The following is a 57268-nucleotide window of genomic DNA, read 5'->3' as shown; positions in this document are numbered from 1 at the left end:
TCGGCCCACCCCCGGGCCCCGTCCCGGGCGAGAAAGGTCACCCGAGGAGCCGACTCGTCCACAAAGGCCCCACCCCGCACGGGCACCCGCCGACGATCACGCCGTACGGGCTCACCCACCGCCAGATCGGCCCCGAAGACCGGCCGCACCCCCACCCCCGCACAGGCCTTGGCGAAGCGCACGGCCCCCGCGACGGTGTCACGATCGGCGAGAGCGAGAGCGTCCATCCCCCGCTCCGAGGCACGCCCGGCCAGCCGCTCCGGATGGGATGCCCCGTACCTCAGGGAGAACCCGGAGACGGTGTGCAGATGCGCGAAGCCCGGCACCCACACCTCCCGCACTCGTGAGCCCCGAACGGCTCTCGAACATCAGTTCCCTACTTCCGCCTCCACCATACCCCCATTCCCGAACATGTGTGCGACATCCATTCGACCGCCTCCCACCTGCGCAAACACCCACCCACCAGGGCAACGGCATACGACGAAGCCCCGCCCCCCATGCGCCGGGGGACGGGACTCCACGGAACGAACGATTCAGCCGATCTGCGCCCCCGTAGCGGACAGCGCGGCGGTGACCGGCTGGAAGAACGTCTCCCCGCCGGAGGTGCAGTCACCACTACCACCGGACGTCAGCCCGATGGCGTTGCTCCCGGAGAACAGCGAGCCGCCGCTGTCACCGGGCTCGGCGCACACATCGGTCTGGATGAGACCGCTGACGCTGCCCTCCTGGTAGTTCACCGTCGCGTTCAGCCCGGTGACCGTACCGTCGTGCACATGGGTCGTCGACCCACTGCGCGTCACCTTCATCCCCACCGTGGCTTCGGCGGCACCGGTGATCTTCTGGGTGGACCCGTTGTACAGGTCGACCTCGCTCGGGTGGTCCACCGAGGCCGTGTACTTCACCAGACCGAAGTCGGTCCCCGGGAAGTGGGACTCCGCGTTCTGGCCGATCTCCTTGCCGCTGGAGTCCGACCAGGCGGAGATCGCCGCGGTGCAGTGCCCGGCGGTCAGGAAGTACGGCTGCCCGCCCTTGACCACGTTGAACCCGAGCGAGCACCGCCCGCCGGAACCGCTGATCGCGTCACCGCCGGCGATGAAGGGCTTGAACTCCGCCTTCGACCGCTTCAGTGCCGCCTTGCCGCCGAGCCCGTCGACCACCTTGCTCAGCTTGGCCCACTCCGCGCCGGACACCGTCTTGTCGGCGGTGACGACGACCTTGTTGCTCACCGGGTCGGTCGCCCATGACGTCCCCGGTATGGTCGCGTCCTTCTGCAACGTCGTGCGCGCCCCGTCGAGCGCGGCGAGCGAGTGGGTGACGAGTCTCGCCTTGGCTCCGGCCGCCTCGACGGTGTGCGCGGCACCCTGGTCGAGCACGTTGACGACGAGACTCCTGGCCTGCGCGTCGTAGTAGCTGCCGGCGGCGTCGGAGCCGAGGTTCTTCAGCAGGGTGGAGGCGAGGTTTCCGGCCGCCGGAGCGGACAGTACCTTCAGCTCCGGAGCCGACTTCACGGGCTCACTGGCGTTCGCATTCTGCAAGGTGACACCCGCGGCGACGAGTGCGGCGATTCCCGCTCCGGCCAGGGCGGCCCGCCGCCCGGGTATGCGTCGATGCTTCAACTCACGTCCTCCTGTGGGGGGATGGTCCGCGAGTTGTGGGGACTCCACGGACCGGAAGGCTGGTTGACGAGGGCCTACTCTTCCGAACGGCACAGGGAGCACACAAGGTTGACTTCAGGACGCGCGTAGAGAGTGCTTACGCCCCCCACTTCGCTTGACCGTGCACAGTCATGTCAGGAAAGTTCGCACAGCAAACACCATGCGCAAGTGACCCACCCCGAACAGTGACCACACCCGCTGGCCGAAACCGAACGGCCCCCGCACGCCCAACGGCATGCGGGGGCCCACCGGACCGTCAGGGCAGCGTGACCCCGTAGTAGTTCAACGCCTCGGTGACCGGCTGGAAGAACGTCGTACCACCGGTAGTGCAGTCACCACTGCCCCCGGACGTCAGACCGTACGCCACGGTACCCGCGTACAGCGGGCCACCACTGTCGCCGCCCTCGGCGCACACCGTGGTCTGGATCAGCCCGGACACGATGTCGCCGCTGCCGTAGTTGACGGTGGCGTTCAGCGCGGTGACCCGGCCGCTGTGCGTCCCGGTGGTGGAACCGCGCCGGTACACGGTCGCGCCGACGGACGGGGTCGCCGCGCTCGTGATGGACTGGCTGCCCACGGAACTCGGGTGCTCGATGGAGGAGTTGGTGTACCGGACCAACGCGAAGTCATTGCCCGGGAAGCTGTAGCCGACATTGGTGCCGAGCACCGTGCTGTGGCTGGAGTTGCTGTACCAGGTGGAGGCCACCTGGCCGCAGTGACCGGCGGTGAGGAAGTAGTAGGTGCCGCCGTTGTGCACGTTGAAGCCGAGCGAGCAGCGGTAGGAGCCGCCGTAGATGGCGTCCCCGCCGGTGATGAGCTTGCTGAACCTGCCGGGGGTGTGCTTGATGGTGAGCGCGCCCGCTTCGGCGCCGGCCTGTCGCTTGATCTTCGCGATCCCGACCTTGGACACCGTGCTGTCGACGGTGACGACGACGCGGTTGGTCCTGCTGTCCACCGCCCAGGCCGTGCCGGGTACGTCGGCCTTGAGGACGGAGTTGTCGGCCTTGCTGAGCTGGGCTGCACTGAAGGTGTCGTTGTCGCCGGCGTTCGCGGTGGGGGCGGCGAACGCGGCTGCGGCCAGGAGACCGGTGGCCACGGCGATCAGCCGGGTCCGTCTCGCGGTGTCGTTGCGGGGAGTGATGCGCTTGATCCTCACTTGTCGTTCCCTCCCAGGGGAAGTCGGGGGCCCGCGTGGGGTCGGGGCCCGTGAGGCGCAGCCAGGGGGCTGGCCCGGATTCCGAACACGCATGCCCCCTGGCAAGCGCTGAGGGGGAGTATTCGGCCGAACGACCGGTCGCCACAAGGGTGCCTTTCGGCCGTAGGACTTTAAACCACTCTTACGCGGCAGCTCTTGACATCCGCTCAGCACACGCTGATGACGGTCCGACACACCCCGATAATCAGCCAAACGCACGATGGCACCGGCCCGGCACACCCGACCGTCAGCCCGGCACCCCCCCATCAGCCCAGCGTATGCCCGCCCGGAGGCGACCGAGTCGGGGGGTGCCGACGAAGGACTGCCCGCCGCTCACGATCACGGTCTCCCGGGGGCGCACCCGGACAGGTCCCTCCCCTGGATCCGTTCCAGCGCGCGCAGCGCGTACGTGGCCGCGGGCATCACCTTCAGGCCCCGCGGAGCGCGGCCGTGGGCCGCGAGCCGTCGTCCGAGGTCGGTGCGGCGGCCGGCTCCCGTGCCTCCCCCGACTCCCCGGCCTGGATGATCACGGGATGTCCCTGCGGGGAGCGGGGCAGCCCGAACCCGGCGAACGGCCGCGGCATCCCGTCGGACGTCCAGGAGCACCACAACTCCCGTCCGACCGCGATGAGTTCGACGCGCCGGCCCGCCGGGTCGCACGGTGGTGTCCTCGCCCGCCGGGAACCGGGCCGCTCCCGGTCAGGGCGCTCCCCGGCCCCGGCGTACCGGCCCGGCGGGCCGGGCGAGGCCCAGGTGCTCGCGCAGAGTGCTGCCCGGGTAGAAGGTGCGGAACAGGCCGCGGTGCTGGAGCACCGCCACCGTGCCGTTGACCAGCCGCTCCAGGTCACGGCGCGGGTCGACGGGGACGAGGTGGAAGCCGTCGGTGACACCGTCGGCGTGCCAGCCCGCGACCAGTTCGGCGAGATCGACCGGACCGCCCCGGTACAGCGGCCCCCGCACGGTGGGGCGCGGGCCCCCGCCGCCGTGTCCGGGTTCGGCGGCGTGCTCTCCGTCACCGAGGTCGACCAGCAGGCTGACCAGGATCCGCAGGCCGTCCGGGTCCCGCCCGAACCCGACGGCCAGAGCGCGCAGTTCCTCGCGTACGGCGGTGGCCTGTGCCGGGGTCACGGCGCGCACCAGGGCCACGTCCGCGTACCGGGCGGCGACGGTACGGGCCGGGCCGTCGGTGGCGTCGACCACGCGGACGGGGTGGCCCTGCGGCGGCCGGGGCAGGGTCGAGGGGCCCCGGACCGGGAAGGCGGTGCCGGTGAGGTCGACGCGGTGCAGCTTGTCCCGGTCCAGGAAGCGGCCGGTCGGCACGGACCGGATTCCGGCGCCGTCCTCCCAGCTGTCCCACAACCGCGCGGCCAGGTCGGCGACTTCGCCCGCCTCGTCCCCGCCGGTGGACACGCCGATCCGCCAGCCGGCCCGGCCGCGGCTGGCCCGGTCCAGCGTCGCCACGGCGGCCCGCACCCGGAAGGGCTCGGTGCGGGTGGTGGTGACGGTCGGGACCAGGCCGATGCGCCGGGTCGCGGGCGCCGCCCGGGACAGCACGCCGAGGGCGTCGGGCCCCTGCCGGCCGAGGGAGTCGTCCAGCGTCACGAAGTCCAGCCCGCCGCGCTCGGCGAGCCGGACCAGCTCGACGCAGGGCTCGGCGCCGAAACAGCCGGGCAGATCGACGGCGGCGGCGAGATGCGGCAGCCCACGACGGTACGAAGCACCCATCCTCACAGCACCTTCGCCAGGAACGCCCGCGTCCGCTCCCCGCGCGGGCCGAAGCTCTTGTGCACCGATCTGATGTCGGCCATGACGCTCATCGCGCGAGTTCCTTTACGGGTGTCGTACTGAGGAAGGCCAGCACCGCACGGGCGGTCGCGTCGTTCTGCCGGAACGCGGCCCCTCCGGTGCGCGGCCGGGTGAAGGCGCCGGGGGTACGGGCGTCGGTGAAGGGGCCGAGCGCGAAGCGCCGCGGATGCGGCCGTCCGGCGCCGTCGAGGATCCGGCCGTCGGCGGGATCGGTGCGGAGCAGTCCGTCGGGGGTCTCGGCGGCGCCGTCGGCGTGCAGTTCGCGCAGCAGGCTGTCGCGGGCCCGGCCGACGGCGGGTTCGGGCAGCCGGGCCTCGACCAGCGCCCGGGCCTCGACCGAGAAGCCCGGCACGGTGGGACTGGCGGCCCGGAACACCCCGTTCTCGGCGCTGACGGTCATGTCGGCGCCGACGAACCGGAGCAGGCCGGCCCGGGACAGCGCGAGCATCTGCCGCAGCCGGGGTCCGGGCGGCCCGGACGCCAGATAGCTGAAGAAGCCGTGCCACCGGGGGCCGGTGTTCCCGAGCCGCACGAGCTGCCCGTAGACGGAGAGCAGCCCGAGGAAGACACCCAGATCCGCACTGTGGGAAGGATCGTGACGGCGGTTCAGGTCCGCCTCGACATAGCCGCGCAGGCTCTCCTGGAACGCTTCGTGCGAGGTGTGGCGGACGCCGTCCAGCGGGTGGTCGAGCGCGGCGAGGTCGAGGCGGTCGGCCGGGTCGGGTACGGCGGCGGCGATGAGCGCGCGCAGCTCGGCGGGGTCGTCCGCGGCCGCGTACTTCTCCTCGAAGTCGGCCCAGGCCATCGCCGTACGTCCGGCGTGGGCGGTGAACAGCCGGTGGTAGTGGGCGAAGCCCAGCTCCTTCTCCACCAGCGGCCACACATCGCGCCGGAAGTCGAGGCGGTCCGGTCTCGCCAGCAGGGCCTCGATCTCGGGCGGCCCGAGGAAGCGGGGCAGCGGGGGCCGGTCGCCGGTCCAGCCGTAGCCGATCTTCGAGTGGTACGGCACTCCGCGCCGCGAGCCGACGTAGAGCACCGGCTCCTGCCCGGAGGACAGATAGGTGCCGTCCTCGTACCGCCCGCCGCGGCCCTCGGTGAGCAGCACCATCAGGTCGACGAAGGCCAGCCCGAAGCCCCGTACGAGCACGGGTTCGCCGGGCCGCAGCGCGGACAGGTCGCTGTCGGCGGTGAAGTCGGGCGGCAGGTGCACCAGGCCGTGTGCGCGGGCGTGGGCGGCCAATGCGGCTTGTTCCGCGTCGAGTTCGGCGTCGAGGTGGCCGAGGGCGAGGATCACCAGGTCGGCGAGGAGGGGGCGTGGGCGGTCCTCCAGCCACACCTGCTGGCGGCCTTCGCGCGGGCCGCTGACCCGCAGCGCGCGCCGGGCGTGGTGGTGGACGGTGATGCCCCCGGGCAGCTCGGCCAGCGCGCGCTCGTACACATGGCGCAGATAGCGGCCCTGGAGCCGCCGGTCGGCGAAGGTGCTGCCGTCCAGGCCGGCCCACTCGTGCAGGGTGGGCCCCTCGCGCACCGGGCCGGCCATGGTCACCGTCTCGTCGGTGAACATGGTGACGTCCTCGGCGTGCGAGTTCATCCACAGCAGGGGCGACTGCTCCTGGCGCCAGATGCGGCCGCCGCCCGGCGGATGCGGGTCGACCAGATGGATGTCGAGGCCCGAACCGGCGTACAGCTCGGGCGCGTTGGCGGCGATGCGTTCCAGCAGTCCGGTAGCCCGCGGCCCGGCTCCCACGATCACCAGCTGCGGCCTCACCGGGCGCTCCCCGGGATGACCTGGTGGGAACGACCGGCTGTTCTGGATGTCGGATGGCATGCGAAGGCTCCGTGACGCGAGAGTCAGGTCGGTGCCTTCACACGGACGCGCCGTGCGGCGCGGATACGGCCGAGCCCCTCAGCAGGGCCGTCCACCGAGAGTACGTGGGCGTTTCCCGCACCTGTCAAGGCTGTCCGAACTGTGAGCCGTACGTCTCACGTCAGTTGACGCCACACCGGATGCCTGTTCCACTTGCCCCATGCATCCACAGCAGTGGCTGGTCACCCGCTCCCACATCGACTTCGGTCGCGTGTGGTCCTGTTCCTGTTGAGCTGACCCCCTGCGTGTGCCTGCCCTCCGGGCGGGCGTGCCCGCGTTCTCCCTCCTTTTCCTCGCCTTCACACGCGCGCCCCTCCCCTCCCTTTCATGCTTCTGTCACAGCCCGCAGTCACAGCCGGAGCAGCATTCACAGCACTCGCAGCACTCACAGACCTGGCAGCACGACAGGTCGCAGTCGCAGTCGCAGTTGGCGCAGCACCCCTCGCGCCTCTTCCGCGACCAGGGTCCCTCGAACTCGTCGGCGCAGCACACCTTGCAGGTGCAGCACAGACCGAGCGCGGCCGCGCAACCGGCCCAGAAGCCCCGCTTGTCCGGGCGCGGCGGCTGCCCGCCGAAGGGATCGCCGTACGGGTGCCCGGGAGCCTGGGGCACGTGGTGTCCCGGCGGCGGTCCGAAGGAGGCCTCGGGTGTGTGTCCGCACGACGAAGTGCCGAACGCCCGGTCCACGGAACGCTCCAGCTCGTGCACGAGCAGCAGATGGACGAGCTTGCCGTCGGCGAACTCGGCCTCGCGCAGGGCGAGCCGGATGCCGTGCACGGCGTCGTCGGCGAGCCGGCGGACCTCGGTCCTGGACGTGCCCGTGGCGGTGAGCGGGTTCCAGGCGCCCGCCAACACGTCGGTGTGCTGGTCCTCCACGGCGTCCAGCAGATGCGCGAGCCGCCCGAAGAGCCGTCCGGCCTCGGCGAGCGGCTGGGCGTTGCCCGGCCGTCCGGCCAGCATCGCGGTGTGGGCGAAGGCGGCGGCGGTCGCGGTCTCGGTCGGCTCGGTGACGGCAAGGATCGGCGTACCGGGTCCGGCGAGGCTCTCCAGGCCGAGTTGCCGGTCCACGGCCTCGACGAGGACAGCGGTGTCGAAGCCGATCGCGGCGCCGCCGCGGGCGCCGGCTCTGCCCCAGCCCGCGGCGAGGCGACGCGCGGCGGCAGCGACCGGTTCGCGGGCCAGCAGCCCGTCCCCGTCGGCGACATGGTCGCGGACCTTCGCCGCGGCGAGTACCAGCGAGACGGCGGCGGCCAGTCGCGCGCCCTCGCCCCGGGCGACCGACGCGGTGCGCATCCCACGCAGCGCGCACGGCCCGGCCGTACGGCGGCCGTCGGCGGTCGGGCCCGTCTGAGCATCCGTCAGAACCGAGAGCAGAAGGCCGTCATAGTTGGTCACGATCCGCGCGAACTGCCCGTGATCGCGGCGCAGTGCGAGACAGAGCCCGCACAAATGCGCCATCCACTCGGCCTTGAGACGTTCACCGAGCCGATGAGAGCACGGTCTGACGATTCCGAACACGACGATCCCCCGTGGTGTGGTACGACGTTGGCGTTCACCCGTACGCGCTGGGCATCACCCGTCCGCCGCCGACAATCATATTTCACTCTCAGTCAGCAGCCGTACGAGTCCGCACCCTTGGGACACAAGGACTCTCGACGGATCGGTTGTGCACCAGTACCGTCACAAACCCCCCGCGCGGCGTCTATCCACTTGGCGCGCCGTCCGCATCATGGATGACCATAGGGATGCGGAAAGCAAGAAGGACCGGTGTGAGAGGAGGCGTCCATGGGATCGGTACGCAAGGCGAGTGCGTGGCTCGGCCTCGTCGACGACAACGATGACGAGCGTTACTACGACGACGAGTACTCCGAGGGCTCCGAGTCCGGGGACGCCTGGGTCACGGACCCCCGGGTGAAGGTGGCCACGGACACGGCCGAGGAGAAGGGCCGCCGGATCGGCACGGTCACTCCGGACAGCTTCCGGGACGCCCGCGCCATCGGCGAGCTGTTCCGGGACGGCGTCCCGGTCATCATGAACCTCACGGCGATGGAGCCCGCCGACGCCAAGCGCGTGGTGGACTTCGCCGCGGGGCTCATCTTCGGTCTGCGCGGCTCGATCGACCGCGTCTCCAACCGGGTGTTCCTGCTGACGCCCGCCGACACGGAGATCATCAGCGGTGAGGCGTCCGGCCACCGCGACGACGGCTTCTTCAACCAGAGCTGAGGCAGGGCCGCTCGCCGGCCCTGCCTCCCCGCAGGCTCACCGGAAGGCGTCGAGCCCGGTGAGCGCCTTGCCCAGCACGAGCTGGTGCATCTCGACGGTGCCCTCGTAGGTGAGCACCGACTCCAGGTTGGTCGCGTGCCGCATCACGGGGTATTCCAGGGAGATCCCGTTGGCACCGAGGATCGTCCGTGCCGTACGGCAGATCTCGATCGCCTCGCGGACGTTGTTGAGCTTGCCGAAGCTGACCTGCTCGGGACGCAGGCGGCCGGCGTCCATCCGCCGCCCCAGATGGTGGGCGAGCAGAATGCCCTTGTGCAGTTCGACCGCCATGTCGGCGAGCTTGGCCTGGGTGAGCTGGAAGCCGCCGATGGGCCGCCCGAACTGCTCCCGCGACTTCGCGTAGTCCAGCGCCGCCTCGAAGCTGCTGCGCGCCGCGCCCATCGCGCCCCAGACGATGCCGTACCGGGCGTGGGACAGACAGCTGAGCGGGCCGCGCAGTCCGGTGACCTCCGGGAGTACGGCGCTGGCCGGCAGGCGTACGTCGTCCAGGACGAGTTCGCTGGTGACGGAAGCGCGCAGGGACCACTTGTGCTTGATCTCGGGCGCCGAGAAGCCGGGGCTGTCGGTGGGGACGGCAAAGCCGCGGATGCCGTCCTCGGTCTGCGCCCAGACCACGGCCACCCCGGCCACCGACCCGTTGGTGATCCACATCTTGCGGCCGCTGAGCACCCAGTCGGTGCCGTCGCGCTTGGCGTGGGTGCGCATGGCGGCGGGGTCGGAGCCGTGGTCGGGCTCGGTCAGTCCGAAGCAGCCGATCACCTCGCCGGCCGCCATGCGCGGCAGCCACTGCTGCTTCTGCTCCTCGCTGCCGAACCGGTGGATCGCGTACATGGCGAGGGAGCCCTGCACGGAGACCAGGGACCGGATGCCGGAGTCCGCCGCCTCCAGCTCCAGGCAGGCCAGGCCGTACTGCACGGCGCTCGCCCCCGCACAGCCGTATCCGCTGAGCGACATGCCGAGCGCCCCGATCCCGCCCAGCTCCCTGGCCAGCTCGCGGATGCCGGGCAGCTCCCCCTTCTCGTACCACTCGGCGATGTGGGGCAGCACCCGGTCCGCCGCCCAGGCCCGCACGGTGTCCCGCACGGCCAGGTCTTCCGGCTCCAGCAGGTCGTCGATCCCGAGCGGGTCGGCGGGATCGAAGGGTGGCACCTTCGCTGACACCTTCGCAGGCACCTCCGCTGGCACCTTCGCAGGCAACTTCGAGGACGCGGACATGGGACACCCTCCGGCACACGGGAACGCGGCGAAAACTAGCACCGCTAGTCACATTTTTGCCGCCGACGTTACGGTGCGCTGTCCCGCACGTCCAGTACGTCAGGCCGTTACGCGGGCCTCCGCCACATCCCGCGGCGCGGGCAGCTCCACCGCAGCCACGGGCTCCGCGCACTGCATGACCCGCGGCAGCCGCAGCGCCATCACCGCGCCCAGCAGCAACAGCACCGCACTCACCAGCAGCGTCACATGCAGCCCGTGCACGAAGGAGTCCCGCGCGGCCCGGCGCAGCGCCGCCCCGGCGGGTCCGCCGAGGCGTCCGGCGACGTCGTAGGCCTCGCCGAGCGAGTGCCCCGCCGCGTCCGAGGCCTGTCGCGGCACGCCCGGCACCGCGCGCAGACCGGGGGTGTAGGCCGCGTTCATCACACTGCCGAGCAGTGCTATGCCGATGCCCGCGCCGAGCTGGTACGACGTCTCGCCGATCGCCGCCGCGCCGCCCGCCTGCGCGGCCGGGGCCTCGCTGAGCATCGACTCGTAGGCCCCGAACAGCGTGGTCTCCAGGCCGAAGCCGAGCAGCACGAAACCGGACAGCAGCAGCGGCGCGTTGTCGGTGCCGCCCATCGCGGTGAGCGTCAGGACCGCGGCGGCGGTGAGGAAGAAGCCGACGCACACCATCCGGCGCGGCCCGAAGCGGCGCAGCATCCGCGCGCCCGCCAGGCCCGCCGCCATCGCCGCGATGGTCAGGGGCAGCAGCCTGAGGCCGGTCTGCAGCGGGGAGAGTCCGAGCACCAGCTGCAGATACTGGGCGGCGATCAGCTCCAGTCCGACGAGCGCGAGCATCGCCAGCACGATGCAGCCCACCGAGGTGCTGAACGCGGGCCGGCCGAACATCCGCAGGTCCACCAGCGGATGCGGGTGCCGCCGCTGCCGCCGTACAAAGAGGATGAGGAGGGCCGTGCCGGTCAGCAGCGGCAGCGCGGTGAAGGGGCCGGCCGAGGCCGCTGTGCCGCCCAGCTGCTTCACCCCGAGGACGACACCGAAGAGACCGCCGGCCGCCAGCAGGGCGCCGACCACGTCCCAGGGGACGCTGCGGTCGCCGCGGGACTCGGGCAGCAGGATCCGGCCGACCGGCAGGCTGACCAGCATCAGCGGGATGTTGACGAGGAAGACCGCGCCCCACCAGAAGTGCTCCAGCAGGAAGCCGCCGAGCAGCGGGCCGACGGCCGCGCCGACGGCGGCCACCGCGCTCCAGATGCCGATGGCGAGCGCGCGCTCGCGCCGGTCGGGGAAGACCTGGCGCAGGATCGACAGGGTCGCCGGCATGATCATGGCGCCGCCCACGCCGAGCAGGGCGCGGGCGAGGATCAGCGCGGGGGCCGTCGGCGCGAAGGCGGCCATGGCGGAGGCGACGCCGAACAGGCCGTAGCCGAGCAGCAGGACGCGCCGGCGGCCGATGCGGTCGCCGAGGGTGCCGAAGAGGATCAGCAGCGAGGCGCAGACCAGCGGATAGACGTCGACGATCCAGAGCAGTTCTATGGCGCCGGGCTTGAGGTCCTCGGTGACGGCGGGTACCGCCACATGCAGCACGGTCGCGTCGAGCGCGACCAGCAGCAGGCTGACGCAGAGGACGACGAGGACGACCCAGCGGTTGGTACCGGCCCCGGCCGCCCGACGGCGCTGCCGAACGGCAGCCGTGGTCGTCCCGGACATGTACGTACCTCCCAGATGTGCCGCGCGCGGGGCGGACCGACGGGGTGGGGACTCCCTGTCGTACGGCCGGAGAGGAGCGGGGTCTCCGGCCCGCGCAAACCCACGCGGGTGACTCGTCAGCGTACGCGAGTTCGCCTCGGGGACACGTGGCGGACCTCTCACACGCAGGACCGAACCCGTGTGGCGTACGCCACAGCGCTCTCCCTCGACCACGCCCCGGCGGCCGGTCCGGTTCCACCGCCGGTCGATAATCGAGTCCGTGACCGATCTTGAAACGCGCGCGGCTCCACCCCGCGCCCCGCTGCCGCGCCGGGCGGCCCCGGCCCTCCTGGGCTATGCGGCGGTCCGCGCCCTGGGGCTGGTCGTGCTGGCGGTGTGGAGCGCCGCGCGCGGCAAGAGCGCGTACACCTTGCTGACCGCGCGCTGGGACTCGCTCTGGTACACCCGGGTCGCCGGGCCGGGGTACGGCTACGAGGTACGGCTGCCGAACGGCGACGTGCACTCCGACCTGGCGTTCTTCCCGCTGCTGCCCTGGCTGGAGCGGGCGCTGCACGCGGTGACGCCGCTGTCGTACGCGGACGCCGGTTTCGTCGTCAGCCTGCTCGCCTCGCTCGCCGCGGCCTGCGGGATCTTCGCGGTCGCCGACCGGGTGTACGGCCCCCGCGCCGGGATCTGCGCCGTACTGCTGTGGGCCGTGCTGCCGGTCGGGATCGTGCAGTCGATGGCGTACAGCGAGTCGCTGTTCACGGCACTGGCGGCCTGGTCGCTGTACGCACTGCTGACCGGCCGATGGGTCTGCGCCGGCACGCTGGCCGCACTGGCGGGGCTGACCCGGCCGGTCGGGGCGGCGGTCGTCGCGGCGGTGTGGGTGGCGGGCGTGCTCTCGTTCGTGCGAGACAGAAGCACGTCGCGTACGCCCGGCGCGCGGGAAACCGAGGGCGCCATCTCTCACGCCCCCTCCACCTCCTTCACAACTCCCGCCACCCCCGCACCATCCGTCACCTCTCACACCACCCCCGCACCACCCGCCGCCCCCCGCGCACGGGTGGCCCTCGGCATGGTCATCGCGCCGCTCGGGGCCGCCGGCTATGTGCTCTGGGTCGGACGGCGGACCGGGCGGGGGCTGTTCGGTTACCTGGACGTGCAGGCCGGATGGCGCAACGGTTTCGACGGGGGTTACGCATTCGCACGCTTCGTGGCCGACAAGTTCACGTCATTTCCGGCCGCTCTCGCCGGGGTCAGCCTGATCGTCGGGGTCGCCCTGCTGCTGTGGCTGTACGTGATCGGCATCCGCCGGCGCCAGCCGGTGGAACTCCTGGTGTACACGGGTGTCGTCCTCGCGCTCGCCCTGTGCGCGTCGAGCTACTTCGGCTCCAAGCCGCGGCTGCTGATGCCCGCCTTCCCGGTACTGTTCCCGCTCGCCTGCTCCCTCGCCCGGCTGCGTACGAGCCGATCCGTGCTGGTCATCGCCGTGTTGGCGATCGGCTCGGCGATCTACGGCGCGTTCTGGCTGAACGGTTCCGGTCCTCCATGATCAACATCGACGGCCGATGACGCACCGGAAAAATCCGTGCCAGGGCCGGGTTAACGCATTCATAAGCCCCATATAAACAACGCCCGGCATGATCAAAGGAATTGAACGGAACGGCCTCGCGAGATTGCGGAATCCCTGGAATTCGGACCGCCCTTGAGAGGTTTGCCACATCACATCGTCATCACAAAGACGCTGTTTCGACGGGGTTCACAGCTCACTCGCTGTAACGTCGATTGGGTGCGTACCGAACGAAACCTCACCCGGCGTCTGGACCGGGTGTTCGCCAGACTCGACCGTGAGCCGGAACGACCGGCCCACATCGATGTGCCAAGGATGAGCCGCCACCGGGTCGTTCTCTTCACCGCGACCCTGGCTTTCTACCTGGCGATCGTGTGGGCCGTGGTGATCACGTCCTGGCTGGTCCGGCTCGACTGGCAGGTCATGTTCTTCCGGCCGTACCAGCAGTGGCCGCAGATCCACGCCTTCCTCGACTACTACGTGGTGCTCGGCCAGCGCGGCCCCACCGCCGTGATGGTCGCGGCCTGGCTCGGCTGGCGCTCCTGGCGGCAGCACACCCTGCGTCCGCTGCTCACCCTGGCCGCCTCCCTGCTCCTGCTGAACATCACGGTCGGCGCCGCCAAACTCGGGATGGGGCGCCTCGGTCCGCACTACGCGACCGTGATCGGCTCGAACGAGATGGGCCTGGGCGGCGATATATTCCCCAGCGGCCACACCGCCAACGCGGTCGTGACCTGGGGCATCCTGGCCTATCTGGCCTCCACCCCGAGAGCGCGCCGCTGGCTGTCGGCGCTGTCCGCGATCACGGCGCTGGGCGTCGGCCTCACCACCGTCTACCTCGGTACGCACTGGCTGAGCGACGTGCTGCTGGGCTGGGCCGCGGGCCTGCTGATCCTGCTCGCCCTGCCGTGGTTCGAACCGCTGATCGCGAGGGCCGAGACCGCGCTGTTCGATCTGCGCGACCGCTTCCGCGCCCGCCGTGGCCGGCCCGTGCCGGAACCGGCCGTCCCGGTCACACCGGTGGTGCTCAGGCCGCGCGGCGCACCCGCCGAGCAGACGACCCCGGCGCGCGAGCCCGTCGCCACGACGCGCGCCTCCCGGGGGATGGCGCATCTGGCCCCGGGACCGCACACGGCCCGTTCGGAGCGCACCCCGGTCACCCCGGCGGGCAGCCGCCGCCCGCCGCACGCCGACCGCCTCCCGCGCGGCACCGCCCAGCCGGCCCGCCCCCTGACCGGCGGCTGACGGCTCGCACGGCGGGGTCCGGTACGCACACCACCCTTGCGGCACAGGCGAAGGCCCCGCTCCCCGTCGACCGGGAGCGGGGCCTTCGCCGTCCCTGGGACGGGCCTCGCGGGGCGACCGGCCGGCGCGGCGGTCAGCCTTTCCAGGCGCGGGCCACCCGGCCGTCGCGCACCTCGAAGTTCAGCCGCCCCGTCCGGTACTCCATGGTGATGATCGCGTCCGGTGGCAGCGACCGTACCGTCGACCAGCCTCGCTGCCGGGCGAGCCGCTCGGCGTTCGCGGCGTCGAGGCCGACGTACCCGTCCGGACTGTCCTGGGGCTCCGCTGGCGGAGTGGGAATCGGTGCCATGCCGCCACGCTAGGCGGCAACCGGCGGTGGCGGAAGCCGGGGCGCGGCCGGGTAAGAGTCGTATCCGACTACGGTCACACTTCTGTCACAGCTCCCGGGCCGCGTTCCCTTCGAACTCCGTCACACGTACGGGGGTTTCCGTTGGGCTCGCCGGAGGAATCCAACGGAATTCACGGGCCCCGGATCACTCCTTCTCATTACCCGGCGGAAAGGGCCGGAACGGGGATCCGGGCGGGACCCGGGAATCAGGATTCCCCGCCCAATCCGGTGCCACGCCAGGGCAGCTGACGCCGCATGGGAATTTCACGTATTCCACACATGCCCGCCGGAGCGGCGGTCCGGAACCGGGCTCATCGGGATGCGCGGGGACGCGGACAGCCGCTGCCCTCGGCGGGGACAGCGGCTGTCGTGGGCGGACCGGGCGGGGCTCAGAGCGCGAGGCGCTGGCCGGGCACGATCAGGTTCGGGTCGTCGCCGATGACCTTCTTGTTAGCGGCGTAGATCCGCTGCCAGGTGGTTCCGTGGCGGGCCGCGATGGCGCTCAGGGTGTCGCCCTCGCGCACGGTGTAGTCACCGCGGGCGTCGCCGCCGCGGCCGGTGTGGACCGCCGGGCGTTCCGACGTCCTCGCCGGGGCGGAATGCGTCGAAGCGGACGTCGTCGGGGCGGACTCGGCCGGGGCTGACTTCGTCGTCGCGCCGCCGTTCGAGGCCGTCGTGCCGGAGGAACCGGTGTGGTTCGCCGCGGGGGCGGCGCCATAGGCTCCGGCGCGGCCCGAGCAGACCGGCCAGGCGCCCCAGCCCTGGGCCTGCTGGACCCTGGTGGCGACGGCGATCTGCGCGCTCCTGGAGGCCTGGTCGGCCGTCGGGGCGTAGGCGGAGCCGCCGTACGCGCGCCAGGTGCCGGCGGAGAACTGGAGCCCGCCGTAGTAGCCGTTGCCGGTGTTGATGTGCCAGTTGCCGCCGCTCTCGCACTGGGCGATGCGGTCCCACACCCCGTTGTCCGCCGCTGCGGCGTTGCCGGTGACGGCCAGCAGTCCCAGCGGGGCCAGCAGGGCGGCTCCGGCGAGCGCGGCCGTCGTACGGCCCTTGCGGGCGCCGTCGGGACGGGCGGTGTTGCGGGTGGTATCGGCACACTCGGACATGTAATTCCCTCTCCACGAACCCGGGTTCCCCCAGGCGGCGCACGCCTCGTCGCGCAGGAGCGCGGTTCGCCGTGCCCGCCCCGTCCGCCGTGCCGGTGCCGGCGTTGCTGCTCTGCCGGTGCCGGACGGTGGTCGTACCCGAGCGGTGCTCGTTGCACACGGCGGAGGAATGTAGGGAGGACGAGCGGCTGGAATCAACCAACTCCCTGTCATTCGAGGCCAGTTGCCTGTTACCGAGGGTATCGGCGATTTTCGGCCACCCACTACATCCGATAATTTTCGGATTTGTCGACCAGCCACCGAGGCCACCTGTGAGCCACTTCACCTCTTCAAGTTCCTTGACTTGGCAACGAGTTGACCGTGAGTAGCGGATTCCGCACATGATGTGACCGAGTGCGCTGATTGGTTCGAACCGGTTGTCCTCGGGGCGTGACCCCCACCACAGGACGTCCGTTGTCTTCTTCATGAGCCCGGAACCCCGGGACTCATCGGCCGGGAGCCACCCGGCCGACCCAGCAGCGCATCCCGAGGGAGCCACCGTGCCGCGCATGCTCGACGTCAGTGACGCCGTACGCGCCGAGATCGGCGACGAAGAAGCCGACCGGCTGCTCGCCGGAGAGAACGCACCGGGCAGCTACGACTGCACCTCCTGCCGCACCCCGGGCGACTCCGAGCAGGAGCGCACCAGCACCGTACTGTTCGTCGGCGACGAGACCGCCGTGCTCGCCTTCGCCCATGCCAGCTGCCTGCCCTCGCAGGTCGTCCAGGTCACCGAGGAGCAGCTGCGGGGCGCCGTCCGGTCCATCGGCGGTGTGGCCGGCGGCGCCGTCGCGGGCGCGTCACAGCAGACCACGCCCGAGCAGGCGGTGCTCGGCGTGACCAGCGGACTCGTGCTGATCGAGGGCGAGTTGCACCCCGCGCTCGTCGTCGAGCCGACCTCGGCGATCGTGCGCCCCGGCTCCACCGGGTCGGGTGACGACTTCCTTCCACTCCTCATCGAGCAGGGGTTCATGCCGGTGACCGAGCTGGCGTCCGTGCCGCCGGTGCTGCACGGCTGGTCGGTGCTGCTCGCCATGGGGCAGCTGCATGCGGTGCTGCAGCCCTCGGCGGGCGGCGGGCAGCCGGTCGCCTGGTGGCAGGCGCATCAGCCGCTGCAGGTGACGGACGGCTGGCGGGCCGCCGCGAACAAGCACCAGCAGGTGCTGATGTTCGCGGCGCCGGTGGGGTCGATCGGACGGCAGCCGCGGGAGGACCTGCTGCGGGGGTCTCTCGACAAGGCGGCCGCGGCCGGGAAGCTGGTCGGGGCGGCGCTTCCTCTCGCGGGTACGTGACCTTCGCGCCCAGGGGGGCGCGGGGCTACTGCACAAGGGCGGCCGCGGGCGCGTTGCTGCTTGTCACGCAGTCCCCCGCGCCCCTAAAGGCATGTCGCAGGACCGCATCTCTTTAAGGGTGCCGTCGTTTGCACATACGTGCACGGATACGACACTCCTCCCCGCCGGTCATTGTTCTCCCCCATCCCGTCCGCGCGGACGGGGCAGGAAGGGGCTGGTGGGGCCTCGGCCACGCCGATCTACGACATGCTCTACGCGGAGTGGGTCAAGGCCTTCCGCACGCTGCCGGGCGACCGGAGCGGAGAGGAGGGGCTGAGGTTCAGCCCGTTCGGTCAGCTTCCGGACCGCACGGGCTCCTACGGCGGCCCCCGCGCGGGGTCGTTCAGCAGCTCGTACAGCGCCTACAGCGCGGGGGCGTACAGCGCGCGGCAGCAGTCGCAGTGGCAGCGGATCGGCACACTGGGGCGGCAGCACGAGGACACCGGGATGCACCACGTTCCGGCGGCGCTGCCTCCCGGACCGCGCCGGGGCATGTGACCGGCGAACGGTGAAGGGCGGCCCCTGGACCGGTATCTCCAGGGGCCGCCCTTCACGTCGTACCGCCGTTACTTCTTCTTCGTGCCGCGCTTCTCGCGCACCCGCACCGAGATATGGATCGGGGTGCCATCGAAGCCGAACTCCTCGCGCAGCCGGCGCTCGATGAAGCGGCGGTAGCCCGCCTCGATGAAGCCGGAGGCGAAGAGGACGAACCGCGGGGGCTTGGTGCCGGCCTGGGTGCCGAACAGGATGCGCGGCTGCTTGCCGCCCCGGATGGGGTGCGGGTGGGCGGAGACCAGCTCACCGAGGAAGGCGTTCAGCCGGCCGGTGGGGACGCGGGTCTCCCAGCCGGCGAGGGCGGTCTCGATGGCCGGGACCAGCTTCTCCATGTGACGGCCGGTGTACGCCGAGACGTTCACCCGCGGGGCCCACGCCACCTGGCCCAGCTCGGTCTCGATCTCCCGCTCCAGGTAGTAGCGGCGCTCCTCGTCGAGGGTGTCCCACTTGTTGAAGGCGAGGACCACCGCTCGGCCCGCCTCGACGGCCATGGTGACGATCCGCTGGTCCTGGACCGAGATGTTCTCGGACGCGTCGATCAGGATGACCGCCACCTCGGCCTTCTCCACCGCGGCGGCCGTGCGCAGCGAAGCGTAGTAGTCGGCGCCCTGCTGGAGGTGGACCCGCTTGCGGATACCGGCGGTGTCGACGAACTTCCAGGTGACACCGCCGAGTTCGATCAGCTCGTCGACCGGGTCGCGGGTGGTGCCCGCCAGTTCGTTGACGACGACGCGCTCCTCGCCCGCGACCTTGTTCAGCAGGGAGGACTTGCCGACGTTCGGGCGGCCGATCAGCGCGATGCGGCGCGGGCCGCCGACGGCGGTGCCGAAGGTCTGCGCGGGCGCGTTCGGCAGGACCTCCAGGACGGCGTCCAGCATGTCGCCGGTGCCGCGGCCGTGCAGGGCGGAGACGGGGTGCGGCTCGCCGAGGCCGAGGTTCCACAGGTAGGCCGCGTCGGCCTCGCCGCTCGGGCCGTCGACCTTGTTGGCGCACAGCACGACCGGCTTGCCGGCCTTGCGCAGCAGCCGTACGACCGCCTCGTCGGTGTCGGTGGCGCCGACCTTGGCGTCCACGACGAAGACGACCGCGTCGGCCGCCTCGATCGCGTACTCGGCCTGGGCGGCCACGGAGGCGTCGATGCCGAGGACGTCCTGCTCCCAGCCGCCGGTGTCGACGACCTTGAAACGGCGGCCGGCCCACTCGGCCTCGTAGGTGACACGGTCGCGGGTGACGCCGGGCTTGTCCTCGACGACCGCCTCGCGGCGGCCGATCATCCGGTTCACCAGGGTCGACTTGCCGACATTGGGGCGGCCGACGACGGCGAGCACGGGCAGCGGACCATGGCCCGCCGCCTCGATGGCGCCCTCGACGTCCTCGATGTCGAAGCCCTCTTCCGCGGCAAGCTCCATGAACTCCGCGTACTCGGCGTCGCCGAGTGCCCCGTGGTCGTACTCGTGCTCAGCCGAGTCGCCGGGCTGGATGTCGTCGTTCATGAAGTCCGTACCTCGTCGTTCATTCGTGGTGGTCGGTGAATCGGCCCGGTTTCTCCCGGCTGATCCACTACTCATGTGGAGCCTAGCGCCCGGTCAGGCGCCTGGCGTTTTCCAGGTGGCTGGTGAGCTGCTTCTGGATGCGCTCGGTCGCCTCGTCCAGCGCCGTGCGCGTACGCCGCCCGGTTCCGTCGCCCGCGTCGAAGGGGTCGCCGAAGACGACGTCGACCCGGGAGCGCAGCGGGGGCAGCGCCTTTATCAACCGTCCCGGAACCTCGGAACTTCCCAGTACGGCGATGGGCACGATCGGCGCCCCGCTGCGTACCGCGAAGTAGGCGAGCCCGGCGCGCAGCGAGGCGAAGTCGCCCTCGCCGCGGGTGCCCTCCGGGAAGATACCCAGCACTCCCCCGGCCTCCAGCACACCGAGGGCCCGGGTGATGGCCGTGCGGTCGGCGGTGGCGCGGTCCACCTTCAGCTGGCCGATGCCGGTCAGAAAGGGGTCCAGGGGGCCGGTGAAGGCTTCCTTCTTGATCAGGAAGTGCGTCGGCCGGGGTGCCACGCCCATGACCATCGGGCCGTCGATGTTGTGGGAGTGGTTCACGGCGAAGATCACCGGACCGGTGGCGGGCACCTTCCGGGCGCCGAGCACGCGCGGCTTCCACAGCCCGTACATCAGGCCGACGCCGATGCGCCGGCCGACCTCGGCGCCCCGCAGCGAAGGGAGCTTCTCCGCAGGAGCTGACGGACGGCTCACTTCCCCGCCCGCTTCTCCTCGACCAGGGTGACGACGCACTCGATGACCTGGGCGAGGGTGAGGTCGGTGGTGTCCACCTCGACCGCGTCGCCGGCCTTGGCGAGCGGCGAGGTCTTGCGGCTGGAGTCGGCCGTGTCCCGCTTGATCAGCGCCTCGCGGGTGGCGTGGATGTCGGCGCCCTTCAGCTCGCCGCTGCGGCGGGCCGCGCGGGCCTCCGGGGAGGCGGTGAGGAAGATCTTCAGGTCGGCGTCCGGGAGGACGGTCGTACCGATGTCCCGGCCCTCGACCACGATGCCGTACTCCGCGCCGGCGGCGATCGAGCGCTGCAGCTCGGTGATCAGGGTGCGCACCTCGGGCACCGCGCTGACGGCGCTGACCTTGGAGGTGACTTCCTGGGTGCGGATCGGGCCGGCCACGTCGACACCGTCGACCACGATGGTCGGGTGCGCCGGGTCGGTGCCGGAGACGATCTCCGGCTTGCCCGCGACGGCGGCGATGGCGGTCGGGTCCTCCAGGTCGATGCCGTTGTTCACCATCCACCAGGTGATCGCCCGGTACTGGGCGCCGGTGTCCAGGTAGCTGAGGCCGAGCTGCGCGGCCACGGCCTTCGACGTGCTCGACTTGCCCGTGCCGGAGGGGCCGTCGATCGCGACGATCACGGGCTGGGCGGTCAAGGCGGCGCCGTTTTCCACGGAGGGACACCTTCCTGGTGCGGTGCGGGCGGGTAGGGGGAGCGAGAGCGCCCCGCACAAGGTTACTGGGTGCGGGTCACTCGTCCGGACGCATGCGGCCCCCTCACTGCCGCAGCGCCCAGCCCCGGTCCCGCAGCGCCTCCTTCAGCACCGGTGCCGCCTTGGGCTCCACGCTGAGCTGGACCAGGCCGGCCTGCTGCCCGGTCGCGTGCTCGATGCGCACGTCCTCGATGTTGACCCCGGCCCGTCCGGCGTCCGCGAAGATGCGGGCCAGCTGGCCGGGCTGGTCGTCGATGAGGACGACGACGGTCTCGTACGCACGCGGCGCGCTGCCGTGCTTGCCGGGCACCCGCACCTGGCCCGCGTTGCCGCGGCGCAGCATGTCCTCGACGCCGGCGGTGCCCTGCTGCCGCTTGGCCTCGTCGGAGGACTGCAGGGCGCGCAGGGCCTCGACGGTCTCGCCCAGGTCGGCGGCGACGTCGGAGAGCAGGTCGGCGACCGGGCCCGGGTTCGCGGACAGGATGTCGATCCACATGCGCGGATCGGAGGCGGCGATCCGGGTCACGTCCCGGATGCCCTGCCCGCACAGCCGTACGGCGGCTTCCTCCGCGTGCTCCAGGCGCGCGGCGACCATGCTGGACACCAGGTGGGGCATGTGGGAGACGAGGGCGACGGCGCGGTCGTGGGCGTCGGCGTCCATGACGACCGGCACGGCACGGCAGTGCGAGACCAGCTCCAGGGCGAGGTTGAGCACCTCGGTGTCGGTGTCCCGGGTCGGGGTGAGCACCCAGGGGCGGCCCTCGAAGAGGTCGGCTGTCGCGGCCAGCGGGCCGGACTTCTCACGGCCGGACATGGGGTGGGTGCCGATGTACGACGACAGGTCCAGGCCGAGCGCCTCCAGCTCGCGGCGGGGGCCGCCCTTGACGCTGGCCACGTCGACATAGCCGCGGGCCAGGCCGCGGCGCAGGGCGTCGGCAAGCACGCCGGCCACATGTGCGGGCGGGGCGGCCACGATCGCGAGGTCGACGGGGCCCTCGGGGGCCTCGTCGGTGCCGGCGCCCAGCGCGGCGGCCGTACGGGCCTGCTGGGGGTCATGGTCGGCGAGGTGGACGGTGACGCCGCGCCGGACGAGGGCCAGGGCGGCGGAGGTGCCGATGAGGCCGGTGCCGATGACGAGTGCGGTTCTCACTGGGCGATGTCCTTGCGCAGGGCGGCCGCGGCGCCCAGGTAGACGTGGTTGATGTCGTCGCGGGACCGGTCCGACTCGATGTGCGCGAGCAGCCGTACGACCCGGGGCATGGCGCCCTCGATGTCCAGTTCCTGGGCGCAGATCAGCGGCACGTCGACGATGCCGAGCTTGCGGGCGGCGGCGGCCGGGAAGTCGCTGTGCAGGTCCGGCGTGGCCGTGAACCAGATGCTGATCAGATCGTCGGTGCCCAGCCCGTTCCGTTCCAGGACCGCGGTGATCAGGGCTCCGACCTGCTCGTCCATGTGCCCGGCCTCGTCCCGCTCCAGTTGGACGGCCCCCCGGACCGCTCGTACCGCCACGGCGCTGCTCCCTGCTGAGATGCGGATCTCTTGTTGGTCCGTCCAGCGTAGTCAGCCAGCGCGCGCAAGGTGCGGTTCGCCCGATCGCTGAGACGATGCGAGGAGTCCGATATCTACCTGTTTCTTTACATATGCGGAGGATGACATGATCGAGGGCGCGACAAGACGCACGGTTCTGGCGACGGGCGCGGCGGCCGTCGCCGCACCCGTCGTGGCGTGTGGCGGCAATGCCGACGGAGACACCGGCGGGGATCTGGGCAAGACCAGCGACATCCCGGAGGGCGGCGGCAAGATCTTCAAGGATCAGAAGGTCGTCGTCACGCAGCCGTCCGAGGGCGACTTCAAGGCCTTCTCGGCGATCTGCACGCACCTGGGCTGCACGGTGAACACGGTCGCGGGCGGCACGATCGACTGCCCGTGTCACGGCAGCAAGTTCCACATCGCCGACGGCTCGGTGGCCCACGGCCCGGCGACCAGGCCGCTCCCCAAGAAGTCGATCACGGTGAAGGGAAATTCGATCCGTCTGGCCTGAGGGGCCCGCGTACGCTCCCGGCATGCAGCCCGAGACCCTGGTACGCGACCACACCGTCTACTCCTGTGTCATGGGTTCGCGGGCCTTCGGTCTGGCGACGGACACGAGCGACACCGACCGGCGGGGTGTGTTCCTCGCCCCCACCGCCCTGTTCTGGCGGTTCGAGAAGCCGCCGACGCATGTGGACGGGCCGGGCGAGGAGCAGTTCTCCTGGGAGCTGGAGCGGTTCTGCGAGCTGGCGCTGCGCGGCAACCCGAACATCCTGGAGTGCCTGCACTCCCCGCTGGTGGAGCGGATCGACGACACCGGCCGGGAGCTGCTGTCCCTGCGCGACGCCTTCCTCTCCCGACGGGCCTACGACACCTTCACCCGCTATGCCCTCGGCCAGCGCAAGAAGCTCGACGCCGACGTCCGTACGACGGGCGCCCCCCGCTGGAAGCACGCCATGCATCTGCTGCGCCTGCTGATGAGCGCCCGCGACCTGCTGCGCACCGGGGAGCTGCGGATCGATGTCGGCGACCGGCGCGAGGCGCTGCTCGCGGTGAAACGGGGCGAGGTCCCGTGGGCCGAGGTCGAGGCGCAGATGGCCCGACTGGGCACGCAGACAGAGCAGGCCCTGCACCACACCCCCCTCCCACCCCAGCCGGACCACACCCGAGTCGCCGACTTCCTCCACCGCACACGCCGAAACTCAGCCCAGCAGACGCACACGTATCACGAAGTCGTGCAAGGCGTCGTACGCGCCGGGGGCGTCGGGCAGGGGTGAGGCGGACTGGGCCTCGTCCAGCACGGCGTGCAGGCGCTCCACATCGGCCTCCACGCGCGCGTGCGGGACATCGGCGGCGCCGTGCTCCCGCTCGCCCTTGGCGGCTATCAGCTCCGGCAGATAGCCGGGGGCGTCGATCTGCTCCAGGAGGGTGGGCAGATGGGCCTGGACCTCGCCGCTGCGCATGAGGTGGATGCCGGTGAGCAGGACCCGGAACGTGTAGAGCAGCGGCTTGAGTTCGCCGGTCTTCTCGAACAGCCGCCACTGGGTCACCGCGAACCCCCGGTAGTGGTGGGCGTGGTGGCTCGTGAGGACGCCGGGGGCGAGCGCGGCCAGCTCGCGGTGTGTGTCACCGGTGTGCACGACCAGCGGCGAGAGCAGCTGCTCCAGCACATAGCCGTTGCGGCGCAGCATCAGCCGCACGAACTTGCGCAGATCGTGGGTGACGAGGTCCAGCTCGACGCCGTAGCGGACCCAGGTGCGCGAGCGGGTCTCCTCCGGCTCGCGCAGCCCGACGAGATCGGCCGCCGGGAGCAGATGGACGCCCCGCAGGTCCACGTCCGAGTCCTGCGAGGGGAAGCCGTACAGATGGGCTCCGGAGACGGTCGCGAACAGCAGCGGGTCGGGCTGTTCGGCGACCACGGGGGCGAGGTCGAGGTCTTCGATCATGGTCCTAAGCGTCCCAGAGGGCTCCCAGGGCCAAAAGGTCGCCTCGGTACTCGATGCGCTCGGCCCAGTCCGCCGGCCAGGCCTCCGCGCCCAGCCAGGCGCCCGCGAAGGCGCCGGTGAGGCAGGCGATGGAGTCGGAGTCTCCGGAGGAGCAGGCGGCCCGGCGCAGCGCGGTGACGGGCTCGTCGGGGAAGAGCAGGAAGCACAGCAGACCGGTGGCGAGCGCCTGCTCGGCGATCCAGCCCGCGCCGGTGGCCAGGCACGGGTCGGTCTCCGGGGAAACGGTCCGCACGGCCTGCTGGAGGCGGTCCAGGACCTCCAGGCACTCGTCCCAGCCGCGCGCGATGAAGTGCTCGGGGCTGGGGTCCTGGGAGCGGGTCCACAGGTCGCCGAGCCAGGTGTGGTCGTACCGGGTGCGGTGGTCGAGGGCGTACGAGCGCAGCCGGCCGACGAGGCCCGCCGGGTCGGTGCCCTGGGCGAGCAGGTGGACGGCGTGCGCGGTGAGGTCGGAGGCCGCGAGCGCGGTGGGGTGGCCGTGGGTGAGGGCGGACTGCAACTGGGCGGCGCCGGAGCGCTGTTCGTCGCTCAGGCCGGGCGCGAGCCCGATGGGGGCGACCCGCATGTTGGCACCGCAGCCCTTGGAGCCGATCTGGCTGGCGTCCTGCCAGGCCCGGCCGTCCTCCTTCAGAAGGCCGCACGCGGTCAGGCAGGTGTTGCCCGGGGCGCGGTTGTTCTCCGGCGAGTCGTACCAGTCCACGAACTCCTCGCGCAGCGGCCGCTCCAGCCGCTTCGGGGCGAGGAACCCGCGGTCCATGGCCGTCCTGAGCGCCCGCCCGAGGGCGAGGGTCATCTGGGTGTCGTCGGAGACGAAGGCGCGCCGCGGCAGCTCCATCTCCCGCCAGGGCCCGCACTTGGCGAGGATCGAGGGCACGTCGTTGAACTCGGTCGGGAAGCCGAGGGCGTCTCCGAGGGCGAGGCCCAGGAGCGCTCCGGTGGCCGCGTGCTTCGGCATCAGATCACCATCCCCCTTTATCGTCACCGTGACAATAAAGGGGGATGGTGATCAGGCGCAAGCGGCGGTCAGAGTTCGACTTCCTTCATCAGCATGCCGACCTCGGTGTTGGACAGGCGGCGCAGCCAGCCCGACTTCTGGTCGCCGAGCGTGATGGGGCCGAAGGCGGTGCGGACCAGCTTCTCGACCGGGAAGCCGGCCTCGGCCAGCATGCGCCGCACGATGTGCTTGCGGCCCTCGTGCAGGGTCACCTCGACCAGGTAGTTCTTGCCGGTCTGCTCCACGACCCGGAAGTGGTCCGCGCGCGCGTAGCCGTCCTCCAGCTGGATGCCGTCCTTCAGACGCTTGCCGAGGTCGCGCGGGATCGGGCCGACGATCGCCGCGAGGTAGGTCTTCTTCACGCCGTACTTGGGGTGGGTGAGGCGGTGCGCCAGCTCGCCGTGGTTGGTGAGCAGGATCACGCCCTCGGTCTCGGTGTCCAGCCGGCCCACGTGGAAGAGCCGCGTCTCCCGGTTGGTGACGTAGTCCCCGAGGCACTGCCGCCCCTCCGGGTCCTCCATGGTGGAGACGACACCGGCGGGCTTGTTCAGCGAGAAGAACTGGTACGACTGCGTCGCGACGGTCAGGCCGTCGACCTTGACCTCGTCCTTCTCCGGGTCGACCCGGCGGCCCTGCTCCAGGACGATCTCGCCGTTGATCTCGACCCGCGCCTGCTCGATCAGCTCCTCGCAGGCCCGCCGCGAGCCGTAGCCGGCGCGCGCGAGGACCTTCTGCAGCCGCTCGCCCTCCTGCTCGGCGCCCGGGAAGGTCTTGGGCAGCTTGATGTCCTTCTTGCCCGCGTAGCGCTCCCGGTTGCGCTCCTCGACCCGCGTCTCGTACTCACGCGAGCGCGCGGGGGCCGTACGACCGCCCTGCTGGGGCTTCTTCGGACTGCCCTTGGCGCCGCCGCGCGCCGCGCCGCCGCGCCCGGACTTGGGGCCGTCCGGGGAGGCGCCGGGGCCCACGTCGTAGCGGCGCTCCTCGGGGCGGGGCTTGCGGGGACGGCCCTGCCCCTGCTTCTGGTCCCTGTCGTTGCCGGCACCGCGGTGGTTACCGCGCCCGCCGCTCTTGCCGCTGCCGCTGCTTCGCATCAAAGTTCCGTCTTAGTCGTCCGCGTCCTGACCGCCGGGCGCGTCGGGCGCGTCCGGGTCGAACGACGGGACTCCCTCCTGGGTCTCGGCCTCGATCGCCTCCGCCTCCGGGAGGAAGGGCGCGAGTTCCGGAAGCTCGTCCAGGCCGCGCAGGCCCATCCGCTCCAGGAAGTAGTTCGTCGTCCTGTACAGGATCGCACCTGTTTCGGGTTCCGTGCCCGCCTCCTCGACCAGACCGCGCTGCAGCAGGGTGCGCATCACGCCGTCGCAGTTGACTCCGCGGACGGCGGAGACGCGGCTGCGGCTGACCGGCTGGCGGTAGGCGACGACCGCGAGGGTCTCCAGTGCCGCCTGGGTGAGGCGTGCGGTCTGGCCGTCCAGGACCAGCCGCTCGACGGCGGGCGCGTACTCGGCGCGGCTGTAGAAGCGCCAGCCGCCCGCGACGAACCGCAGCTCGAAGCCGCGGCCCTGCACGGTGTACTCGTCGGCCAGCTCCCGAAGCGCGTCCGCGACCTGCCTCTTCGGCCGCTCCAGCAGCTTCGCCAGGTGCTCCTCGGTCGCGGGCTCGTCGACGACCATGAGCATCGCCTCCAGGGCGGGCTTGAGGTCGAGGCCGGCGACGGCCGCGAGGCCGGCCGGCAGCTCGGTGGTCCCACTCACGGCTTCTTCTCCTCCTTCGGCCGCTCGTCCTTGGGCGGCTCGGGCGGCCGGTCGAACTCGTCGGTGACCATCGGCGCCGTGTCGGCGTCCCCGCCGGTCCAGCGGACCAGCAGCTCCCCGAGCGCGGCCTCCTGCTCCAGGGCGACGGCCTTCTCGCGGTACAGCTCCAGCAGGGCGAGGAAGCGGGCGACGACGGTGAGCGTGTCGTCGGCGTCCTCGATCAGGGCCCGGAAGCTGGCCTCGCCCAGCTCCTTCAGCCGGGCGACCACGATCTGGGCCTGCTCCTGCACGCTGACCAGCGGGGCGTGGATGTGGTCGACGTAGACCTGGGGCTTGGGCCTGGGCTGCATCGCCTTCACAGCGAGCCTGGCGAAGCCCTCGGGGCCGATGCTGATGACGACCTCGGGCAGCAGCTCGGCGTGGTGCGGTTCCAGGCCGACGGTACGGGGCCAGCGGCGGGCCTCGTCGTCCAGGCGCCGGTTGAAGATGTCGGCGATCTGTTTGTACGCGCGGTACTGCAGCAGGCGCGCGAACAGCAGGTCCCGCGCCTCCAGCAGCGCCAGGTCCGCCTCGTCCTCGACCTCGGCGGCGGGCAGCAGCCGGGCCGCCTTCAGATCGAGCAGGGTGGCCGCGACGACGAGGAACTCGGTCGTCTGGTCCAGGTCCCAGTCGGGTCCCATGGCCCGGATGTGCGCCATGAACTCGTCGGTGACCTTCGACAGCGCGACCTCGGTGACGTCCAGCTTGTGCTTGGAGATGAGCTGGAGGAGGAGGTCGAAGGGGCCCTCGAAGTTGGCGAGCCGGACCTTGAAGACGCCGTCGCGGGGCTCTTCGGGTTCTGCGGCTCCGGGCTCGGACTCAGCCGTGGCCACGACCTCAGCCACCGGTTCGCTCTCCGCAGCCACCGGTTCGCTCTCCGCCGGAGCCGGTTCGCTCTCCGCCGGAGGCGAAACCGGCTCGACCCGCACCGCGCCCGGTCCCCGCCCCAGCGCACGCCTGCGGCCGGCACCGGCGCCGGGGACGGGAACGTCGTTCGAGGTCATAGCCCCCGCAGGCTACCCCTACCGGCCCCGCAGCCGGCGGACGAGGATGCTCGCGTCCCCGCGGGACTCCAGGTCGGCCAGGACCACGGCCACCGCCTCACGGACGATCCGCCCGCGGTCCACCGCCAGCCCGTGCTCACCCCGCAGGACGAGACGGGCGTGTTCGAGGTCCATCAGCTCCTCGGCCGACACATACACGGTGATCTTCTCGTCGTGCCGTTCGCGGCCGCTGGGCCGGCGCGCGGCCGCGCGCCCCTTCTTGCGCGGCTGCGCGGCGGCAGAACCTTCCTGCGCCGCCTGCCGGCGGGCCGGGCGGGTGCGGGACTCGCCGGCCTCGGCCGCGTCGGCCTCCGCCGCGACATGCTCCGCGCCCGCTCCGTCACCGCTCTGCACGGGCACGGACTGCGGTGCGTCCTCGGCGGCGGCCACATCGTCGCTCTCCCCTGCGGGAGCCGGCACCCGGGCCTCACCGTTGGCCGCGCGCCGGGGAGTCGACGGCTGGAGTGCCATCCCCCCTGTCGTACGGAAGAGTTCGTCGGCCCCGGGCAGACTCACTCGGCGTGACACCGGGCGAGCACCTCCCTGGCGAGCTGGCGATAGGCGGCGGCACCGACGGAGTTGGAGGCGTAGGTGGTGATGGGCTCACCGGCGACCGTGGTCTCCGGGAAGCGGACCGTGCGGCCGATGACCGTGTGGTAGACGTGGTCGTCGAAGGCCTCGACCACCCGGGCCAGGACCTCGCGGCTGTGGACCGTGCGCGAGTCGTACATCGTGGCGAGGATGCCGTCCAGTTCCAGCTCGGGGTTGAGCCGCTCCTGGACCTTCTCGATGGTCTCGGTCAGCAGGGCCACACCGCGCAGCGCGAAGAACTCGCACTCCAGCGGCACGATCACCTTGTGAGCGGCCGTCAGGGCGTTGACGGTGAGCAGGCCGAGCGAGGGCTGACAGTCGATCACGATGTAGTCGTAGTCGGACATCAGCGGCTTCAGGGCGCGCTGCAGCGTCGACTCGCGGGCGACCTCGGAGACCAGCTGGACCTCGGCGGCCGACAGGTCGATGTTGGAGGGCAGCAGGTCCATGTTGGGGACCGCCGTCTTCAGCAGGACCTCGTCCGCGGACATGCCCCGCTCCATGAGCAGGTTGTAGACCGTCAGATCGAGTTCCATCGGGTTGACACCGAGGCCCACCGACAGCGCGCCCTGCGGGTCGAAGTCCACGAGCAGCACGCGCCGGCCGTACTCCGCGAGCGCGGCACCCAGATTGATGGTCGACGTCGTCTTGCCGACGCCGCCCTTCTGGTTGCACATCGCGATGATCGTCGCGGGGCCGTGGTCGGTCAGCGGGCCCGGGATCGGGAAGTACGGCAGCGGGCGTCCGGTCGGGCCGATGCGCTCGCGGCGCTGGCGGGCCGCGTCGGGCGCGAGCGTGGCCGCGTACTCCGGATCGGGCTCGTACTCGGCGTCGGGGTCGTAGAAGTGCCCCTCGGGCAGTTCGTCGTAGTCGGCGAATTGGTTGTGGGGCGCGCCACTTCCGTCGCCGGCCATGGCGTTCACGTGATGGCCATCCATGCTCTGGTGTGCTGTCCGGGCGGTCTGCGGACCCGGACTCTGGTGGGCTGCGAAGGTGCGCACAGCTACGGAGCCGACAGCCTCGAATCCCGCGGAGCCCTGGCCCCGTACAGGCATTCCTGGTTGACCACCCCCGGGAGAAAATGTCGACTCATTCACAAGTCGTCTTACCTCCTTGGTGACCAGGAAACTTCTAGACAAGGTCAGCGTGGCACCATGCCGACGGTTGGCGACTCTATGGCGTGTCGGCGGTCCGCAGCAACACAATCCGCCGGACCCGGCAGGATGTGTCGGCAATGAAACATCTCGCTGTCAAGGGCGTACGGCCGTCGCACAGCAGGTTTCACCGGTGTACGAATCGGTCGAAGGGTTGCGTTCGAGGCGAGTTGACCAAGAGTCGCCAAGTGACCATACACACATCCGGCCGGACCTTGTCGGGCAAGGTCCGGCCGGGTGCGCGCTGTTGACGAACCGTGTTGACGAATCGCCTTTTGGGTCAGCCGAGCAGGGACTCCAGCTCGACATGGACCAGGCCGTGGGCCTCGGCGACCTCCTTGTAAACCACCTTGCCGTCGTGGGTGTTGAGACCCTTGGCGAGCGAGGCGTCGCGGCGCAGCGCCTCGACCCAGCCGTTGTTGGCGAGGGAGACGATGTAGGGCAGCGTCGCGTTGGTGAGGGCGTTGGTGGAGGTGTTGGGCACCGCGCCGGGCATGTTGGCGACGCAGTAGAAGACCGAGTTGTGCACCGGGAAGGTCGGCTCGGCGTGCGTCGTCGGGTGGGAGTCCTCGAAGCAGCCGCCCTGGTCGATCGCGATGTCGACAAGGACACTGCCGGGCTTCATGCGGGCCACCAGCTCGTTGGTGACCAGCTTCGGGGCCTTGGCGCCCGGGATGAGGACCGCGCCGATGACCAGGTCGGCGTCGAGGACGGCCTTCTCCAGCTCGAAGGAGTTGGACATGATCGCCTTGACCTTCGTACCGAAGATCTTGTCGGCCTCGCGCAGCTTGTTGATGTCGCGGTCGAGCAGGGTCACCTCGAAGCCCATGCCGACGGCGACCTGGGTGGCGTTCCAGCCGGAGACGCCGCCGCCGATGACCACGCACTTGGCCGGGGTCACACCCGGGACGCCGCCCGGCAGTACACCGCGGCCGCCGGCCGCGCGCATCAGGTGGTAGGCGCCGACCTGCGGGGCCAGGCGGCCCGCGACCTCGGACATCGGGGCGAGCAGCGGCAGCGCGCGGCTGGGCAGCTCGACGGTCTCGTAGGCGATGGCCGTGGTGCCGGACTCGACGAGCGCGTCCGTGCACTCCTTGGAGGCGGCCAGGTGCAGGTAGGTGAAGAGGATCTGGTCCTTGCGGAGGCGGTGGTACTCCTCCGCGATGGGCTCCTTGACCTTCAGCAGCAGGTCGGCGGTGGCCCAGACCTCGTCGGCGGTGTCCAGGATCTGGGCACCGGCGGCCACGTACTCGTCGTCCGTGATGGAGGAGCCGACGCCGGCGCCGCGCTCGATGACGACCTGGTGGCCGTTGCGCACCAGCTCGTGCACACCGGCGGGGGTGATGGCCACCCGGAACTCGTTGTTCTTGACCTCGCGGGGGATGCCGACCTTCACGTGGATCACGGTCCTTGGCTCAGAGGGTATGGGGGGTGCATTACATGACATACCCAGGCATGCAGGGCACACCGGGAGACACCGCAGGAGAACGTGCGGCAGAGCCAGTTTAATGAAGGCGTTCCGGCTGTCTAGCCTTTCATTGCATCAATCTTCGCTGGATGCACTACGGATTTCGCAGGCGTCACCATCCTGTTTGGGGCTTGCGTCGTCCTTCGGGGCCTCCTGGTCCAGCATGCGCGCGGCCGCGCCGCGGTGCAGAAGGGCCGCGGCGTGGTCGCCGAGCCGCTCCAGGGTGTCGGCCAGCCGGAGCTGCAGCGCGGCCTGCAGCCGGATGTCCTCGGCCCGCCGCGCCCACTCCACCGCCTCCTGGCAGGTGCGCAGCGAGTCCGCGAACCGCCCCGCGTACTCCTGCACCCGGGCCAGCTCGCTCAACGCCCGCGCATGGGCGGCCACATCACCGCTCTTGCGGTAGCCGGCGACGGCGGCCCGCCAGTTGCGCAGCCCCTCGCCGTAGCGGCCCGCGTAGGTGTGGGCGGTGGCGATCCGGCCGTACAGCCGGGCGGCCGGTTCGCGCTCGCCCCGGGCCAGCCGCTCGGCCAGGGCCCGGCCGAACCAGTCGGCGGCCCGGTCGTGATCCCCCAGCTCCTGGTACGCGCCGCCTACGGATTCCATCGCGCGGCCGCTCGCATACGGGTCATTCGCCCGGCGCCCGGCGTCCAGCGCCAGCCGGTAGCGGGCCAGCGCGTCCCGAGTACGGCCGGTCTGCGCGTCCACGTCGCCCAGGTTCAGCAGGGCCGCGGCCTCCTCCCGGGGCAGGCCGCGCCGCCCCGCGACATCGAGGACGAGGCTGTGCACGTCGTACAGGTCGGGGGCCGCGGCCTGCGTGCCCTCATGCGCCACCATGGCCCTGACCAGCTGGGACATCAGCCGGCGGGCGAGGGTGTCCAGCTCGCCGTCGGCCACCGCGAGCCGCGCGGACGCCAGCAGCGCGGGCCGCCGGATGCGCAGCCAGTCGGCGGCCGCCCTGGGGTGCGGGAAGCGCACCTCGCGGGGCATCGCGCTCAGCTTCTCCCGGGCCTGCGTGCTGTCCGTCTCGGTGATCGCCCGGCAGGACTGCAGCAGCCGTACCGTCCGCTCCAGCATCCGGGCCCGGGCCAGCTGCAGCTCCGCGGGCCGCTCCTGGCTCTCGGCGCAGCCGCGCAGCATCGGGTGCAGACAGCCGGGGACGTCGTACTGGGGCAGCGGGGAGTCCACCAGACGCAGCAGACCGAGGTCGACGAGGCTGTCCAGGGTGGTACGGGCGAAGTCGACCGAGCAGCCTGCGAGGGCGGAGGCGGTGTGCGGGTCGATCAGGCCGGCCGGGGCGAGGGAGAGCAGGGGCAGGATCCGGGCGGCCGCAGCGGGCAGCTCGGCGTGGACGTGCCGGAAGACGCGGGCCAGCGGGGTGGTGTCCGTGCCGTCGTCGGCGAGGGTGCGCAGCCGCTTGGCGAGGTCGGACACGGCTGACTTGGGGCGGGCGGCGAGCCAGCCGCCGGCCAGGACGAGCGCGGCCGGATGGCCCTGGCAGGCCTCGACCAGGCTCTCGGCGGAGCGTGGGTCGACGGTGATGCGGACCGCGCCGGTGTAGCGGGTGAGCAGTTCCACCGCGGACTTGGTGTCCAGGCCGCCCAGGGTGCAGGGGCGGACGTCCGCGATGCCGGTGAGCGGGCCCGAGGAGACGGCCACCACCAGGCAGTCCGGGGCCTCGGGCAGCAGCGCGTCGACCTGCTCGGCGCCGGCCGCGTCGTCCAGCAGCAGGAGTGTGCGCCGGTCGGCGAGGGCGGTGCGCAGCGCCGCGGTCAGCTCCTCCTCGGCGGCACCGGCCGGGGCCGGCAGCTCCAGCGCGGCGAGCAGCTCACGGGCGGCCCGCCCGACCGGGACGGGGGTGCCGTCGGGCTCGCTGAGCCGGGCCCGCAGCACCCCGTCCGGGTAGCGGCCTTCGACCTGGCGTACCAGTTCCTCGGCGAGGGCGGTCCGGCCGGAGCCGGGGCGACCCGCGATCAGGAGTACGCGCGCGCGTGGCGCCTTGCGGCCGGAGAGGGTGTCCAGTCCCGCGCGCTCGATGTCGGCGCACAGCTCCTTCAACTCCCTTGTACGGCCCAGGAAATGGTCTTCCGCGCCCTCGTGCGCCGACAGCCGCACGGCGCCTGTGTCCACCACCTGATCCGTCACGGGCCACGCTCCCGTCCCACCGCACGCGCAAGCCCGCCGGATCTTCCGCCACGGGCGTGCACGAGCCTAGTTCACGCCCTGCGACGCGCCGTGAGGAGCGCGGCCGACAGGTCCCCTGATCGGATCAGGCGATCGTCACACCAGTGGGCCGAACGGCCGAGTCCCGGGGCTTGAACCGTGCCTCAGGACTCGAAGGGGCGGGCCGGCCAGGGGGCGTCGGCCGGGCGGAGCGCGTCGAGGCCGTCGCCGCCGCGGGCGGCCACCAGCGACAGGACGCCGACGACCAGGCAGTTGTTGTGCACGTCACCGGCCAGGACGCGGCGCACCAGCTCCTCGACCGGCACGCGCGCGTGCTGCATGTCGGTCTCCTCGTGCTCCGCCTCGAACCGCTCGCCCTCGGCCTCGGACAGACCGCGGGCGAGGAAGACCCGTACGGCTTCGTCGCAGCCGCCGGGCGTGGTGTAGACGTCGGTCAGCACCCGCCAGTCCTCGGCCTTGACGTGCGCCTCCTCGTACAGCTCGCGCTGGGCGGCGTGCAGCGGGTTCTCACCGGGGACGTCGAGCAGACCGGCCGGGATCTCCCACAGCTTGTGCCGCACCGGGTGGCGGTACTGGTTGATGAGCAGCACGCGGTCCTCCTCGTCCAGGGCGAGGACGGCGACCGAGCCCGGGTGGACCTGGTAGTCGCGGCGGACCACCGAGCCGTTGGGCATGACCACGTCGTCCGTGCGGACGGAGGTCTTGTTGCCCACGAAGGGGGTCTCCGTAGCCCGGATCTCCCACGCCTCTGGGGTGTCCTTGATCGTCATGCCCTGTCCCTCCACACATGCACCAGCGGCCGGGGCGCGGTCCTTCTGCATCCGCGCGCCCCGGCCACCGTACCGCTCTTGTGCTACTTCGCGATCTTCCGCTTCACGGCCGCCTTCACCAGCCCGGCGAACAGCGGGTGCGGACGCGTCGGACGCGAGCGCAGCTCGGGGTGCGCCTGCGTGGCGACGAGGTAGGGGTGCACGTCACGCGGGTACTCCACGTACTCCACGAGCTTGCCGTCCGGCGAGGTGCCCGAGAAGAGGATGCCGGCCTTCTTCTCCAGCTCCGCGCGGTAGGCGTTGTTCACCTCGTAGCGGTGGCGGTGGCGCTCCTCGACGTACTCCTTGCCGTCGTACACCTCGCGCACGATGGAGCCCTCGGCGAGCTTCGCCGGGTACATGCCGAGACGCATGGTGCCGCCCATGTCGCCCTCGCCGGCCACGATGTCCATCTGCTCGGCCATGGTGGAGATGACCGGGTGGCCGGTCGCCGGGTCGAACTCGGTGGAGTTCGCGTCCGGGACGTCGGCCAGGTTGCGCGCGGCCTCGATCACGATGCACTGCAGGCCGAGGCAGAGGCCGAGCAGCGGGATCTTGTTCTCGCGGGCGTAGCGGATGGCGCCGACCTTGCCGAGCACACCGCGGTCGCCGAAGCCGCCGGGGATGCAGATGCCGTCGACGTCGCCGAGCGCCGCCTTGGCGCCGGCCGGGGTCTTGCAGTCGTCGGAGGTGACCCACTTGATCTTCACGCGGGCGCGGTTGGCGAAACCGCCGGCGCGCAGCGCCTCGGTGACCGACAGATACGCGTCGGGCAGGTCGATGTACTTGCCGACCAGCGCGAGGGTGATCTCGTGGTCGGGGTTGTGGACGCGGTCGAGCAGGTCGTCCCAGGTCGTCCAGTCGACGTCGCGGAACGGCAGGTCGAGCTTGCGGACGACATAGGCGTCCAGGCCCTCGCCGTGCACGGTCTTCGGGATGTCGTAGATCGAGCGGGCGTCGGGGCACGCGACCACGGCCGCCTCGTCGACGTCGCACATCAGCGAGATCTTCCGCTTGATCGCGGTCGGAACCTCGCGGTCGCAGCGCAGCACGATGGCGTCGGGCTGGATACCGATGTTGCGCAGCGCGGCGACGGAGTGCTGGGTCGGCTTGGTCTTCAGCTCACCCGACGGGCCGATGTACGGCAGCAGGGAGATGTGGACGACGAAGACGTTGTCCCGGCCGACCTCGTGGCGGACCTGGCGGACGGTCTCCAGGAACGGCAGCGACTCGATGTCGCCGACGGTGCCGCCGACCTCGGTGATGACGACGTCCACCTCGTCGGTCGCCATGCGCCGGATGCGGTGCTTGATCTCGTTGGTGATGTGCGGGATGACCTGCACGGTGTCGCCCAGGTACTCGCCGCGCCGCTCCTTGGCGATCACCGTCGAGTAGACCTGACCGGTGGTGACGTTCGCCGAGCCGTCCAGGTCGCGGTCGAGGAAGCGCTCGTAGTGGCCGATGTCCAGGTCGGTCTCGGCGCCGTCGTTGGTGACGAACACCTCACCGTGCTGGAAGGGGTTCATCGTGCCGGGGTCGACGTTCAGGTACGGGTCGAGCTTCTGCATCACGACGCGCAGGCCGCGGGCCTTGAGCAGCATGCCCAGGCTGGAGGCGGTCAGGCCCTTGCCGAGCGAGGAGGCGACGCCCCCGGTGACGAAGATGTGCTTGGTCGTCGTGGATTTGGGCGGCATGGCCAAGAGGGGGCTCCCGTGGTCGCTGTCTGTGATGCGGTGCGGCTGCCCGCCCGGACGCTTCCGGGGGTGCCGTCGCTGCGGTTCGGGGGTTTCAGGCCCACCGGTCCACGGGCTACCAGGGTATCAGCGCCTGGACGAGATGGCTTCCGGCCACGCTCCGCAATCACCCGGGCACGAACCCGGGGACAAACCCGGCACAGGGTCAGGCAGTGGACCCGGCACAGACGCCGGTACAGAACCACTCGCCACACGTGTCACCACAGGCACGCACAGGTCACACGTTTATCACCCGCTGCTCACCCGTTCGGCCCACACGGGTTGCCCGGAGCGGCACGCAGATCATCTACGTGCGTCGTATCCTGCTCGGACACTCGCTGCCGAGCCCGGCCGGAATGAGGGCACACCCCCGCCTGCACCACCCGGAACAACGAGAGCGCGGCAGTTCGTTGAGCAAGGACTGCCGTTTTGCCCCAGGGCTCGGCGGGCTGCTTTGCTTCACCGCTCAACGACGCATAACAACGACCCCTTGACCGCACTAGCGACAGCCCCCTGCGCGGGGGTGACGTGGCCGTTCGACTGGAGTTGCACGTGGCCGGGCGCATCGAAGACTACGCACTCATCGGAGACATGCAGACCGCCGCACTGGTCTGCCGGGACGGCACGGTGGACTGGCTGTGCCTGCCCCGCTTCGACTCGCATGCCATCTTCGCCGGCCTGCTGGGCACCGAGGAGCACGGCTTCTGGCGGCTCGGCCCGGCCCACGCCGCCGACTCGGCTCCGCCGGCGGCCGCCCGGCGCAGCTACCGCGGCGACTCGCTGATCCTGGAGTCGGAGTGGGACACCCCGCGCGGCACGGTCCGGGTGACCGACTTCATGCCCCCGCGCGAGGGCGCGCCGCAGCTGATCCGGATCGTGGAGGGCGTCACCGGCCGGGTGCCGATGCGCTCGGCCCTGCGGATGCGGTTCTCCTACGGCCGGGTCGTGCCCTGGGTGCACAAGCACGAGGGGCGGACCGTCGCCGTCGCCGGTCCCGACTCGGTCTGGTTCGACACCGAGGCGGAGACCTACGGAAAGTCGCTGACGACGTACGCCGACTTCACGGTCGCCCCGGGTGACCGGATCGCGTTCACGATCTCCTGGCAGCCCTCGCACAAGGAGCCGCCGCCGCTGCCGGAGCCGGAGGCCTCGCTGGAGGCGACGGAGGACTTCTGGCGCGAGTGGGTCGAGCACTGCACGTACCACGGGCCGTACCGCGAGGCGGTGGTCCGCTCGCTGATCACCCTGAAGGCACTGACGTACGCCCCCACGGGCGGCATCGTCGCGGCCCCCACCACCTCGCTCCCGGAGGACATCGGCGGCGTCCGCAACTGGGACTACCGCTACACCTGGCTGCGCGACGCGGCGATCACCCTCTCCTCCCTCCTGCGCACCGGCTACCGCGAGGAGGCCCGCGCCTGGCGCGAGTGGCTGCTGCGCGCGGTCGCCGGCGACCCGGAGAACCTGCAGATCATGTACGGCATCGCCGGCGAGCGCGAGCTGGGCGAGGCCGAGCTGGACTGGCTGCCCGGCTACGAGGCCTCCGCGCCGGTCCGGGTCGGCAACGGCGCCGCCCACCAGCTCCAGCTGGACGTCTACGGCGAGGTCACCGAGGCCCTGCACCTGGCCCATATGACGGGCCTCGCCCGCAACGACTACGCCTCCCTGCTCCAGCTCAAGCTCATCCGCTACCTGGAGGACCACTGGCAGGAGCCGGACGAGGGCATCTGGGAGGTGCGCGGCCCGCGCCGGCACTTCGTGCACTCCAAGGTGATGGCCTGGGTCGCGGTGGACCGCACCATCAAGCTGATCGAGTCCGGGGACGCGGACGGCCCGCTGGAGCGCTGGAAGGAACTGCGCGACGACATCCACCGGGACGTCTGCGAGAAGGGCTACGACAAGGAACGCAACACCTTCACCCAGTCCTACGGCTCCCAGGAACTGGACGCCTCGCTGCTGCTCATCCCCCAGATGGGCTTCCTGCCGCCCGACGACAAGCGCGTCATCGGCACGATCGAGGCGATCCAGCGCGAGCTGTCCACCCCGGACGGGTTCATCCTGCGCTACCCGACGGAGGGCGACAGCGAGGGCGTCGACGGGCTGCCGGGCGACGAGGGCGCGTTCCTCGCCTGCTCGTTCTGGATGGCCGACGACCTGGCGATGATCGGCCGGGTGGACGAGGCGCGGAAGCTCTTCGAGAAGCTCCTCGCCCTGCGCAACGACCTCGGCCTGCTCGCCGAGGAGTGGGACCCGCGCCTGCAGCGCCAGGTCGGCAACTTCCCGCAGGCCTTCAGCCACGTTCCCCTGATCGACACGGCACTGCGGCTGACGGCTTCGGGGGCGTACGGCGGCTGAGCGGCCCGCCTAGGCTGGAAGGCGGCACCCTGTCCGAAAGGGGGCTGCCATGGCTTCCCGTTCCACGGCGCACACGGCCCTGGCCGCGCTCCGCGAGGACCTCACCGGCGATGTGTTCGCTCCGGGGGACGCCGGCTACGACCGGGCTCGTACGGTCTTCAACGCGAGGGTCGACCGGCGCCCCGCCGTGATCGCCCAGTGCGCGGACGTGGCCGACGTCGTCCGCTGCGTGCGCTTCGCGCGCGATCTGGACCTGCGCATCGCCGTCCGCGGCGGCGGGCACGGCGTGGCCGGGTCGGCGCTCGGTGACGGCGCCCTCGTGGTGGACCTGCGCCGGATGCACGGGGTGACCGTCGACCCGGCGGGCGAGGCGGTCCGGGTCGAGGGCGGGGCCACGACGGGCGACCTGGACCGGGCGACCCAGCCGTACGGTCTCGCGACCACCGGCGCCCGTGCCTCCACCACCGGTGTCGGCGGCTTCGCGCTCGGCGGCGGCACCGGCTGGCTGGACCGCGCCTTCGGCCTCGGCGTGGACAACCTCATCGGTGCCGAGCTGGTGACCGCCGACGCCGAGCGGGTGCACGCCAACGCCGACGAGAACCCCGAGCTGTTCTGGGCGCTGCACGGCGCGGGCGGCAACTTCGGCGTCGTCACCGCGCTCACCCTGGAGCTGCACGAGCTGCCGGAGTTCTCGGTCGTGCTGCTGCTGTGTCCGCCGGAGTCCGGTCCTGACGTGATCCGTGCCTTCCGCGAGATCATCCGCACCGGACCGGACGAGGTCGGCGGCGCCGTGCTGTACCTGACCGGTCCGCCCCCCGAGTCCCGGCTGCTGTGCGGTGCCCTGCTGACGTACGCGGGCGGCGAGAACGAACTGCGGGGGCTCGCCGAGCCGCTGCTGGCGCCGCCGCACGAGCCGGAGATCGTCGGCACCCTGCCGTACGCCGATGTGCAGTGCATGTGGGACTCCCCGTCCGGCCTCAGGAACCACTGGTCGGCGGAGTGCCTGGCGGATCTGCCCGACGAGCTGGTGAACCGCTTCTGCGCCCGCGCGGCCGGGCTGCCCGGGCCGAACGGCAGCCGGCATGTGATCTTCCCGCTGGGCGGCGCGATCGCCGCCGGATCGCGTGAGTTCCCGGTGCCGTACCGGGACGCCTCCTGGACCGTGCACCCCTTCGCGTGCTGGGCGGACCCGGACGACGACGAGCGGGCGACGGGCTGGGTGCGGGACGCGTGCGCCGAGGTACGCCCCTGGAGCACCGGTGCCGTCCCCCTCGGCTTCCTGGGCGACGAGGGCCCCGAGCGGGTCCGGGCGGGCCTGGGCGCCGGAAACCTGCTGCGGCTGGAGAAGGTGAAGCGCCGCTGGGACCCCGACAACGTCTTCCGCTTCAACCACAACATCAAGCCCATCTGACAGGGAGCTGTCCCGAGGGCGTTCACGCAGGTAGCGTCCGCTGCATGACCAGCCGTACGGACCACCGATTCGACACCCAGGGCGCCGGGATCACCGTGCAGCGGGCGCTGGAGCTGCCCGGGCTGCGCAGCGGGCTGCCGGAGATCCTCGCGGGTGCCGACCGGCTGGGGCGCACGGTGCGCTGGGTGCACGCGGGCGAGGTGCCGAACATCGCCTCGCTGCTCAAGGGCGGCGAACTGCTGCTCACCACCGGCTACGGCCTCGGCACCCGCCCGGCCGAGCAGCGGGCGTTCGTGCGCACCCTCGCCGAGCGCGGGATCGCCGCCCTGGTGGTGGAGTTGGGTCCGCGTTTCACCCGGCTGCCCGCCGCCCTGGTGGACACCGCCCGCGCGGCGGGGATGCCGCTGGTCCAGCTGCACCGCGAGGTGCCGTTCGTGACGGTGACCGAGGAGATCCACACCGAGATCGTCAACGGCCACTACGCCCTGCTCCAGCGGGCCGAGGAGGTGCACCGGCGCTGTACCGAGGCGCTGCTGGGCGGCGGCGGGGTGCCGCAGGTGCTGGGCATCCTGGCGGACTTCAGCGGCAACCCGGTGTTCCTGGAGACGGCCGACGGGCGTCTGCTGTACGCCGCCGGGGAGGGCCCGGAGGGGGCGGATCCGCTGCAGGTGTGGGAGGGGCTGCGCGGTCCGCACAAGGACGCGCCGCCGCCCGCGGGTTCGGTGCTGGTGGACGTGCCCGGCGGCGGCCCGGGTACGGCGGGTTCGGTGCGCGCCCGTCTGGTCCTGCTGCCGGTACGGTCACCGCTGGCCCCCGTGCACCGGATCGCCGCCGAGCGGGCCGCGGGCATTCTCGCCGTGGTGCTGATGCAGGCCCGCCAGGAGGAGGAGCTGGCGGCCCGCGGGCGCGGTGATTTCCTCACCGATCTCGCCGAGGGCCGGATCAGCGCGGAGGACGCCCCGGCGCAGGCCCGGGTCCTCGGCTTCAAGCCCGGCGAGAGCCCGCTGCTGCCGGTGGTGATGCGGATCGGCGACTCCCTTTCGCCGGGCGGGGGTTGGGCGGTGCTGGCGCGGGCGGTCTCGGAGGAGCTGGCCGCGGTGGGGGTGCCGGTGCTGCTGGGTGTGCGTCCGGTGGAGGGCCGGGTGCTGGTGCTGCTCGGGCTGCGTTCGGAGTCGGAGCGCTCGGCGGTCGCGGACCGGGTGGCGGCGGCGCTGCGGGCGGGGGTGGAGCGGGCCGGGATGCGCCGGCCGGGCTCTCCGTCGCCGGTCGTGGTGGTCGCCGTGGCGGGCGGCTGGGCGGCCGCGTCGGCCGGGCTCAGGCATGCGGCGGAGACGGCGACGGCGGCGCAGGGCCTGACGGACCGGCCCTGGTACGACGCCCGCCGCCTCGACATCGACCTGCTGCTGTGGCGGTTGCGTGACCACCCGGACCTCGCCGCGTTCGTGGACCGCGCGATCGGCCCGCTGCGCGACCACGACCACCGCTCCAAGCCGCCGCTGCTGCCGACCCTGGAGACCTATCTGGCGCACGCCGGCCGCAAGGCGGAGACCGCCCGCGAGCTGCATCTGAACCGGCAGACCCTGTACAACCGGCTCGCCCGCATCGGGGAGCTGCTGGGCACCGACCTGGACGACCCGCAGACGGTCCTGGCGCTGAGCCTGGCCCTGCGGGCCCGTCGGCACGTGTCCTAGTGCCCCGGCATTAGGCGAGTGGCCGGGGCTGGGTCAACTCGTCGTAGATGCTGAGCACTTGGGCGACCGTGTCGTCCTCGGTCGGCCAGCCGGCGGCCTGCCGTACTCCCGATTCGCGCAGTTCCTCGCGGCGCTCGGGATCGGCGAGGAGCCGTACGACGGTGTCCGCGAGCGCCTCCGGGTCGCCGTACGGGACGAGTTCGGCCGCGTCGCCGACGAGGTCGGGGATGCCGCCGACCCGGGTGGCGACGAGCGGCACGCGCGCGTGCAGCGCCTCCTGGGCGAGGACCGACCGTGACTCCCAGCTGCTGGTCAGCAGCGCCAGATCGGCGGCGGCGAGCAGCTCGGGCACGTCCTCGCGGCGGCCGATGAGTCGCACCGGCAGCCCCTCGTCCTCGATCCGCCGCTGCAGCTCCGGGCGCTGCGGCCCCTCCCCGGCGATGACGACCAGCGGCACGGGGTCGAGGTCGCGCCAGGCGCGGGCCGCGTCGAGCAGGACGTCGTAGCCGCGGTGCCGGTCGAGGGAGCCGACCGCGATGAGCAACGGGCGGTCGGTGGCGCCGAGTTCGGCCCGGACCTTGGGGCGCAGCCGGTCGGGGTCGTCGAGGACGACGGGCCGCCGCTGCCCCGGCAGGCCGACGGCGGCGAGCCGGGCGTCCCGCGCCCCTGTGCTCCGGGCCCGGTCCACCAGGTCGGAGCTGGTGCCGAGGACCACGGCCGCCGTGCGCACCACCCGCCGCTCCAGCAGCCGCAGGAAATGCGCCCGCGGGCCCTGCGCCTGCGCCCGGTCGTGCCAGGTGACCATCAGCGGGGTGCGGCGGCCGCTGAGCGCCAGCACCGCCCGGAAGGAGGCGTGCAGCCCGTGCGCGTGCACCAGGTCGGCGTCCGTGCAGGCCGCCCGCAGCGCGGCCACGGAAGCGGGGTCGCTGCTGCGCGGCACGTGCACGTGGTCGGCACCGGTGCCGGTGAAATCGTAGGTGCGGTCGGCTTCCACGGGGGCGCACACCGTGACCCGTACGCCCCTCGCCACGAGCCCCTCGGCCAGCGAGCGCACATGCGCGCTGCTGGCGGCGTTGCCTCCGCCCAGCACCTGCACGGTGCGCAGCGGCGACTGACCGTACGGCGCGTTGCTGCTCAGGGGGCTCACGGGGCCGGGGCTCCTGGTTCGACGTGGGCGGTCACGAGGAAACGTACCGAAGGTAGCGGGCTCACGGGGGCGGACGGACGTACCTCGCGCGCCTCCCGCGCGGACCGTGTTCCCTCCAGCATGCCAGGGCGACGGGCCGTTACGGGAAATCCGGCGGGCGCACAGTGCGGCGGGCCGGGGCAATGCGCCGGAGCATGTCACCCACACGGGTGAGGGGAGCCCGGCGCGGCCGAACCCCGTACGACCGAATCCGGCGAGGTCAGACACTCACAGCGCCCGTGCCCAGGCGCTCACCCGGTCTCCGTACGCGGCGGCGGCCACGACCGCGACGGCGTGCGCGAGCAGCCCCGCGCGTCCGTTGCCCGCCACGACGGCCGCCCCCAGCGCCGCGCCGAGCGCGTGCGCCCCCGTGTCCCCGATCATCGCGCGCTCGGCGAGGTCGTCGGGCAGGACGGCCGCGGCGGCGCCCATCGCGGCGGCCGACAGCCCGGCCCCGGGCCCCTTCCGCAGCAGCCCCGGCGCGCCGAGCGCGAGCACCGCGCCGGCGGCCCGCCCGGGCCGTACGTCGACGAGATTGACGAAGTGCGCGGTACCGGCGATCACGATCCCGGCGAGCAGCCTGTCCAGCGGCCGCTCCTTCATGAACGCTCCCGCGGCCAGCCCCGCGGCCGAGATCCCGAACAACTTCACGGCCCCGCTGGTGACCTCACCGTCACGAAGTGCCCCGAGATGCGCCCGGAAGCCGCGCCGGTGGTCCCCGGCGACGTCGTCGTACGCCCCGCACGCCCCGGCGGCCAGAGCGGCCAGAGCGGCCCCGGGATGCACCCGCGAGGCCGCGGCGGCCGTACCGAGCGCCGAAGCGGGCCCGGCGTACAGCCCGACGGTCCGCCCGGCGTAGTTCTTCCGCTCCCAACGCGCACGTGTGCCGGGCGCGCCGCGGCGCAGGGCGGCCATGCCCGACCGGGTGACGGCGGCGGCCAGCGCGAAGGTGCCCGCCCGGCCCCTCACCCGTCCGCCCGGGCCGTCGCCAGGAGTTCCTCGGCGTGGGCGCGGGCCGTCTCGGAGTCCTCCTGGCCGGCCAGCATGCGGGAGAGTTCGCGGATGCGCTCCTCGCCCTCCAGGACCTTCACGCCGGAGCGGGTGACGGATCCGTCGTTGGTCTTCTCGACCAGCAGTTGGCGGTCGGCGAAGGCGGCGACCTGCGGAAGGTGGGTGACGACCACGACCTGCGCGGTTTTGGCGAGCTTCGCCAGCCGCCGACCGATCTCGACCGCGGCCTTGCCGCCGACACCGGCGTCGACCTCGTCGAAGAGGTACGTCGGCACGGGGTCGGTGCCCGCGAACACGACCTCGACAGCGAGCATCACCCGGGACAGCTCACCGCCGGACGCGCCCTTGGCGATGGGCCGCGGCGGCGCGCCCGGGTGCGGGGCGAGCAGCAGTTCGACCTCGTCCACGCCCGCGGGCCCGTAGGCGACCGTGCGACCGCCGACCTCGACGCCCTCCGGGTCCTCGGTCTGCCGGATGTCGAAGGACACGCGCGCGTGGGGCATCGCCAGCGAGGCCAGCTCGGCCGTCACGGCGGCGGCGAACCGCTCGGCGGCCCCGGTCCGCGCGTCCGTCAACGCCTGTGCGAGTCCGCCCAGTTCGGCGCGCAGGGCGTCCCGCTCGGCGGTCAGCTCCTCGATCCGCTCGTCGTCGCCGTCCAGCTCGGTGAGCCGGGCGGCACTCTGCTCGGCCCATGCCAGCACGGCGTCGATGTCGTCGCCGTACTTGCGCGTGAGGGCGTTCAGGGCCGCCCTGCGCTCCTCCACGGCGGCCAGCCGCAGCGGGTCGGCGTCCAGGTCGTCGGCGTACCCCGCCAGCTCGCCGGCCACGTCGCCGAGCAGGATCCCGATCTCGCCGATCCGGTCGGCGAGGGCGGCGAGCGCCGGGTCGTGGGACCTGACGGCCTCCAGGGCCCGGTGCGCGCCCGCGACGAGGGTTGAGGCGTCGATCCCCTCGGGGTCCTCGGGATTGCCCGCGAGAGCGGCGTGCGCGGCCGTGGCGGCGGAGGACAGCGCCTCCGCGTGCCCGAGCCGCTCGGCCTCCTCGGCCAGCTCGACGTCCTCGCCGGCCCGCGGCTCGACGGCGGCGATCTCCTCCAGCCCGTACCGCAGCATGCCGGCTTCCTGCGCCCGCTCACGCGCGCGCGTGGTGATCTCCTCCAGCTCGGCGGAGACGGCCCGCAGCCGCCGGTAGGCCTCGGTGTACTTGGCGAGCGGCACGGCGATGCCGTCGCCCGCGTACCGGTCCAGCGCCTGCCGCTGCCGGGACAGCTTCAGCAGCCCCTGCTGGTCGGTCTGCCCGTGCACGGCCACCAGGTCGTCGGCCAGCTCGGCGAGCAGCCCGACCGGCACCGAACGCCCGCCCAGATGGGCCCGGGAGCGTCCCTCGGCGGAAACGGTACGGCTGATCAGCAGCGACCCGTCGTCCAGCTCGGCCCCGGCCTCCTCGGCGCGTACGACGGCGGCGGCGTCCGGGGGGACGGTGACCCGTCCCTCCACGACGGCCTTCCCGGCCCCGATCCGTACGAGCGCCGGGTCCGCCCGCCCACCGAGCAGCAGCCCGAGGCTGGTGACCACCATGGTCTTGCCCGCACCCGTCTCACCGGTGACGGCGGTGAACCCGGGCGACAGCTCGACGACAGCGTCGTCGATGACCCCGAGCGACCGTATCCGCATCTCCTCCAACACGGACAAGACCTTACGAGGTCGGGGGGCCGGAGTGCGACGGGCCCCGGCCCCGTCGTACGAAGGCGCAGGTGACGAATGCGGATCGGTCCCGCATTGTCACCCGGCCGAGTGCAGGACCCTCAGTGCAGTCCCTTGAGGAGGGCGACGCCGTCGGGCACGCCCCAGCCGGTGACGGCGTCGAACCCCTGCTTCACCGGGTAGCCCACCGCAGGCGGGTTGGAGGCGTTGTCGTGGCCGACGGCGATGTCCCGGCAGGCGGCCTGGCCCAGCGGCGTGCCGTTGGCCCCGCTCTGGTAGAGCAGCGGCGTGAAGAAGCGCTGCTGCTTCTCCGGGGGCAGCAGGGCGTTGATACGGGCGATGAGGGACGCCCACAGCGGGGTGGAGGCGCTGGTGCCACCGTTGGGTGCCGGATGGCCCAGGAAGATCAGGTCGTAGAACGGGCTGCCGGCGAGCGCCGCGACGTCCGGCACGACCCTTCCCCTGATGCCGTCCGGGTTCAGGGAGTCCACATCGATGTGCTGCTGGTAGTCCGGACGCGCGAACGCCATGGAGACCCCTCCCCCGCTCGATCCGCCGCGGGGCCGATGGCCGGGCGCGTCCCACCAGGCGACTTCCTGCCCGGACGCGTCGATCTTCGTGCCGCCGATGCTCATCACGTACGGACTGGCGCTCGGGAAGCCGACATGTGCGCGGCCGTCCGCGATCTGGTGCCCCGCACCGTCGTCACCGGAGGAGACACAGACCGTGACGCCCTTCTTCGCCGCACCCTTGAGGCGCTTGCTGATCTCCTGGATCGCGTTGCCCGACCAGCCGGGGTGGTCCTCGGCACGGCTCCAGCTGATGGACACGGTCACCGGCCTGTCCGCGATGACCTGGTCGATCATCTCGATCCAGCCCTGCTGGTCGAACGTGGCAAAGTAGACCGAGATCTGTGCCGCCTGACAGAGGCCGGCGACGATCTGCACGTCCATCATCACTTCGCCCGCCGCGTCGATCTCGTCCTTCTGCTCCTGCGGTGACAGCTGCTGGAACTCCTGTGCCGACACCGGGTTCAGGTTCAGGGGCACGATCTCGACCCGCGGCACCTGCAGCCCATGCCGGTCGCAGAAGGCCTGCAGGTCTTCGGCCGTGACGAAGCCTGCGAACTCGGCGACGCCGATCTTCTGGCCCTCCGCCTGTCCGGCCGGGAAGTTGTACATCTTCGCCAGGTCGTCCGGCGTGAACGAGCTGTTGAAACCCGATCCCTTGGCGGCCGAGCGCTGCGCCATCCGACGCCGGTCCAGCCCGAAGACGCCGGTCACGATTCCGTCGAGTTCGGCCGGGATCCTCAGCTCGCCCTCGCGGCCGCGGAACTCGCCCTGCTCGGGGCTCTCATAGATGCCGAGATTCGCCTCGAAGGCGTCGTTCATGGCGGACACGGGACCGCTCGCCACGATGCTGCCCGGTTCGAGCCGGACCTGGTCGACGGTGAGGCCGTACTGTTCGAGCACGGCCTTCGTCTTCTCCGCGTCCTGGCGTCGCTCGGCCGGGATCTGGTCGCCGGTGACCACCTCCCCCCGCAGCGAGAGGGTCACGCTCACCGGGTCCTGCGGGGCCGCGTCCCTCAGCCGGGTCGCGCCGGCCTTGGCCGGCCGTGCGCTCCCCTCCAACACCACATGCTGCTTGCTCATCGTCGTCTCCTCGCGTCCGAACCGCATGACACAGGGAGACATATCCGGAAATTGCCATCAACATATGCCAGCGGCGGCCCGGCCACCCGGACAGGGCACGGCCTGCCCGGGATGGAGTAGACGCGAGCGACGGCTCAGTGCGGCGCGCCCCGCCACCCGGTCGTCGGCAACGCGAACTTGGCCACGAGCCGATCGGTGAAGGACGAGTGATGCAGTCGGGCGAGCCGCACCGGCACGGCCCCCCGCCGCACCTCCACCCGCGCCCCCGGCGGCAGCTCGACGGTCCGCCGCCCGTCGCACCACAGGACCCCCGGCGGGATGTGCGGCAGCACCTCCACGGCAAGCACCGAATCCGGGGAGGTGACCAGCGGCTTGGCGAACAGGGCATGCGCGCTGATCGGCACCATCAGCAGCGCCTCCACCTCGGGCCACACCACGGGCCCGCCCGCCGAGAACGCATACGCGGTGGATCCGGTGGGCGTCGACAGGACGACGCCGTCACACCCGAACCCGGTCACCGGGCGCCCGTCGATCTCCAGCACGACTTCCAGCAGCTTCTCGGCGCCGGCCTTCTGCACGGCCGCCTCGTTCAGCGCCCAGTCGGTGTGCACGATGTCGCCGTTGCGGTGCACGACGACGTCGACGGTCATCCGCTCCTCGACCTCGTACGACCGCGCCACGACCCGGTCGACCACCCGGTCGAGGTCGTCCCGCTCGGCCTCCGCGAGGAAGCCCACCCGTCCGAGGTTGACGCCGAGCATGGGCACTCCGGACGCCCGGGCGAACTCCGCCCCGCGCAGCAGCGTGCCGTCGCCGCCGAGCACGATCAGCAGCTCGCAGCTGTCGAGGCACTGCGGAGTCGCCTCCTTGACCAGCTCCACCTCGTCGGGCAACGGCAGGTCGCGCGCCTCCTCCGCCAGCACCCGCACCCCGATGTCATGCCGCAGCAGGCCCTTGACGACGAGTTCCGCACTGCGGATCGCCGCGGGCCGCCCGGTGTGGGCGAGCAGGAAAACAGTACGCGCCAGGTTCTGTGTCAACGCGGCCCCTCCGCCACTGCACGGTCGACGTCGGCCGGGTCCACCTCGGGTGCCCCCGCCCGCAGCCAGAGAAAGTACTCGACGTTCCCCGAGGGCCCCGGCAGCGGACTCGCGGTGACTCCACGCACCCCGAGCCCCAGCTCCCAGGCCTTCTCGGCCACTCCCCGCACGGCCTCCGCCCGCAGCTGCGGACTCCGTACGACACCCCCGCTGCCGAGCCGCTCCTTCCCCACCTCGAACTGCGGCTTGACCATCATCACCAGGTCGGCGTCCGGCTTCACGCACCGCTTCAGGGCCGGCAGCACCAGCCCGAGCGGGATGAAGGACAGATCGCCCACGACAAGATCCACAGGTTCCCCATCGATCGCCTCGAGCGTCAACTCGCGTACGTTCGTACGGTCCTTGACGGTGACGCGTTCATCGCTCTGGAGAGACCAGGCCAGCTGTCCGTACCCGACGTCCACGGCCACGACGTGGGCGGCGCCCGCGCGCAGCAGGACGTCGGTGAAGCCGCCGGTGGACGCGCCGGCGTCCAGCGCGCGCCGGCCCTCGACCACGAGCCCCTGCGGCACGAAGACGTCCAGCGCGCCGGCGAGCTTGTGCCCGCCGCGGGAGACGTAGTCGGGGTCGCTGTCGTCGGCCTGGACCACGATCGCCACGGCGGTCTCCACCTGGGTGGCCGGCTTGGTCGCGACGGTCCTGCCTACGGTGACCCGCCCGGCGGCGATCAGCTGGCTGGCGTGCTCGCGCGAGCGCGCGAGCTTCCGGCGGACCAGTTCCGCGTCCAGACGGCGGCGTGCGACTCCTGCCACGTTCGGTTCAGCTCCTGCTCTGGTGGTACGACGTCGGGGGCACCGGGGGTCCCGGGCGGGCGTCGAGCGCGGTGAGCGCGTCGCGCAGCCCCCCGTGTACATCCTCGTACACCTCGACGTGTCCGTCGGTGGCGAGGTGGTCGGCGTCGGCCAGCCGCTCCAGCCGGGCGTCGACCTCGGCGCTGCCGGTGGGGGTGCGCGGGACGTTCAGGGGGGCGGGCGCGGCGGGGTCGTACGCCTCCGGGGCCTGTGCCGCCTCCTGCACCGCATCCTGCGGGATCTCCGTCTCCGGAACCGAGTCGCTCATGCCCAGACGCTACCCCGAACCGCTGGGGTACCGTCGTGGGCGATGGCCACGATCGAGGAGTGCCGCGCCGCACTGGGAAAGCTTTCGGACAATATGCAGGGCACCGACGGCGACGTCCGCGCGGCCGCCGCCCTGGACCGCTCGGTGAGCTGTCACATCACCGACCTGGACGTCACCTTCGCCGGCCGGATGACGGGCGGCCGGATCGACGTGGACGACACCCACCCCGGTCCACCGCGGGAGAAGGCGCAGATCAGGCTCGCCATGGCCGGGGACGACCTGGTGGCCCTGGTGGACGGCGAGCTGAACTTCGCGACCGCCTGGGGCACGGGCCGGGTCAGGCTGGAGGCGAGCCTGCTGGATCTGTTCCGGCTCAGGAAGCTGCTGTGACCCTCTCCGCACGTGCCTTGCGGGCCGCCGGCACCACCAGCGGGGTACCGGTCTCCGGGTCGTCGATGACCTGACAGCGCAGCCCGAAGACCTGCTCCACCAGCTCGGCGGTGACGATGTCGTTCGGGGCACCCTCGGCGATCACCTCGCCGCCGCGCAGCGCGATGAGATGGGTGGCGTAGCGAGCGGCGTGGTTCAGGTCGTGCAGCACCGCCACCAGCGTCCGCCCCTGCTCCTCGTGCAGCTCGGCGCAGAGGTCGAGGACGTCGATCTGGTGCTGGATGTCCAGGTAGGTGGTCGGCTCGTCCAGGAGCAGCAGCGGGGTCTGCTGGGCGAGCGCCATGGCGATCCACACCCGCTGCCGCTGCCCGCCGGACAGCTCGTCGACGTACCGGTCGGCCAGCTCGGCGACCCCGGTCTGCCGCATCGACTCCTGGACGACCCGCTCGTCCTCCGCCGACCACTGGCGCAGCAGCCCCTGGTGCGGGTAGCGGCCCCGGCCGACGAGGTCGGCGACGGTGATGCCGTCGGGTGCGATGGACGACTGCGGCAGCAGTCCGAGGGTCCGTGCGACCTTCTTGGCGGGCATCGACTGGATGACCTGCCCGTCGAGCAGCACCCGGCCCCGGCTCGGCTTGAGCATCCGTGACAGGGCCCGCAGCAGCGTCGACTTGCCGCACGCGTTCGGGCCGACGATCACCGTGAAGGAGTGGTCGGGGATCTCCACCGACAACTGCTCGGCGATGACACGCTGGTCGTAGGCGAGGGTGACGTTCTCTGCGGACAGGCGGTTCACAGTGCTCCTAGGGGTGTTCGTGCGGGTGCCGCTCATATCCGGCCCGACCTGCGCTCGGTGACCAGCAGCCACAGCAGATAGCCGCCGCCGAGGACTCCGGTGACCACGCCGACGGGCAGCTGGTCGGCGCCGAAGGCGCGCTGGGAGGCCCAGTCGGCGGCGACCAGCAGGGCGGCGCCCATGCAGAGGGAGGGCACCAGGTTCGGGCCCGGCGAGCCGGTCAGGCGGCGGGCGAGCTGCGGCGCGGTGAGCGCGACGAAGCTGACGGGTCCGGCGGCCGCGGTGGCGGCAGCGGTGAGCAGCACGGCGGAGACCATCATCAGCAGCCGGACCCGCTGCACAGGCACCCCGAGGGCGTTCGCGACGTCGTCGCCCATCTCCATCATCCGAAGGCCGCGCGCGCCCGCGAGGACCAGCGGGACGAGGACCGCGCACAGGGCGAGCAGCGGCCAGACCTGGTCCCAGTCGCGGCCGTTGAGAGAGCCGGTCATCCATACGACCGCGCGGGCCGCGTCGACCAGGTCGGCCTTGGTGAGCAGATAGCCGTTGACGGCCGTGGCGATCGCGGAGACGCCGATGCCGACCAGAACCAGCCGGTATCCGTGCACGCCCTGCTTCCAGGCGAGCAGATAGATGGCGAGACCGGTCACCAGGCCGCCGACCAGGGCGCCGACGGTGACCTGTGTGGTGCTGCCGGACAGCAGCACGATCACGATCAGCGCGCCGGCCGTCGAGCCCTGGGAGAGGCCGAGGACGTCCGGGCTGCCGAGCGGGTTGCGGGAGACGGACTGGAACAGGGCGCCGCCGAGGCCGAGCGAGGCACCGACCAGCAGGCCGACCAGGACGCGCGGCAGCCGCAGCTCGTTGACGATGAAGTCCTGGTACGCGGTGCCGTTCCCGGCGAGCGTCCTGAGCACATCGGCCGCCGGGATCTTCGCGTCGCCGGTGCCGATCAGGGCGACGCCCGCGGCGCCGGCGGCGACCAGCAGCAGGACGACGACGATCAGGGCCCGCGGGTCCAGACGCAGGGAGAGCCCGCCGGGAGCGCGTACGGCCCGGTTCATGGATCGGGTCTTCACAGCTGGGCCGTCCTCCGCCGTCGTACGAGAAAGATGAAGACCGGGCCGCCGATGATCGCGGTGATGATGCCCACCTGCAGTTCCGAGGGGCGGGCCACGACCCGGCCGACGACGTCGGCGCCGAGCAGCAGCACGGGCGACAGGACCGCGGCGTACGGCAGGATCCAGCGCAGGTCGGGACCGGTGAAGGAGCGCACGACGTGCGGGACCATCAGGCCGACGAACACGATCGGACCGCAGGCGGCGGTCGCGGCTCCGCACAGCACGGTGGCGGCGAGCATGGCGAGCGCGCGGGTGCGGCCGAGGCCCGCGCCGAGGGCGCGGGCGGTGTCGTCGCCCATCGCGACGGCGTTCAGCGGCCGGGCCAGCCCGAGCGCCAGGACCGTGCCGACCGTGAGGAACGGCAGCACCTGCAGGATGGTCGAGTTCGTGGCCGAGGCCAGCGAACCCACCGTCCAGAAGCGCATCTTGCCCAGCGCCGCGTCGTCCATGATCATCACGGCCTGGAGATAGCCGTAGAGGGCCGCGCTGACGGCCGTACCCGCGAGTGCGAGCCGGACCGGGGTGGCGCCCCGGCTGCCGCCGAGGAACCACACCAGCGCGCCGACCGCCGCCGCTCCGAGGAAGGCGAACCACACATAGCCGGTGAGGCTGGTGACGCCGAAATAGGTGATGGCCGTGACGACGGCGGCGGAGGCCCCCGCGTTGATCCCGAGCAGTCCGGGGTCGGCCAGCGGATTGCGGGTGAGCGCCTGCAGCACCGCGCCGGAGAGGCCGAGCGCGGCACCGGCGAGCAGCCCGAGGACCGTGCGCGCGAGCCGCTCGTCCACGACGACGTCGCCATAGGTCCCGGTGTCGTGGAACAGACCGTGCCAGACCTGGTCCGGTGGCAGCGCTTTCGCCCCGATCGCGATGCTCGCCAGGGCGACGAGCACCAGGATCACGACGGAGAGCAGGAGCCCAAGGGTCCTTGCCGCCTGGCGGGTTGGGGGCGCGGGGGCGGTCTCCGCGCGCTGTTCCGGAGGACTGTCGACCAACACGAGGTTAGGTTAGCCTACCCTCGCTCCCGATCTCGATCCCCGGGGGTCAAGGACCGCCTCACAGCCCGAGACGCGCCAACGCCTTCCCCCCGTCCAGCTCGCAGGAGCCCTCCCCGGCCGCCGTCCAGGCCGCCGCGCACAGCGCCCGCAGCCCGTCCAACGGCTCGCCGTCGCCCTCCAGCTCCAAACGGTCCGCCCCGGCCGTCGCCGTGAACCCGCCGCAGCAGAAGCCCGCACCGTCCGCCGTCACCTCCGGCTGCCCGGTGAGCAGCCCGCGCAGATCGGCGTCCACAAACGTCGGCCGGTGCCGCGGCGGCGCCGCGAGCAGCTGGGCGCCGTCGGTGACGCCGGTCAGCACCAGCAGCGAGTCGACTCCGCCGTTGAAGGCACCCTCGATGTCCGTGTCCAGCCGGTCCCCGACCACCAGCGGCCGCTTCGCGCCTGTCCGGAGAATCGTCTCCTTGTGCATCGGCGGCAGCGGCTTGCCCGCCACCTGCGGCTCCGCGCCGGTCGCGATCCGTACGACCTCCACGGCCGCCCCATTGCCCGGCGCGATGCCCCGTCCACTCGGAATCGTCAGATCGGTGTTGGAGGCGAACCACGGCACCCCCCGCGCCACCGCGTACGACGCCTCCGCGAACCGCCCCCACGTCAGATCCGGCCCGCCGAACCCCTGCACGACCGCCGCCGGATCGTCGTCCGCCGACTCCACGGGGGTGAGCCCCCGCTCGCGCAGCGCCACCCGCAGCCCCTCGCCGCCGATGACCAGCACCCGCGCCCCCGCCGGCACCTGCTCGCTGATCAGCCGCGCGACCGCCTGCGCGGAGGTGATGACATCATCCGCGCCCGTCGGTATGCCCAGCTCCGTCAGATGCCCGGCCACCGTGTCCGGCGTCCGCAGCGCGTTGTTGGTGACATACGCCAGATGCATCCCACCCGAGCGGGCCACCGCCAGTGAGTCGACCGCGTGCACGATCGCGTTCCCACCCGCGTACACCACCCCGTCCAGATCGAGCAGCGCCGTGTCGTACGCCTCGCTCAGGGGCTGCCCACTGCCCTCGGGCCTCGTCCTGACCGCCTGGCTCATTCCACATCGCTCCTCGTTCGAAGGCCTTTCCCCCGATCATCCCGCACGCCACTGACACACGTACGATGCCGGGATGAACACTGCAGGTCACTCGGAAGCAACGGCGCTGCGAGGCCTGGAACTCACCCCGTTCCGCGGCCTTCGCTACGACCCCGACCGGGTCGGCAGCCTCGCCGCCGTCACCTCCCCGCCGTACGACGTCGTGGTCCGCCCCGACGGAGTGCATCACCTCCAGTCCGCCGACCCGCACAACATCGTCCGCCTGATCCTCCCCCAGGCCGGCACCCCGAGCGCCGGCACCGAGCAGGCGGCCGACACCCTGCGCCGCTGGCTGGACGAGGGGATCCTCACCGCGGACCCGGAACCCGGCCTGTACGTCTACGAGCAGCGGGACGGGAACGGCATGCTCCAGCGCGGCGTCATCGGCGCGCTGCGGCTCTCGGAGCCCGCGGAGGGCGTGGTGCTGCCGCACGAGGACGTCATTCCGCCGGTGGTCGCCGACCGTGCCGCCCTGATGCGCGCCACGCGCGCGAACCTGGAACCGCTGCTGCTGACCTACCGCGGCAACGGCACGGCCGCGGAGGTCGTCGAACGCACCGCGCAGCGGCCACCGCTCCTCTCCACGACCACCGAGGACGGCTTCCACCACCGCCTGTGGTCCGTCACCGACCCCGCCGACCTGGCCGGCATCCAGTCCGACCTCGCCCACCGGCAGGCGCTGATCGCCGACGGCCACCATCGCTGGGCCACCTACCTGCGGCTGCGCGCCGAGCACCCCTCCCCCAGCCCCTGGGACCACGGCCTGGTGCTGCTCGTCGACACCGTCCGCTACCCGCTGCGCGTCCGCGCCATCCACCGCCTGCTGCACAGCCTGCCGGTCGCCGACGCGCTCGCGGCGGTGCGGGGCCTGTTCCGGATACGACGGCTCGACACACCGCTCGCCGAGGCGCTGGCGACGCTCGCGGACGCCTCCTGCGCGGGCAACGCCTTCCTGCTGGCCGGCGACGGCGCCTTCCACCTGCTCGACCGCCCGGATCCCGATCTGCTGGCCCGGACCATCCCGGCCGGCCGCCCGGCCGCCTGGCGCTCCCTGGACGCCACGGTCCTGCACGCCACGCTCCTCGAACACGTCTGGCACATCCCCGAGGACTCCCCGGCCCACATCGCCTACATCCATGACACGGCCGCGACGGTCGCCAAGGCGGAACGCGACGGCGGTACGGCCGTCCTGATGCACCCCATCCGCGAGGAGGTCGTACGCGACCTGGCCCGCCAGGGCGTGATGATGCCCCGCAAGTCGACGTCGTTCGGCCCGAAGCCCGCGTCCGGGCTGGTGCTGCGCGCACTGGAGATCTGAGCCCCCGCGCGCAGAACAACCTCCGCACACAAAAGCCTCCGCACACAAAAGAAAGAGGGCAGGCTCCACAGGGAGCCTGCCCTCTTCTCGTCTCACCGGCCACGCGTGCGACTACACGTCAGTCCTCGTCGCCGTCCTGCTGCGCCGGCTTCTCCTGCTCGCCCTCGTCCTCGCCCTCGTCCAGGGCGTCGACGAACTCCACACCGTCCAGTTCGGCGAGCCGGTCGGAGGCATCCGTACTACCGTCCCGGTCGGCCTCCACGGCCTTGGCGAACCACTCCCGCGCCTCGCTCTCGCGGCCGACGGACAGCAGCGCGTCCGCGTAGGCGTACCGCAGGCGCGCGGTCCACGGCTGAACCGAGTTGGAGGCCAGCTCCGGGCTCTGCAGGGTCACGATGGCGGCTTCCAGCTGGCCCATGTCGCGCCGGGCACCGGCCGCGACCAGCCGCATCTCGACCTGACCGGCCTTGTCCAGCTTGTGCACATCCGGGGCACCGGCCATGTCCAGCGCCTTCTCCGGCCGCCCGAGCCCACGCTCGCAGTCGGCCATCACCGGCCACAGCTCCACGGCGCCCGTCATCCGGCGCGCGGCGCGGAACTCGGCGAGAGCCTCGCTGTACTTCTGGTTGGCGTACGCCGCGAACCCGGCGGCCTCGCGTACGGCGGCCACACGGGACGCCAGACGCAGGGCCACCTTGGAGTAGCCGTAGGCGCCCTCGGGGTCCTCGTCGATGAGCCGGGCGACCATCACCAGGTTCTTGGCGACATCCTCCGCGAGCGTCTTGGGCAGGCTCTGGAGTTCCTGCCGCACGTCCTTGTCGATCTCGTCACCGGTGACGTCCTCCGGGATCGGCAGCCGCTTGATCGGCTCGCGGTCCCGGTCACGGTCCCGCTCGTCGCGGAAACGGCCACCGCCGCGCCGGTCGTCCCGACGGTCGTCACGTCGGTCGTCACGACGGAAACCACCGGGCCGACCACCACGGTCGTCGCGGCGCGGCCCACGGTCGCGGTCGTCCCTACGGCCGTAGCCGCCGCGGTCGTCCCGGCCCCGGAACCCACCGCGCTCACCCCGGTTGTCATCCCGCCGGAAGCCACCGCGGTCGTCTCGGCGGTCGTCACGGCGGTCACCGTAACCACCACCGCGGTTGTCGTCGCGCCGGCCGTAGCCACCACGGTCGTCGTCGCGGCGGAAGGCAGGACGGTCCCCACCGCGGTCATCACGACGGTCGTCACGCCGGTCGTCACGACGGAAACCACCGCGGTCGTCACGACGGTCGTCACGACGCGGCCCACGGTCACGGTCATCCCGCTGGAACGCCGGACGCGGACCCCGGTCGCCCTCACGACGGTCATCCCTACGACCGTAGCCACCACCACCGCGCCGGTCATCACGACGATCGTCACGCCGGTCGTCACGACGGTCATCGCGCCGGAAGCCACCGCGGTTGTCGTCGCGCCGGCCGTAGCCACCACGGTCGTCGTCGCGGCGGAAGGCAGGACGGTCCCCACCGCGGTCATCACGACGGTCGTCACGCCGGTCGTCACGACGGAAACCACCGCGGTCGTCACGACGGTCGTCACGACGCGGCCCACGGTCACGGTCATCCCGCTGGAACGCCGGACGCGGACCCCGGTCGCCCTCACGACGGTCATCCCTACGACCGTAGCCACCACCACCGCGCCGGTCATCACGACGGTCATCACGACGATCGTCACGCCGGTCATCGCGCCGGTCGTCACGCCTGAAGCCGCCGCGGTCGTCACGCCGGTCGCCGTAGCCACCACCGCGGTTGTCGTCACGCCGGCCGTAACCGCCACGGTCGTTGTCGCGGCGGTCGTTGTCGCGACGGTAGCCACCACGGTCGCCCCGGTAGCCGCCGCGGTCACCACGGTCACCACTGTCCCGTCGCCGCTGGTCGCGCTCCGGTCGGTCGTCGGGAGAGTTGGTGGACATGATGACTCCTGTCTTCGGTACTACAAGCATTGTAAAAACAAAAGGACCCCTGGTCCCAGCTGAACGCTGGGACCAGGGGTCCTCCAAAGATTGTTCGGCGGCGTCCTACTCTCCCACAGGGTCCCCCCTGCAGTACCATCGGCGCTGTGAGGCTTAGCTTCCGGGTTCGAAATGTAACCGGGCGT

51 protein-coding genes, 1 rRNA gene and 1 pseudogene (1 of these 53 cut by a window edge) are annotated in these 57268 nt (G+C 71.9%); 12 read left to right on the top strand and 41 right to left on the bottom strand.

What is annotated here, in order from left to right; all coding sequences use genetic code 11:
- The 7 genes and pseudogenes from AB0L75_RS28845 to AB0L75_RS28815 form a co-directional block, all read right to left on the bottom strand.
- Positions 1–326: the beginning of a DNA polymerase III subunit alpha gene (locus AB0L75_RS28845; RefSeq protein ID WP_365186442.1), read on the bottom strand. It extends 3106 nt beyond the left edge of the window; the window shows 326 of its 3432 coding nt (coding positions 1–326); the start codon lies at positions 324–326; its stop codon lies off the left edge, out of view.
- A gap of 207 nt (positions 327–533) precedes the next feature.
- Positions 534–1616, bottom strand: coding sequence for a S1 family peptidase (locus tag AB0L75_RS28840; RefSeq protein WP_365186439.1), 1083 nt, complete (start codon positions 1614–1616; stop codon positions 534–536).
- Between the two features lie 295 nt (positions 1617–1911).
- The gene (locus AB0L75_RS28835; RefSeq protein WP_365186436.1) at positions 1912–2811 is read right to left on the bottom strand and encodes a S1 family peptidase; all 900 of its coding nucleotides are present in this window, start codon (positions 2809–2811) and stop codon (positions 1912–1914) included.
- Positions 2812–3210: 399 nt separating this feature from the next.
- Positions 3211–3485 (bottom strand): annotated as a pseudogene (locus AB0L75_RS28830) (F420-dependent methylene-tetrahydromethanopterin reductase); the annotation flags it as partial.
- A 64-nt stretch (positions 3486–3549) separates the two neighbouring features.
- On the bottom strand, positions 3550–4575 hold the full coding sequence (locus AB0L75_RS28825; RefSeq protein WP_365186433.1) for an LLM class flavin-dependent oxidoreductase: 1026 nt from the start codon (positions 4573–4575) through the stop codon (positions 3550–3552).
- An 88-nt stretch (positions 4576–4663) separates the two neighbouring features.
- Positions 4664–6424, bottom strand: a complete 1761-nt coding sequence (locus tag AB0L75_RS28820) for an FAD/NAD(P)-binding protein (protein ID WP_365186432.1) — start codon at positions 6422–6424, stop codon at positions 4664–4666.
- 435 nt (positions 6425–6859) lie between these two features.
- Positions 6860–8041 (bottom strand): DUF5685 family protein, encoded by a 1182-nt coding sequence (locus tag AB0L75_RS28815; protein ID WP_365186430.1) that lies wholly within the window; start codon positions 8039–8041, stop codon positions 6860–6862.
- 267 nt (positions 8042–8308) lie between these two features.
- On the opposite strand from AB0L75_RS28815, the gene AB0L75_RS28810 reads away from it, so the two are divergent.
- Complete coding sequence (locus AB0L75_RS28810; RefSeq protein WP_365186428.1) at positions 8309–8746, top strand: cell division protein SepF; 438 nt, start codon at positions 8309–8311, stop codon at positions 8744–8746.
- A 36-nt stretch (positions 8747–8782) separates the two neighbouring features.
- Here AB0L75_RS28810 and AB0L75_RS28805 read toward each other — a convergent pair whose 3' ends face one another.
- Both AB0L75_RS28805 and AB0L75_RS28800 read right to left on the bottom strand, forming a co-directional pair.
- A complete protein-coding gene (locus tag AB0L75_RS28805; RefSeq protein ID WP_365186425.1) occupies positions 8783–10021 on the bottom strand; it encodes an acyl-CoA dehydrogenase family protein in 1239 nt (412 codons plus the stop codon).
- Positions 10022–10120: 99 nt separating this feature from the next.
- The gene (locus AB0L75_RS28800) at positions 10121–11728 is read right to left on the bottom strand and encodes an MFS transporter (RefSeq protein WP_365186423.1); all 1608 of its coding nucleotides are present in this window, start codon (positions 11726–11728) and stop codon (positions 10121–10123) included.
- A gap of 259 nt (positions 11729–11987) precedes the next feature.
- Between AB0L75_RS28800 and AB0L75_RS28795 the strand changes: the two genes are divergently transcribed.
- Positions 11988–13262, top strand: coding sequence for a glycosyltransferase family 39 protein (locus AB0L75_RS28795; RefSeq protein WP_365186420.1), 1275 nt, complete (start codon positions 11988–11990; stop codon positions 13260–13262).
- Positions 13263–13499: 237 nt separating this feature from the next.
- Complete coding sequence (locus AB0L75_RS28790; protein WP_365186418.1) at positions 13500–14525, top strand: phosphatase PAP2 family protein; 1026 nt, start codon at positions 13500–13502, stop codon at positions 14523–14525.
- 133 nt (positions 14526–14658) lie between these two features.
- On the opposite strand, the gene AB0L75_RS28785 is transcribed toward AB0L75_RS28790, so the two are convergent.
- Positions 14659–14874, bottom strand: a complete 216-nt coding sequence (locus AB0L75_RS28785) for an I78 family peptidase inhibitor (protein WP_365186415.1) — start codon at positions 14872–14874, stop codon at positions 14659–14661.
- 428 nt (positions 14875–15302) lie between these two features.
- The gene (locus AB0L75_RS28780) at positions 15303–16016 is read right to left on the bottom strand and encodes a transglycosylase family protein (RefSeq protein ID WP_365186412.1); all 714 of its coding nucleotides are present in this window, start codon (positions 16014–16016) and stop codon (positions 15303–15305) included.
- A 539-nt stretch (positions 16017–16555) separates the two neighbouring features.
- Here AB0L75_RS28780 and AB0L75_RS28775 point away from each other — a divergent pair.
- Positions 16556–17347, top strand: coding sequence for a hypothetical protein (locus AB0L75_RS28775; protein ID WP_365186409.1), 792 nt, complete (start codon positions 16556–16558; stop codon positions 17345–17347).
- A gap of 138 nt (positions 17348–17485) precedes the next feature.
- A complete protein-coding gene (locus AB0L75_RS28770) occupies positions 17486–17884 on the top strand; it encodes a hypothetical protein (RefSeq protein ID WP_365186407.1) in 399 nt (132 codons plus the stop codon).
- Between the two features lie 68 nt (positions 17885–17952).
- On the opposite strand, the gene der is transcribed toward AB0L75_RS28770, so the two are convergent.
- The 5 genes from der to aroH form a co-directional block, all read right to left on the bottom strand.
- On the bottom strand, positions 17953–19434 hold the full coding sequence (gene der, locus AB0L75_RS28765; RefSeq protein ID WP_365186404.1) for a ribosome biogenesis GTPase Der: 1482 nt from the start codon (positions 19432–19434) through the stop codon (positions 17953–17955).
- An 82-nt stretch (positions 19435–19516) separates the two neighbouring features.
- Positions 19517–20224: a lysophospholipid acyltransferase family protein gene (locus AB0L75_RS28760; protein ID WP_365186401.1), complete on the bottom strand. Its 708-nt coding sequence runs from the start codon at positions 20222–20224 to the stop codon at positions 19517–19519.
- Positions 20182–20877 (bottom strand): (d)CMP kinase, encoded by a 696-nt coding sequence (gene cmk, locus AB0L75_RS28755; RefSeq protein ID WP_365186398.1) that lies wholly within the window; start codon positions 20875–20877, stop codon positions 20182–20184. Before cmk ends, AB0L75_RS28760 begins: the two co-directional genes overlap by 43 nt.
- Positions 20878–20980: 103 nt before the next feature.
- Entirely contained in the window at positions 20981–22066 is a 1086-nt protein-coding gene (locus AB0L75_RS28750) for a prephenate dehydrogenase (RefSeq protein WP_365186395.1), read from the bottom strand.
- Complete coding sequence (gene aroH, locus AB0L75_RS28745) at positions 22063–22425, bottom strand: chorismate mutase (RefSeq protein WP_365186392.1); 363 nt, start codon at positions 22423–22425, stop codon at positions 22063–22065. The genes AB0L75_RS28750 and aroH overlap by 4 nt, the downstream gene beginning before the upstream one ends.
- 145 nt (positions 22426–22570) lie before the next feature.
- On the opposite strand from aroH, the gene AB0L75_RS28740 reads away from it, so the two are divergent.
- Positions 22571–22957, top strand: coding sequence for a Rieske (2Fe-2S) protein (locus tag AB0L75_RS28740; protein ID WP_365186390.1), 387 nt, complete (start codon positions 22571–22573; stop codon positions 22955–22957).
- A 22-nt stretch (positions 22958–22979) separates the two neighbouring features.
- Positions 22980–23723, top strand: a complete 744-nt coding sequence (locus AB0L75_RS28735) for a nucleotidyltransferase domain-containing protein (protein WP_365186387.1) — start codon at positions 22980–22982, stop codon at positions 23721–23723.
- On the opposite strand, the gene AB0L75_RS28730 is transcribed toward AB0L75_RS28735, so the two are convergent.
- From AB0L75_RS28730 to AB0L75_RS28680, 11 genes are all read right to left on the bottom strand, one after another.
- The gene (locus AB0L75_RS28730) at positions 23649–24392 is read right to left on the bottom strand and encodes a nucleotidyltransferase domain-containing protein (protein WP_365186384.1); all 744 of its coding nucleotides are present in this window, start codon (positions 24390–24392) and stop codon (positions 23649–23651) included. The two genes, AB0L75_RS28735 and AB0L75_RS28730, sit on opposite strands and share 75 nt — an antisense overlap.
- 4 nt (positions 24393–24396) lie before the next feature.
- Complete coding sequence (locus AB0L75_RS28725) at positions 24397–25404, bottom strand: ADP-ribosylglycohydrolase family protein (protein WP_365186381.1); 1008 nt, start codon at positions 25402–25404, stop codon at positions 24397–24399.
- 68 nt (positions 25405–25472) lie between these two features.
- On the bottom strand, positions 25473–26534 hold the full coding sequence (locus AB0L75_RS28720) for a pseudouridine synthase (RefSeq protein ID WP_365186378.1): 1062 nt from the start codon (positions 26532–26534) through the stop codon (positions 25473–25475).
- Between the two features lie 12 nt (positions 26535–26546).
- Positions 26547–27194, bottom strand: a complete 648-nt coding sequence (gene scpB, locus AB0L75_RS28715) for an SMC-Scp complex subunit ScpB (RefSeq protein WP_365186375.1) — start codon at positions 27192–27194, stop codon at positions 26547–26549.
- Positions 27191–28237, bottom strand: coding sequence for a segregation/condensation protein A (locus tag AB0L75_RS28710; RefSeq protein WP_365186372.1), 1047 nt, complete (start codon positions 28235–28237; stop codon positions 27191–27193). Before AB0L75_RS28710 ends, scpB begins: the two co-directional genes overlap by 4 nt.
- An 18-nt stretch (positions 28238–28255) precedes the next feature.
- Complete coding sequence (locus AB0L75_RS28705; RefSeq protein WP_365186369.1) at positions 28256–28804, bottom strand: hypothetical protein; 549 nt, start codon at positions 28802–28804, stop codon at positions 28256–28258.
- The gene (locus AB0L75_RS28700; protein WP_365186367.1) at positions 28789–29922 is read right to left on the bottom strand and encodes a ParA family protein; all 1134 of its coding nucleotides are present in this window, start codon (positions 29920–29922) and stop codon (positions 28789–28791) included. The genes AB0L75_RS28705 and AB0L75_RS28700 overlap by 16 nt, the downstream gene beginning before the upstream one ends.
- A 379-nt stretch (positions 29923–30301) precedes the next feature.
- The gene (gene ald / locus AB0L75_RS28695; RefSeq protein WP_365186364.1) at positions 30302–31417 is read right to left on the bottom strand and encodes an alanine dehydrogenase; all 1116 of its coding nucleotides are present in this window, start codon (positions 31415–31417) and stop codon (positions 30302–30304) included.
- Between the two features lie 147 nt (positions 31418–31564).
- Positions 31565–33631: a tetratricopeptide repeat protein gene (locus tag AB0L75_RS28690; protein WP_365186362.1), complete on the bottom strand. Its 2067-nt coding sequence runs from the start codon at positions 33629–33631 to the stop codon at positions 31565–31567.
- A gap of 182 nt (positions 33632–33813) precedes the next feature.
- Positions 33814–34440 carry an NUDIX hydrolase gene (locus tag AB0L75_RS28685; protein WP_365186360.1) on the bottom strand — a complete coding sequence of 209 codons (627 nt, stop codon included), beginning with the start codon at positions 34438–34440 and terminating at the stop codon, positions 33814–33816.
- An 83-nt stretch (positions 34441–34523) separates the two neighbouring features.
- Entirely contained in the window at positions 34524–36173 is a 1650-nt protein-coding gene (locus AB0L75_RS28680; RefSeq protein ID WP_365186358.1) for a CTP synthase, read from the bottom strand.
- A gap of 591 nt (positions 36174–36764) precedes the next feature.
- Here AB0L75_RS28680 and AB0L75_RS28675 point away from each other — a divergent pair.
- From AB0L75_RS28675 to AB0L75_RS28665, 3 genes are read left to right on the top strand one after another with little or no spacing between them, the layout of a single operon-like run.
- Positions 36765–38567 (top strand): glycoside hydrolase family 15 protein, encoded by a 1803-nt coding sequence (locus AB0L75_RS28675; RefSeq protein WP_365186687.1) that lies wholly within the window; start codon positions 36765–36767, stop codon positions 38565–38567.
- A 49-nt stretch (positions 38568–38616) separates the two neighbouring features.
- Entirely contained in the window at positions 38617–39978 is a 1362-nt protein-coding gene (locus AB0L75_RS28670) for an FAD-binding oxidoreductase (protein ID WP_365186356.1), read from the top strand.
- Between the two features lie 44 nt (positions 39979–40022).
- The gene (locus AB0L75_RS28665; protein WP_365186355.1) at positions 40023–41669 is read left to right on the top strand and encodes a PucR family transcriptional regulator ligand-binding domain-containing protein; all 1647 of its coding nucleotides are present in this window, start codon (positions 40023–40025) and stop codon (positions 41667–41669) included.
- Between the two features lie 10 nt (positions 41670–41679).
- Here the strand turns inward: AB0L75_RS28665 and AB0L75_RS28660 are convergent, their stop codons facing one another.
- The 7 genes from AB0L75_RS28660 to AB0L75_RS28630 all read right to left on the bottom strand — a co-directional run bounded on the left by AB0L75_RS28660 (position 41680) and on the right by AB0L75_RS28630 (position 49380).
- Positions 41680–42816, bottom strand: coding sequence for a glycosyltransferase family 4 protein (locus AB0L75_RS28660; RefSeq protein ID WP_365186353.1), 1137 nt, complete (start codon positions 42814–42816; stop codon positions 41680–41682).
- A 267-nt stretch (positions 42817–43083) separates the two neighbouring features.
- Positions 43084–43770, bottom strand: coding sequence for a hypothetical protein (locus AB0L75_RS28655; RefSeq protein WP_365186684.1), 687 nt, complete (start codon positions 43768–43770; stop codon positions 43084–43086).
- Between the two features lie 50 nt (positions 43771–43820).
- Positions 43821–45539, bottom strand: coding sequence for a DNA repair protein RecN (gene recN, locus AB0L75_RS28650; RefSeq protein WP_365186681.1), 1719 nt, complete (start codon positions 45537–45539; stop codon positions 43821–43823).
- Positions 45540–45670: 131 nt separating this feature from the next.
- Entirely contained in the window at positions 45671–47221 is a 1551-nt protein-coding gene (locus AB0L75_RS28645) for a S53 family peptidase (protein ID WP_365186350.1), read from the bottom strand.
- Between the two features lie 134 nt (positions 47222–47355).
- Positions 47356–48261 (bottom strand): NAD kinase, encoded by a 906-nt coding sequence (locus AB0L75_RS28640; protein ID WP_365186348.1) that lies wholly within the window; start codon positions 48259–48261, stop codon positions 47356–47358.
- Entirely contained in the window at positions 48258–49073 is an 816-nt protein-coding gene (locus AB0L75_RS28635) for a TlyA family RNA methyltransferase (protein WP_365186345.1), read from the bottom strand. The genes AB0L75_RS28640 and AB0L75_RS28635 overlap by 4 nt, the downstream gene beginning before the upstream one ends.
- 7 nt (positions 49074–49080) lie before the next feature.
- Positions 49081–49380, bottom strand: coding sequence for a hypothetical protein (locus AB0L75_RS28630; RefSeq protein ID WP_365186343.1), 300 nt, complete (start codon positions 49378–49380; stop codon positions 49081–49083).
- Positions 49381–49422: 42 nt separating this feature from the next.
- Here AB0L75_RS28630 and AB0L75_RS28625 point away from each other — a divergent pair, with 42 nt between their 5' ends.
- Positions 49423–49770 carry an SCP2 sterol-binding domain-containing protein gene (locus tag AB0L75_RS28625; protein WP_365186340.1) on the top strand — a complete coding sequence of 116 codons (348 nt, stop codon included), beginning with the start codon at positions 49423–49425 and terminating at the stop codon, positions 49768–49770.
- On the opposite strand, the gene AB0L75_RS28620 is transcribed toward AB0L75_RS28625, so the two are convergent.
- The 4 genes from AB0L75_RS28620 to AB0L75_RS28605 are packed head-to-tail and all read right to left on the bottom strand — an operon-like array spanning position 49754 to position 53772.
- On the bottom strand, positions 49754–50602 hold the full coding sequence (locus tag AB0L75_RS28620; RefSeq protein WP_365186338.1) for an ABC transporter ATP-binding protein: 849 nt from the start codon (positions 50600–50602) through the stop codon (positions 49754–49756). The genes AB0L75_RS28625 and AB0L75_RS28620 overlap by 17 nt on opposite strands.
- Positions 50599–51630: an iron chelate uptake ABC transporter family permease subunit gene (locus AB0L75_RS28615; RefSeq protein WP_365186678.1), complete on the bottom strand. Its 1032-nt coding sequence runs from the start codon at positions 51628–51630 to the stop codon at positions 50599–50601. Before AB0L75_RS28615 ends, AB0L75_RS28620 begins: the two co-directional genes overlap by 4 nt.
- Before the next feature lie 11 nt (positions 51631–51641).
- A complete protein-coding gene (locus AB0L75_RS28610) occupies positions 51642–52685 on the bottom strand; it encodes an iron chelate uptake ABC transporter family permease subunit (protein ID WP_365186335.1) in 1044 nt (347 codons plus the stop codon).
- Positions 52686–52743: 58 nt separating this feature from the next.
- Positions 52744–53772 (bottom strand): HAD hydrolase-like protein, encoded by a 1029-nt coding sequence (locus AB0L75_RS28605; RefSeq protein ID WP_365186332.1) that lies wholly within the window; start codon positions 53770–53772, stop codon positions 52744–52746.
- Positions 53773–53845: 73 nt separating this feature from the next.
- Between AB0L75_RS28605 and AB0L75_RS28600 the strand changes: the two genes are divergently transcribed.
- The gene (locus AB0L75_RS28600) at positions 53846–55129 is read left to right on the top strand and encodes a DUF1015 domain-containing protein (protein ID WP_365186329.1); all 1284 of its coding nucleotides are present in this window, start codon (positions 53846–53848) and stop codon (positions 55127–55129) included.
- A gap of 118 nt (positions 55130–55247) precedes the next feature.
- Here the strand turns inward: AB0L75_RS28600 and AB0L75_RS28595 are convergent, their stop codons facing one another.
- The 3 genes from AB0L75_RS28595 to rrf form a co-directional block, all read right to left on the bottom strand.
- On the bottom strand, positions 55248–55985 hold the full coding sequence (locus AB0L75_RS28595; protein WP_365186676.1) for a hypothetical protein: 738 nt from the start codon (positions 55983–55985) through the stop codon (positions 55248–55250).
- Entirely contained in the window at positions 55877–57025 is a 1149-nt protein-coding gene (locus tag AB0L75_RS28590) for a hypothetical protein (RefSeq protein ID WP_365186695.1), read from the bottom strand. The genes AB0L75_RS28595 and AB0L75_RS28590 overlap by 109 nt, the downstream gene beginning before the upstream one ends.
- Before the next feature lie 150 nt (positions 57026–57175).
- Positions 57176–57268, bottom strand: a 5S ribosomal RNA gene (rrf, locus tag AB0L75_RS28585); the annotation flags it as partial.

The organism is Streptomyces sp. NPDC052101, assembly GCF_040680235.1.
Classification (GTDB): domain Bacteria; phylum Actinomycetota; class Actinomycetes; order Streptomycetales; family Streptomycetaceae; genus Streptomyces.
Note: the sequence above shows the minus strand (reverse complement) of the source record. Positions and strands in the feature narration are given on the sequence as shown.

Bases quoted from the DNA above. Each gene is read 5' to 3' on its own strand.
- AB0L75_RS28825 (WP_365186433.1), bottom strand. From the start codon at position 4,575: ATGGGTGCTTCGTACCGTCGTGGGCTGCCGCATCTCGCCGCCGCCGTC.
- AB0L75_RS28810 (WP_365186428.1), top strand. From the start codon at position 8,309: ATGGGATCGGTACGCAAGGCGAGTGCGTGGCTCGGCCTCGTCGACGAC.
- AB0L75_RS28805 (WP_365186425.1), bottom strand. From the start codon at position 10,021: ATGTCCGCGTCCTCGAAGTTGCCTGCGAAGGTGCCAGCGGAGGTGCCT.
- AB0L75_RS28800 (WP_365186423.1), bottom strand. From the start codon at position 11,728: ATGTCCGGGACGACCACGGCTGCCGTTCGGCAGCGCCGTCGGGCGGCC.
- AB0L75_RS28785 (WP_365186415.1), bottom strand. From the start codon at position 14,874: ATGGCACCGATTCCCACTCCGCCAGCGGAGCCCCAGGACAGTCCGGAC.
- AB0L75_RS28780 (WP_365186412.1), bottom strand. From the start codon at position 16,016: ATGTCCGAGTGTGCCGATACCACCCGCAACACCGCCCGTCCCGACGGC.
- der (WP_365186404.1), bottom strand. From the start codon at position 19,434: ATGAACGACGACATCCAGCCCGGCGACTCGGCTGAGCACGAGTACGAC.
- AB0L75_RS28740 (WP_365186390.1), top strand. From the start codon at position 22,571: ATGATCGAGGGCGCGACAAGACGCACGGTTCTGGCGACGGGCGCGGCG.
- AB0L75_RS28735 (WP_365186387.1), top strand. From the start codon at position 22,980: ATGCAGCCCGAGACCCTGGTACGCGACCACACCGTCTACTCCTGTGTC.
- AB0L75_RS28730 (WP_365186384.1), bottom strand. From the start codon at position 24,392: ATGATCGAAGACCTCGACCTCGCCCCCGTGGTCGCCGAACAGCCCGAC.
- AB0L75_RS28725 (WP_365186381.1), bottom strand. From the start codon at position 25,404: ATGCCGAAGCACGCGGCCACCGGAGCGCTCCTGGGCCTCGCCCTCGGA.
- AB0L75_RS28720 (WP_365186378.1), bottom strand. From the start codon at position 26,534: ATGCGAAGCAGCGGCAGCGGCAAGAGCGGCGGGCGCGGTAACCACCGC.
- AB0L75_RS28710 (WP_365186372.1), bottom strand. From the start codon at position 28,237: ATGACCTCGAACGACGTTCCCGTCCCCGGCGCCGGTGCCGGCCGCAGG.
- AB0L75_RS28700 (WP_365186367.1), bottom strand. From the start codon at position 29,922: ATGCCTGTACGGGGCCAGGGCTCCGCGGGATTCGAGGCTGTCGGCTCC.
- AB0L75_RS28685 (WP_365186360.1), bottom strand. From the start codon at position 34,440: ATGACGATCAAGGACACCCCAGAGGCGTGGGAGATCCGGGCTACGGAG.
- AB0L75_RS28680 (WP_365186358.1), bottom strand. From the start codon at position 36,173: ATGCCGCCCAAATCCACGACGACCAAGCACATCTTCGTCACCGGGGGC.
- AB0L75_RS28670 (WP_365186356.1), top strand. From the start codon at position 38,617: ATGGCTTCCCGTTCCACGGCGCACACGGCCCTGGCCGCGCTCCGCGAG.
- AB0L75_RS28665 (WP_365186355.1), top strand. From the start codon at position 40,023: ATGACCAGCCGTACGGACCACCGATTCGACACCCAGGGCGCCGGGATC.
- AB0L75_RS28655 (WP_365186684.1), bottom strand. From the start codon at position 43,770: ATGGCCGCCCTGCGCCGCGGCGCGCCCGGCACACGTGCGCGTTGGGAG.
- recN (WP_365186681.1), bottom strand. From the start codon at position 45,539: ATGCGGATACGGTCGCTCGGGGTCATCGACGACGCTGTCGTCGAGCTG.
- AB0L75_RS28645 (WP_365186350.1), bottom strand. From the start codon at position 47,221: ATGAGCAAGCAGCATGTGGTGTTGGAGGGGAGCGCACGGCCGGCCAAG.
- AB0L75_RS28630 (WP_365186343.1), bottom strand. From the start codon at position 49,380: ATGAGCGACTCGGTTCCGGAGACGGAGATCCCGCAGGATGCGGTGCAG.
- AB0L75_RS28625 (WP_365186340.1), top strand. From the start codon at position 49,423: ATGGCCACGATCGAGGAGTGCCGCGCCGCACTGGGAAAGCTTTCGGAC.
- AB0L75_RS28620 (WP_365186338.1), bottom strand. From the start codon at position 50,602: ATGAGCGGCACCCGCACGAACACCCCTAGGAGCACTGTGAACCGCCTG.
- AB0L75_RS28615 (WP_365186678.1), bottom strand. From the start codon at position 51,630: ATGAACCGGGCCGTACGCGCTCCCGGCGGGCTCTCCCTGCGTCTGGAC.
- AB0L75_RS28605 (WP_365186332.1), bottom strand. From the start codon at position 53,772: ATGAGCCAGGCGGTCAGGACGAGGCCCGAGGGCAGTGGGCAGCCCCTG.
- AB0L75_RS28600 (WP_365186329.1), top strand. From the start codon at position 53,846: ATGAACACTGCAGGTCACTCGGAAGCAACGGCGCTGCGAGGCCTGGAA.